General features: G+C 68.9%; 49 protein-coding genes, 1 tRNA gene and 2 pseudogenes (2 of these 52 running past the window's edge). 23 read left to right on the forward strand and 29 right to left on the reverse strand.

Annotated features, from left to right (window positions below):
- On the reverse strand, window positions 1-395 hold the 5' portion of the coding sequence (locus ACH4TV_RS33765; RefSeq protein ID WP_398404889.1) for a GNAT family N-acetyltransferase. Its footprint begins 142 nt before the window's first position; the window shows 395 of its 537 coding nt (coding positions 1-395); its start codon is at window positions 393-395; the stop codon falls past the left edge of the window.
- A gap of 170 nt (window positions 396-565) precedes the next feature.
- On the opposite strand from ACH4TV_RS33765, the gene ACH4TV_RS33770 reads away from it, so the two are divergent.
- From ACH4TV_RS33770 to sthA, 5 genes are all read left to right on the forward strand, one after another.
- Window positions 566-1,516 (forward strand): ATP-binding protein, encoded by a 951-nt coding sequence (locus tag ACH4TV_RS33770; protein ID WP_398404891.1) that lies wholly within the window; start codon window positions 566-568, stop codon window positions 1,514-1,516.
- 79 nt (window positions 1,517-1,595) lie between these two features.
- The gene (locus ACH4TV_RS33775) at window positions 1,596-1,988 is read left to right on the forward strand and encodes an SCO5389 family protein (RefSeq protein WP_398404893.1); all 393 of its coding nucleotides are present in this window, start codon (window positions 1,596-1,598) and stop codon (window positions 1,986-1,988) included.
- Between the two features lie 455 nt (window positions 1,989-2,443).
- The gene (locus ACH4TV_RS33780) at window positions 2,444-3,448 is read left to right on the forward strand and encodes an RNA polymerase sigma factor (protein WP_398405153.1); all 1,005 of its coding nucleotides are present in this window, start codon (window positions 2,444-2,446) and stop codon (window positions 3,446-3,448) included.
- A gap of 274 nt (window positions 3,449-3,722) precedes the next feature.
- Window positions 3,723-5,045 (forward strand): YhgE/Pip domain-containing protein, encoded by a 1,323-nt coding sequence (locus ACH4TV_RS33785; RefSeq protein WP_398404895.1) that lies wholly within the window; start codon window positions 3,723-3,725, stop codon window positions 5,043-5,045.
- A 69-nt stretch (window positions 5,046-5,114) separates the two neighbouring features.
- Window positions 5,115-6,518 (forward strand): Si-specific NAD(P)(+) transhydrogenase, encoded by a 1,404-nt coding sequence (gene sthA, locus ACH4TV_RS33790; RefSeq protein ID WP_398404897.1) that lies wholly within the window; start codon window positions 5,115-5,117, stop codon window positions 6,516-6,518.
- Between the two features lie 77 nt (window positions 6,519-6,595).
- Here sthA and ACH4TV_RS33795 read toward each other — a convergent pair whose 3' ends face one another.
- Together ACH4TV_RS33795 and ACH4TV_RS33800 are read right to left on the reverse strand one after the other, a co-directional pair.
- Window positions 6,596-6,781 (reverse strand): DUF397 domain-containing protein, encoded by a 186-nt coding sequence (locus tag ACH4TV_RS33795; RefSeq protein ID WP_398404899.1) that lies wholly within the window; start codon window positions 6,779-6,781, stop codon window positions 6,596-6,598.
- Window positions 6,778-7,656: a Scr1 family TA system antitoxin-like transcriptional regulator gene (locus ACH4TV_RS33800; protein WP_398404901.1), complete on the reverse strand. Its 879-nt coding sequence runs from the start codon at window positions 7,654-7,656 to the stop codon at window positions 6,778-6,780. The genes ACH4TV_RS33795 and ACH4TV_RS33800 overlap by 4 nt, the downstream gene beginning before the upstream one ends.
- Before the next feature lie 163 nt (window positions 7,657-7,819).
- Here ACH4TV_RS33800 and ACH4TV_RS33805 point away from each other — a divergent pair, with 163 nt between their 5' ends.
- The 7 genes and pseudogenes from ACH4TV_RS33805 (at window position 7,820) to ACH4TV_RS33835 (ending at window position 14,927) form a co-directional block, all read left to right on the forward strand.
- Entirely contained in the window at window positions 7,820-8,263 is a 444-nt protein-coding gene (locus ACH4TV_RS33805) for an ATP-binding protein (RefSeq protein ID WP_398404903.1), read from the forward strand.
- Between the two features lie 140 nt (window positions 8,264-8,403).
- Window positions 8,404-9,723: a PIN-like domain-containing protein gene (locus tag ACH4TV_RS33810; RefSeq protein ID WP_398404905.1), complete on the forward strand. Its 1,320-nt coding sequence runs from the start codon at window positions 8,404-8,406 to the stop codon at window positions 9,721-9,723.
- A gap of 76 nt (window positions 9,724-9,799) precedes the next feature.
- Window positions 9,800-10,084: a type II toxin-antitoxin system Phd/YefM family antitoxin gene (locus ACH4TV_RS33815; RefSeq protein ID WP_398404907.1), complete on the forward strand. Its 285-nt coding sequence runs from the start codon at window positions 9,800-9,802 to the stop codon at window positions 10,082-10,084.
- A 156-nt stretch (window positions 10,085-10,240) separates the two neighbouring features.
- Window positions 10,241-11,872: pseudogene (locus ACH4TV_RS33820) on the forward strand (IS200/IS605 family accessory protein TnpB-related protein).
- Window positions 11,873-12,096: 224 nt separating this feature from the next.
- Window positions 12,097-12,687 (forward strand): hypothetical protein, encoded by a 591-nt coding sequence (locus ACH4TV_RS33825; protein WP_398404909.1) that lies wholly within the window; start codon window positions 12,097-12,099, stop codon window positions 12,685-12,687.
- A 121-nt stretch (window positions 12,688-12,808) separates the two neighbouring features.
- Window positions 12,809-14,239, forward strand: a complete 1,431-nt coding sequence (locus ACH4TV_RS33830) for a sensor histidine kinase (protein WP_398405155.1) — start codon at window positions 12,809-12,811, stop codon at window positions 14,237-14,239.
- Window positions 14,240-14,246: 7 nt separating this feature from the next.
- Complete coding sequence (locus ACH4TV_RS33835; RefSeq protein ID WP_398404911.1) at window positions 14,247-14,927, forward strand: response regulator; 681 nt, start codon at window positions 14,247-14,249, stop codon at window positions 14,925-14,927.
- 39 nt (window positions 14,928-14,966) lie between these two features.
- Here the strand turns inward: ACH4TV_RS33835 and ACH4TV_RS33840 are convergent.
- Window positions 14,967-15,662: pseudogene (locus tag ACH4TV_RS33840) on the reverse strand (phosphatase PAP2 family protein); the annotation flags it as partial.
- Window positions 15,663-16,363: 701 nt separating this feature from the next.
- Here ACH4TV_RS33840 and ACH4TV_RS33845 point away from each other — a divergent pair.
- The gene (locus tag ACH4TV_RS33845) at window positions 16,364-17,077 is read left to right on the forward strand and encodes a hypothetical protein (protein ID WP_398404913.1); all 714 of its coding nucleotides are present in this window, start codon (window positions 16,364-16,366) and stop codon (window positions 17,075-17,077) included.
- A 256-nt stretch (window positions 17,078-17,333) separates the two neighbouring features.
- Window positions 17,334-18,563 (forward strand): PQQ-binding-like beta-propeller repeat protein, encoded by a 1,230-nt coding sequence (locus tag ACH4TV_RS33850; protein ID WP_398404915.1) that lies wholly within the window; start codon window positions 17,334-17,336, stop codon window positions 18,561-18,563.
- Between the two features lie 181 nt (window positions 18,564-18,744).
- Here the strand turns inward: ACH4TV_RS33850 and ACH4TV_RS33855 are convergent, their stop codons facing one another.
- Window positions 18,745-18,960, reverse strand: a complete 216-nt coding sequence (locus ACH4TV_RS33855; protein ID WP_398404917.1) for a hypothetical protein — start codon at window positions 18,958-18,960, stop codon at window positions 18,745-18,747.
- On the opposite strand from ACH4TV_RS33855, the gene ACH4TV_RS33860 reads away from it, so the two are divergent.
- Window positions 18,856-19,479: a recombinase family protein gene (locus ACH4TV_RS33860; RefSeq protein ID WP_398405157.1), complete on the forward strand. Its 624-nt coding sequence runs from the start codon at window positions 18,856-18,858 to the stop codon at window positions 19,477-19,479. The genes ACH4TV_RS33855 and ACH4TV_RS33860 overlap by 105 nt on opposite strands.
- Before the next feature lie 281 nt (window positions 19,480-19,760).
- On the opposite strand, the gene ACH4TV_RS33865 is transcribed toward ACH4TV_RS33860, so the two are convergent.
- Window positions 19,761-19,845, reverse strand: a tRNA-Leu gene (locus ACH4TV_RS33865).
- 182 nt (window positions 19,846-20,027) lie between these two features.
- Window positions 20,028-20,705, reverse strand: coding sequence for a GntR family transcriptional regulator (locus ACH4TV_RS33870; protein ID WP_398404919.1), 678 nt, complete (start codon window positions 20,703-20,705; stop codon window positions 20,028-20,030).
- A 233-nt stretch (window positions 20,706-20,938) separates the two neighbouring features.
- Between ACH4TV_RS33870 and ACH4TV_RS33875 the strand changes: the two genes are divergently transcribed.
- On the forward strand, window positions 20,939-21,910 hold the full coding sequence (locus ACH4TV_RS33875) for a 2-dehydropantoate 2-reductase (protein WP_398404921.1): 972 nt from the start codon (window positions 20,939-20,941) through the stop codon (window positions 21,908-21,910).
- Window positions 21,911-22,109: 199 nt separating this feature from the next.
- On the forward strand, window positions 22,110-22,541 hold the full coding sequence (locus ACH4TV_RS33880; protein WP_398404923.1) for a PAS domain S-box protein: 432 nt from the start codon (window positions 22,110-22,112) through the stop codon (window positions 22,539-22,541).
- Between the two features lie 66 nt (window positions 22,542-22,607).
- On the opposite strand, the gene frc (ACH4TV_RS33885) is transcribed toward ACH4TV_RS33880, so the two are convergent.
- Entirely contained in the window at window positions 22,608-23,864 is a 1,257-nt protein-coding gene (gene frc / locus ACH4TV_RS33885) for a formyl-CoA transferase (protein WP_398404925.1), read from the reverse strand.
- Between the two features lie 78 nt (window positions 23,865-23,942).
- Window positions 23,943-25,688 (reverse strand): oxalyl-CoA decarboxylase, encoded by a 1,746-nt coding sequence (gene oxc / locus ACH4TV_RS33890; protein WP_398404927.1) that lies wholly within the window; start codon window positions 25,686-25,688, stop codon window positions 23,943-23,945.
- A gap of 256 nt (window positions 25,689-25,944) precedes the next feature.
- Here oxc and ACH4TV_RS33895 point away from each other — a divergent pair, with 256 nt between their 5' ends.
- On the forward strand, window positions 25,945-27,519 hold the full coding sequence (locus ACH4TV_RS33895) for a FadD7 family fatty acid--CoA ligase (RefSeq protein WP_398404929.1): 1,575 nt from the start codon (window positions 25,945-25,947) through the stop codon (window positions 27,517-27,519).
- A gap of 10 nt (window positions 27,520-27,529) precedes the next feature.
- On the opposite strand, the gene ACH4TV_RS33900 is transcribed toward ACH4TV_RS33895, so the two are convergent.
- From ACH4TV_RS33900 to ACH4TV_RS33920, 5 genes are read right to left on the reverse strand one after another with little or no spacing between them, the layout of a single operon-like run.
- Window positions 27,530-28,465: a LysR family transcriptional regulator gene (locus tag ACH4TV_RS33900; RefSeq protein WP_398404931.1), complete on the reverse strand. Its 936-nt coding sequence runs from the start codon at window positions 28,463-28,465 to the stop codon at window positions 27,530-27,532.
- Between the two features lie 40 nt (window positions 28,466-28,505).
- Window positions 28,506-28,718 (reverse strand): formate dehydrogenase subunit delta, encoded by a 213-nt coding sequence (locus ACH4TV_RS33905; protein ID WP_398404933.1) that lies wholly within the window; start codon window positions 28,716-28,718, stop codon window positions 28,506-28,508.
- A gap of 1 nt (window position 28,719) precedes the next feature.
- On the reverse strand, window positions 28,720-31,548 hold the full coding sequence (gene fdhF / locus ACH4TV_RS33910; protein ID WP_398404935.1) for a formate dehydrogenase subunit alpha: 2,829 nt from the start codon (window positions 31,546-31,548) through the stop codon (window positions 28,720-28,722).
- Window positions 31,545-33,158: a formate dehydrogenase beta subunit gene (locus ACH4TV_RS33915; RefSeq protein WP_398404937.1), complete on the reverse strand. Its 1,614-nt coding sequence runs from the start codon at window positions 33,156-33,158 to the stop codon at window positions 31,545-31,547. Before ACH4TV_RS33915 ends, fdhF begins: the two co-directional genes overlap by 4 nt.
- Window positions 33,155-33,646 carry a formate dehydrogenase subunit gamma gene (locus tag ACH4TV_RS33920; protein WP_398404939.1) on the reverse strand — a complete coding sequence of 164 codons (492 nt, stop codon included), beginning with the start codon at window positions 33,644-33,646 and terminating at the stop codon, window positions 33,155-33,157. Before ACH4TV_RS33920 ends, ACH4TV_RS33915 begins: the two co-directional genes overlap by 4 nt.
- Before the next feature lie 237 nt (window positions 33,647-33,883).
- Here ACH4TV_RS33920 and ACH4TV_RS33925 point away from each other — a divergent pair, with 237 nt between their 5' ends.
- Entirely contained in the window at window positions 33,884-34,573 is a 690-nt protein-coding gene (locus tag ACH4TV_RS33925; protein WP_398404941.1) for a GntR family transcriptional regulator, read from the forward strand.
- Window positions 34,574-34,663: 90 nt separating this feature from the next.
- Here ACH4TV_RS33925 and ACH4TV_RS33930 read toward each other — a convergent pair whose 3' ends face one another.
- Window positions 34,664-35,446, reverse strand: a complete 783-nt coding sequence (locus ACH4TV_RS33930; protein ID WP_398404943.1) for an acyl-CoA dehydrogenase family protein — start codon at window positions 35,444-35,446, stop codon at window positions 34,664-34,666.
- A 188-nt stretch (window positions 35,447-35,634) separates the two neighbouring features.
- On the opposite strand from ACH4TV_RS33930, the gene ACH4TV_RS33935 reads away from it, so the two are divergent.
- Window positions 35,635-36,327: a GntR family transcriptional regulator gene (locus tag ACH4TV_RS33935; RefSeq protein ID WP_398404945.1), complete on the forward strand. Its 693-nt coding sequence runs from the start codon at window positions 35,635-35,637 to the stop codon at window positions 36,325-36,327.
- A 71-nt stretch (window positions 36,328-36,398) separates the two neighbouring features.
- Here the strand turns inward: ACH4TV_RS33935 and ACH4TV_RS33940 are convergent, their stop codons facing one another.
- The 5 genes from ACH4TV_RS33940 to sucC all read right to left on the reverse strand — a co-directional run bounded on the left by ACH4TV_RS33940 (window position 36,399) and on the right by sucC (window position 42,137).
- Window positions 36,399-36,986, reverse strand: a complete 588-nt coding sequence (locus ACH4TV_RS33940) for a beta-class carbonic anhydrase (RefSeq protein WP_398404947.1) — start codon at window positions 36,984-36,986, stop codon at window positions 36,399-36,401.
- 101 nt (window positions 36,987-37,087) lie between these two features.
- Complete coding sequence (gene frc / locus ACH4TV_RS33945; RefSeq protein WP_398404949.1) at window positions 37,088-38,317, reverse strand: formyl-CoA transferase; 1,230 nt, start codon at window positions 38,315-38,317, stop codon at window positions 37,088-37,090.
- Window positions 38,318-38,402: 85 nt separating this feature from the next.
- Entirely contained in the window at window positions 38,403-39,959 is a 1,557-nt protein-coding gene (locus ACH4TV_RS33950; protein WP_398404951.1) for an aldehyde dehydrogenase family protein, read from the reverse strand.
- Between the two features lie 94 nt (window positions 39,960-40,053).
- On the reverse strand, window positions 40,054-40,986 hold the full coding sequence (sucD, locus tag ACH4TV_RS33955) for a succinate--CoA ligase subunit alpha (RefSeq protein WP_398404953.1): 933 nt from the start codon (window positions 40,984-40,986) through the stop codon (window positions 40,054-40,056).
- Window positions 40,987-40,997: 11 nt separating this feature from the next.
- Window positions 40,998-42,137 carry an ADP-forming succinate--CoA ligase subunit beta gene (gene sucC, locus ACH4TV_RS33960; protein ID WP_398404955.1) on the reverse strand — a complete coding sequence of 380 codons (1,140 nt, stop codon included), beginning with the start codon at window positions 42,135-42,137 and terminating at the stop codon, window positions 40,998-41,000.
- Between the two features lie 203 nt (window positions 42,138-42,340).
- Here sucC and frc (ACH4TV_RS33965) point away from each other — a divergent pair, with 203 nt between their 5' ends.
- From frc (ACH4TV_RS33965) to ACH4TV_RS33975, 3 genes are all read left to right on the forward strand, one after another.
- Window positions 42,341-43,534, forward strand: a complete 1,194-nt coding sequence (gene frc, locus ACH4TV_RS33965) for a formyl-CoA transferase (protein ID WP_398405159.1) — start codon at window positions 42,341-42,343, stop codon at window positions 43,532-43,534.
- Window positions 43,535-43,726: 192 nt separating this feature from the next.
- Window positions 43,727-45,115, forward strand: coding sequence for an OFA family MFS transporter (locus ACH4TV_RS33970; protein WP_398404957.1), 1,389 nt, complete (start codon window positions 43,727-43,729; stop codon window positions 45,113-45,115).
- A 1-nt stretch (window position 45,116) separates the two neighbouring features.
- Window positions 45,117-46,520 carry an OFA family MFS transporter gene (locus ACH4TV_RS33975; RefSeq protein ID WP_398404958.1) on the forward strand — a complete coding sequence of 468 codons (1,404 nt, stop codon included), beginning with the start codon at window positions 45,117-45,119 and terminating at the stop codon, window positions 46,518-46,520.
- Window positions 46,521-46,593: 73 nt separating this feature from the next.
- Here ACH4TV_RS33975 and ACH4TV_RS33980 read toward each other — a convergent pair whose 3' ends face one another.
- The 9 genes from ACH4TV_RS33980 to ACH4TV_RS34020 form a co-directional block, all read right to left on the reverse strand.
- Entirely contained in the window at window positions 46,594-47,634 is a 1,041-nt protein-coding gene (locus tag ACH4TV_RS33980; protein ID WP_398404960.1) for a sugar phosphate isomerase/epimerase family protein, read from the reverse strand.
- 60 nt (window positions 47,635-47,694) lie between these two features.
- Entirely contained in the window at window positions 47,695-49,122 is a 1,428-nt protein-coding gene (locus ACH4TV_RS33985) for a nucleotide pyrophosphatase/phosphodiesterase family protein (RefSeq protein ID WP_398404962.1), read from the reverse strand.
- Window positions 49,119-50,288 (reverse strand): metabolite traffic protein EboE, encoded by a 1,170-nt coding sequence (eboE, locus tag ACH4TV_RS33990; protein ID WP_398404964.1) that lies wholly within the window; start codon window positions 50,286-50,288, stop codon window positions 49,119-49,121. The genes ACH4TV_RS33985 and eboE overlap by 4 nt, the downstream gene beginning before the upstream one ends.
- Window positions 50,289-50,291: 3 nt before the next feature.
- The gene (locus tag ACH4TV_RS33995) at window positions 50,292-51,140 is read right to left on the reverse strand and encodes a TatD family hydrolase (RefSeq protein ID WP_398404966.1); all 849 of its coding nucleotides are present in this window, start codon (window positions 51,138-51,140) and stop codon (window positions 50,292-50,294) included.
- A complete protein-coding gene (locus tag ACH4TV_RS34000) occupies window positions 51,140-51,826 on the reverse strand; it encodes an EboA domain-containing protein (protein WP_398405161.1) in 687 nt (228 codons plus the stop codon). Before ACH4TV_RS34000 ends, ACH4TV_RS33995 begins: the two co-directional genes overlap by 1 nt.
- Window positions 51,827-51,858: 32 nt before the next feature.
- Entirely contained in the window at window positions 51,859-52,920 is a 1,062-nt protein-coding gene (locus ACH4TV_RS34005) for a sugar phosphate isomerase/epimerase family protein (protein WP_398404968.1), read from the reverse strand.
- Window positions 52,917-54,191, reverse strand: a complete 1,275-nt coding sequence (locus ACH4TV_RS34010; protein ID WP_398404970.1) for an inositol-3-phosphate synthase — start codon at window positions 54,189-54,191, stop codon at window positions 52,917-52,919. The genes ACH4TV_RS34005 and ACH4TV_RS34010 overlap by 4 nt, the downstream gene beginning before the upstream one ends.
- 103 nt (window positions 54,192-54,294) lie before the next feature.
- Entirely contained in the window at window positions 54,295-55,653 is a 1,359-nt protein-coding gene (locus tag ACH4TV_RS34015) for a ThuA domain-containing protein (protein WP_398404972.1), read from the reverse strand.
- A gap of 12 nt (window positions 55,654-55,665) precedes the next feature.
- On the reverse strand, window positions 55,666-56,866 hold the final stretch of the coding sequence (locus tag ACH4TV_RS34020; RefSeq protein WP_398404974.1) for a PQQ-dependent sugar dehydrogenase. 1,325 nt of this gene lie beyond the right edge of the window; 1,201 of the gene's 2,526 nt are visible here — the last part of the coding sequence; its start codon lies beyond the right edge, outside the window; the stop codon is at window positions 55,666-55,668.

Here is a 56,866-nt window from a genome sequence, read left to right on the forward strand (position 1 = left end):
CGGTAGCCGCCGTCCGCCGCCGCGAAGGCCAGCAGTTCGCTCACCAGCCGCCGGGCCAGGCCGCGCCTGCGGTGTTCGGGACGGACGTACACCCGGCGCAACTGCGCGGTGACGCCCGACGGATAGCGCTCGGCGACATGGCGCGGGTTCGGCGGATGGAGCGGGCCGCGCGAGTCGAGGGCGGCGGTGGCCACGACGCTCGCGTCGCGTTCGTCGACCGCGACCAGCAGGGTGTGGCGGGCGGGCGCGAGATAGGCGGACGCCGGATCGACTATGTCGCCGTGCCAGCGGGGCACGTACCCCGTTCCGAAATCGCGGTAGACGGTGTCGAGCATGACGACACGCGCGCCGTCGAGGTCGTCGGGGGTCGCCACCCTGATGCAGTAGTTACGCACTTGCACATCATATGCATTTACTTCGATCGAACAAGCGGCCCGCCAACTCCATGCCATCGCACCCCGGTTGGAGCCCTGACGATTTGACAGCACCCCCCGCGCCGCATAAAAACTTGCTACATGACATTCATTTTCAAAACGGCTGGCAAAGAACACGGAGCGGCCCGGTAATGCGCGTCGCGTTCGTCGGCAAAGGCGGCAGCGGCAAGACCACGCTGTCCGCCCTGTTCTCCCGCCATCTCGCACGCTCCGGCGCCCCCGTGGTCGCCATCGACGGCGACATCAACCAGCACCTGGCCGAGGCACTCGACCCGGTCGGCGGCGAGACGTTCGCCGCCCCGCCGCTCAGCGCCCACCTCGGTGACATCAAGGACTTCCTGCGCGGCACCAACCCGCGCATCGAGTCGCGCGAGGCCATGGTCAAGACGACTCCGGCCGGCCGGGGCTCACGGCTGCTGCGCCCGCTCGGCGACGACGAGATCCACGCCCGGCACGTCGAACTCGTGGGCGGCGTACCGCTGATGGCGACCGGCGCCTTCGACGAGAGCGACCTGGGAGTGGCCTGCTACCACTCCAAGCTGGGCGCGGTCGAGCTGTACCTCAACCATCTCGTCGACGGGCCCGGCGAGTACGTCGTCGTCGACATGACCGCCGGCGCGGACGCGTTCGCCTCCGGGCTGTTCACCCGGTTCGACATGACGTTCCTGGTCGCCGAGCCGACCCGCAAGGGCGTCTCCGTGTACCGCCAGTACCGCGACCACGCCCGCGAGTTCGGGATTCCGCTCACGGTGATCGGCAACAAGGTCACCGGCGAGGACGACCTGCTCTTCCTCAAGGAGGAGACCGGCGACGACCTGCTCACCCATTTCGTCCAGTCCAGTTGGGTGCGCGCCGCCGAACAGGGCCGCGACCAGGGCGAGTTGGAGCCGCAGAACCTGCACGCGCTGAACCAGCTCCGGGACGCGGTCGACGCCCGCCCCAAGGACTGGGCGACCTTCCAGCGGCACGCCGTCGAGTTCCATCTGCGCAACGCCCGCGCCTGGGCGGACAAGGCGACCGGCCTCGACCTGTCCGAGCAGGTGGACCCGGAGTTCACGCACGGGCCCGCCGCCCTCGTCTGAACGACGTACGCATAACCAACAGCCCGAATCACAGCCCGCCTCACAGCTCAAGAACCGAAAAGACAGGACACCCCCTTTCATGTCGCTCGACGTCTCCCCCCAGCTCCTCGCCGAAGCCGAACAGGGTGACATCCGCGAGGACGCCTTCGTCGAAACCGTCCGCACCTCGCTTCCGTACGCCTACAACCTCATCGCCACTCTCGCGACCAAGCTGCAGGACGGCACCGCCGAGTTCGCCGACAACCAGATCCCGCCGTCCTCCGAGACGGAGCGTGGCCAACTGCTGCGAGCGCTGGCCAGCGACGCGATCCGGGGCAGTCTGGAGCGGCACTTCGGCATCGCCCTCGCCTTCCAGAACTGCCACCGGGTCGCGGCCTTCCACCCCGGCGCGCAGAACACCACGACGTACGCCCGCTTCACCTCGCTGCGCTCACAGGTCCTCAACCAGTCACCGGAGTTCCGCGACTGCTGACGGGACGGACGGCCCAGCCGACCGCACGACAATTCCCCGGGTATCGCGTATCACGTATCGGGAACCGAGAGTCAGGAATCGGAGATCGGGGACCAGAAATCCCCGGGGAATTGACGGTCACGTTTTCCGTGAGCCAAAAAGGATCATCTCCCGCCATCTGCGCGTCCTGTACGATGTCGACCCCGGCTATGTCAAGCTCGGCCAGCCCGCTATCACCCTCCCGGGCGGCGAGGCACAGCGCGTCAGGCTCGCCGCCGAACTCCAGCGCCGTACGCGCCACAGCACGCTCCACGTCCTTGACGAACCGACGCCCGGACTGCACGTCGACGAGACTGCCGACCGGCTGATCGACGCGGTCGGGGGATTGCCGAGGGCAGCCCGGAACACGTGGCCGCCCAGCCGCGTTCCTCTACAGGGACGTTTCTGCGCGCACTCCTGGAGAGGAAGTGAGCACGATGGCGATCGACACCGAGGTCACCGAGGTGTTCGACCCGGCCACCGAGGACGAGAGCGACGCTCCTCTCCCCCGGCTCGCCACGGCCAACGGCTCGGTGGACCAGGTACGGGACTACCTCCGGCTGATCGCCCGGGTCAGGCTCCTCACCGCCGAAGAGGAGGTCGACCTCGCGAAGCGGATCGAAGCCGGACTGTACGCGGAGCAGAAACTGCTGGAGAGCCCGCCCGCAGAGCCGGTCCTGCGGCGCGAACTGGAGATCCTCGGCCAGGACGGCGAACGCGCCAAGTCCCACCTGATCGAGGCGAACCTCCGCCTGGTCGTGTCCGTCGCCAAGCGCTACACGGGCCGCGGACTGCTGTTCCTGGACCTGATCCAGGAGGGCAACACGGGCCTGATCCGGGCCGTCGAGAAGTTCGACTACGCGAAGGGCTTCAAGTTCTCGACGTACGCGACCTGGTGGATCCGGCAGGCGATCTCCCGCGCGCTGGCGGACCAGGGCCGCACCATCCGCATCCCCGTGCATCTGGCCGAGGTCATCAACCGGGTGGCGCGCACCCGCCGCGAGCTGATCCAGGACCTCGGGATGGAGCCCACGCCCGCGGAACTCGCGGAGAGAGCGGGCGTCCCCGTGGAGAAGCTTCCCGAGCTCGCCGCCTACACCAAGGAACCCGTCTCGCTGCACACCGCCCTCAACGAGAACGGCGACGGCGAGTTCGGCGACCTGATCGAGGACAGCGACAGCCTCACCCCGATGGACATGGTCACCTTCCTGCTGCTCCAGGAGACGATCAGGTCCATCCTCGCGGACATGACCCCGCGCGAGGCCGGGATCATCTCCCTGCGCTTCGGCCTGTCCGGCGGCCGGACCAGAACCCTGGAGGAGATCGGCCAGGTGTACGGCGTGACCCGCGAACGCATCCGCCAGATCGAGTCCAAGACGATGTCCAAGCTGCGCCACCCGTCCCGCTCCCAGGCGCTGCGGGACTATCTCGACGCCATGTGACCCGGAGGACACCCCGGCGCTTGTCGGCTCAACAGGCGTGCCCTGAGCGGCACCTGAACGTCGACGGGGTCCACGTGTGCGCGGTTGCGCGCGGTCCCGTGGTCGTCACGTCCGCATCACCAGCTCATCACCGGCTCCGGTTCGGCGAGTCGCTGGTGGGGCCGTGCCCCCGTACCCGTGATCCTGGGCTCGCGGGCGGCCGCTTCCGGTCTCACGCCGGTACGAGGGCCGTCGCTCGCACGGTCCCGCGCCCCCCCAGAGCCACCGGAGAACCATGACAGCCGACAACAGTACGTCCGAGCCCCCGTCCCCCGCCGGCGCCGGAGCCCAGGCACGCGCCATCGCGCTGCTGGGCCGCCCCAAGCTGTGGCTGCTGCCCACCGTCCTGACCGGGCTGCTCGCGCTGCTGCTGTCGCTGCTCTACATGGGCGGCATCGTCAGCCCCAACCGCGACCTGCACGACCTGCCCATCGGCATCGTCAACGCGGACCGGGGCGAGCCGTTGACCGGGCAGAAGGAGAACCTGGGTACGCAGATCACCCGGGCCGTCACCACCGGCCCTTCCGACACTTCCGGCACCTCCGGCGGCGGCGACAAGGCCGAGTGGCGTCAACTGAGCCTCGCCCGGGCCCAGGACCAGCTGGACTCGGGCAAGCTCTACGGCGTGCTGGTCGTGCCCGAGGGCTTCACCGCCTCGGTCGCGGCGCTCACCGGCACGAGCGCCACCGCCCGCCCGACGCTGACCGTGCTGACGAACCCCGGCAAGGGCAGCCTCGGCTCCTCCCTCGCCAGTCAGATCACCACGCAGGCCGCGCACCAGGCCTCGGCGACCATCGGCGAGCAGCTGACGGCGAGCGCGACGCGGGCCGACGGCACGGCGAAGCTGCTGCTGGCCGACCCGGTCACCGTCACCACCCAGGTCGGCCACCCGATCGGCACCCACAGCGGGCTGGGCCTCAGCACCTTCTACTACACCCTGCTGCTGGTGCTGGCCGGGTTCCTGGGCGCCAACGTCATCAGCAACGGGGTGGACACCTCCCTCGGTTACGCCGACAACGAGATCGGCCCCTGGCACACGCGCCGCCCCACGGTGCCCATCGACCGCACCCAGACGCTGCTGCTGAAGATGGGCATGACCGCCGGGATCACGCTCCTCAGCGTCTCCCTGGTCATGCTCGCCACCGTCGGCATCCTCGACATGGACGCCGACCACCTGCCCCTGCTGTGGCTGTACTCCTACTGCGCCACCCTCGCGGTCGGCCTCGGCGTCCAGGCCATCAACGCGGCCTTCGGCGGGATCGGGCAGCTCGTGTCGATGTTCGTGTTCATCGTGCTGGGCCTGCCCTCGTCCGGGGCCACCGTCCCGCTGCAGGCGGTCCCCGGCTTCTACCAGTTCCTCGCCGTGTTCGAGCCCATGCGCCAACTCGGCGACGGGGTACGCGCCATCCTCTACTTCGACGCCCGCGGGGACGCCGGTCTCACCCGCGCCTGGACCATGATCGCGATCGGCGCCGCCCTCGCCCTGCTCTTCGGCTTCGCCATGACCCGCTACTACGACCGCAAGGGCCTCGAACGCCGCACTCCGCAGCCGTCTTGAGCCGTCTTGAGCGTTCGGTTGCCCGTTCACCCTTTCGGGCGGTGCCCTCGGACTGACAGACTCGCGAGGGTGCCCGACTTCGACATGCTTGTCATCGGATCCGGCCCCGGCGGCCAGAAGGCTGCCATCGCGGCGGCCAAACTGGGCCGCAGGGTCGCTGTCATCGACCGCCCCGACACGGTCGGCGGGGTCTCCATCCACACCGGCACCATCCCCTCCAAGACGTTGCGCGAGGCGGTGCTGTACCTCACCGGCCTCACCCAGCGCGATCTGTACGGCCAGAGCTACCGCCTCAAGGAGGACATCACCGTCGCCGACCTGACCGCGCGCACCCAGCACGTGATCAGCCGCGAGGTCGACGTCACCCGCAGCCAACTGTCCCGCAACCACGTCTCCCTGTTCGCCGGCACCGGCCGGTTCGTGGACGACCACACCGTCGCGCTGCACGAAGTGTCCGGACACGAACGGCTGTTGACCGCCGAACACATCGTCATAGCCACCGGGACCCGGCCGGCCCGACCGGACAGCGTCGAGTTCGACGAACGTACGATCATGGACTCGGACAACGTGCTCAACCTGGAGCGGGTGCCGCGTTCCATGGTCATCGTCGGGGCCGGGGTGATCGGCATGGAGTACGCCTCCATGTTCGCGGCCCTGGGCAGCAAGATCACGGTGGTCGAGAAGCGGGCCGGGATGCTCGACATGTGCGACGTCGAGGTGATCGAGTCCCTGAAGTACCACCTGCGGGACCTGGCCGTCACCTTCCGCTTCGGCGAGACGGTCGCAGCCGTCGAAAGCCATCCCCGGGGCACCCTCACCATCCTGGAGAGCGGCAAGAAGATCCCCGCGGACGCCGTGATGTACTCGGCGGGCCGACAGGGCCTCACCGACGAACTCACCCTCGACAAGGCCGGTTTGTCGGCCGACCGGCGCGGCCGGATCACCGTCGACGAGCACTACCGCACCGAGGTCCCGCACATCTACGCCGTCGGCGACGTCATCGGCTTCCCGGCGCTCGCCGCGACCTCGATGGAACAGGGCCGGGCGGCGGCGTACCACGCGTGCGGCGAGCCCGTCGGCCAGATGCACAACCTCCAGCCCATCGGCATCTACACCATCCCCGAGATCAGCTTCATCGGCCGCACCGAGGACCAACTCACCGAGGAGAGCATCCCGTTCGAGGTGGGCATGTCCCGCTACCGCGAACTGGCCCGGGGCCAGATCATCGGCGACTCCCACGGCATGCTCAAACTCCTGGTCTGCCCCGAGACCCGCAAACTCCTCGGCGTCCACTGCTTCGGCACGGGAGCGACCGAACTCATCCACATCGGCCAGTCCGTGATGGGCTGCGACGGCACGGTCGACTACTTGGTCGACGCGGTCTTCAACTACCCGACACTCGCGGAGTCCTACAAGGTCGCGGCACTGGACGCGACGAACAAGTTGCGGCAGATCGACCGGCTGCGGGACTGAGACTGACCCGCTCGGTAAGCCGATGCGTCCCGGCGGCGTACGCCACAGCGTCACCGCCGGGATACGCAGATTTAGCCTCAGGCTCCCGACACGGAGCCCACGAACCGCGACCATCCCTCGCGCCCGACTGCGAAGTGAGGGCGTGCCACGTCCTTGGAGTCCCGTACGCAGATGGCCTGTTCGGTGACGGCGACCTCAATGCAACTGTCGCCCTGGCTACCGCTATAGCTGGACTTGAACCAGGCGAGTTCCGTTGTGCTCATAGCTCTCCTCGCATTCGCTCCAACAGGCCTCGTGACTCTTGGGGGTTCAGGGCCTGCGAGCGCAGTGTGTCATAGCGCTGACAGAGGAGGCTCACCTCTTTCGCGTCGCTGATCAGACGGCCGTTCTGCTGCCCTTCCGAGTACGCGAGCCGCCGACGCTCCGGAGTCTCCAAGAGCTGCAGAGGACCGTCCAAACACGCGTGCAATCCACCCTCCAGCGGCATGATTTGAAGCGTCACATTGCGTGGCGCGCTGTGCTCCAGCACGTGATCGAACATGCCCCGCATCTGCTCGGCGTCCCCGAACCGGCGCCGGAGGACATGCTCCTCGACGATGAAGCTGAACGGGACGGTAGGCCGCGTGTAGAGCATCCTCTGCCGTTCCAACCTCCGTGCCATCAGCGCCTCCAACTCCCCGTCCGTGACCACCGGAATGGTGCCCTCGAACACCGCCCGCGCATACTCCTCCGACTGCAACAGCCCCGGCACCAGCCTGCACTCATACGTGCACAGACTTACCGCGACCTTCTCGAACCGCGCCCACCGCCGGAACCACACCGCCAGCCCCGCGTCCCCCCGCGTCAGGAACCTCGCCGACTTCCGCAGCGCCCCCGTGTTCCCCGTCGCTTCCTCGCCCAGTTCCACGAACGACTCGTCCGGCATCCGTCGTCCCAACTCCACCGACTCCACAGTGTGTTTGGAGTAGCGAACCAGGTCTCCGAACTCGGCCCTGCTGTACCCGGCGTGCTCGCGCAGGGCCTGGACGACGGCCCCGAAGGTCCGCAGACTGTCGGAAGGGTCGGGCTCCCGCTCCATCTCACCGGCCGTCAGGTCATCGTCGTCCAAGCCGTCCAAGCTCTCCGTACCGTCCGTCATGCGCGGCCACCTCCAGGTGCGTACGTGCGGCTGTTCCCCGCGATCGACTCACCCAGAGTGACGGCAAGATCGACGTACCGTCTACAGAACGTCCCCGTACGCTGACGCACCGTACGGGACGTACCCCTGGAACCCGACCCCGCGTGCCCGCCACAGTTGCCCCATGAACGCCCCCGCGCCCCAAATCTCCGCTACCGTACGCACGTTCGCTCAGCGGCTGTCCTCCACCCGCCGCGGCGCCCGCCTCGCCCGGCTACTGGCCGTGGAGCGGCTCCAGGCCTGGCAGGTGTCACCCGCCGTAACCGAACGCGCCGAACAGATCGTGGCTGAACTCGCCACCAACGCCGCGCTGCACGGCCGCGTCCAGGGCCGCGACTTCCAGGTCTCCCTGACGCTCGACGTGGCGACCGACACCGTGCGCGTCTCGGTCACCGACGCACGCGGCGAGCAACTCCCCATCCCGCGAGCGGACTTCGAGACACCCATGGACAGCGAGTCGGGCCGCGGCCTGCTCCTGGTCGCCGCCCTCGCCGACCGTTGGGGCACGGAGCAATATCCGCCGAGCGGCAAGACCACATGGGCCGAGGTGAGTCCGAGGTCCGACTGAAGCCCAGTGCCCCGCAAGGCAGTTAGGGCGCCTTTCCTGTTCCGCCTTTACGTGGGCCCTCGCCGGGATACGGTCCCGACCAGAGGACACAGGAGGCGCGCGGCCTCTTGGATCGGTGCGACACAACGGGGGTACCAGTGGTGGCGAGGGACACGTCGGCCGGTGCGGACAACCGTGGGCTCTTCGATGACTTCGGGGCCTTCCGGACCCCGACAGCCGACGACTTCAAGGCCGTACTGACTCGTGGTCTGGTCGCCCCCGACGCCAATGTACTGCTGAATCTCTACCGGTACACCGAGCAAGCCCGCGGTGACCTGCTGCGCGCGCTCGGCGGGTTGGACAACCGGCTGTGGGTGCCCCACCAGGCCCTTGTGGAATTCTGGCGAAACCGCGAGGGCACACTCAGCGACGCACGGTCGTCCGGTGCCCAGGCCGCGGAGGACATGGCCGGTCACGCGTCACAGGCGGAGCGGACCTTGCGTACCTGGGCCAATCGCGTGGCCCTGTCCGAGGACGAGACCGACCGCCTCCGTGGTCAGCTGCACGACGTCTTCAACGACGTACAGAAGGCGATCGTCAACGTCGGTGAGGGCGAGTGGCAGAACATCACCCAGGACACGAGCACCGACCCGGTCATCACGAAACTGGAGCCCGCCCTCGTCGGCCGCGTCGGTGCTCCGCTGAGCCCGGAGGACTACGTCAAGGCGATCGCGGAGGGAATGCGCCGCGTCAAGGAGCGTCTGCCTCCCGGGTACATGGACAGGACGAAGGACGGTGTGGGGGCGGCCGCCGACTATCTCGTCTGGGAGCAGATCCTCCGGGAGGCCGCCCGCCGCCAGTGCGACGTGCTGTTCGTGACGGCGGACGGCAAGGAGGACTGGTGGCGCAAGGAGCAGGGCTTCAACCGCGGCCCCCGGCCGGAACTGACCGAAGAGCTCAGGACCCGCGGTGGCGGTCGGCTTTTCATGCTCACGCCCAAGCGCTTCCTGGAAGTCGCCGCGTCGACCCTTGAGTTCAGCCTCCAGGAGGGATCCGTCGAGGACATCGAACGGGTCGAGCGGATCGGAACCGACGAGGAGACGCACGGGGGCTGGACAGCCGGCGCGCTCCAGGAACTCTTCGACCGGCTGACCTACGAGGGTTACGGAGACCGCGTCGCCGTGATCAAGTACGCCGCCGAAATGGAGGGCGTCGCGGACGCCACCAGCATCTACGAGATCTGCCAGTACGACGAGGACCGCTCCCTCAGGGGCTTCACCAAACCGGTCACCCGCCTCACCGGCGTACTGCGAGGCCTGGGGAAGATTTCAGACTCGGCCGCACCTGTCCTGAAGGCCGAATACGATTCGGGCCCCGGTCCCGCGTCCGGCTTCTCGGTCCACCCACTCCTCGTACCTCTGATCAACACCTTGCCGGACGAGGGCGAGCAGCGGAAAACCTCGCAAGCCGACTCCCTATGAACGCAAAGAGCCCCGGGCAGCACAGGTGAGGGCATCTACGGAGTCGCCCACACAACGAATGAGTACCGTGCAGTACATGGAAACGACCGCGCGGGAGTTCAACCAGAACGCCTCCAAAATCCTCGCCACCGCAGAATGCGGCGAGCGCGTCGCAGTGACCAAGAACGGACGGCCGGTCGCCGGACTCACCCCTGTGGGCGAACAGGACATCCCCGTGCATCCCACCGACCCCATGGGCGAGGACGACGAAGCCCCCGTGTTCCAGAGCGGTTCCGCCGTGAACTGGGCGGCGGGACGCGGCGACTATCTGGAAGGGTTTGGAGCTGTTGGCGCTCGAGTGTGTTCACAAGCGTTCTGGTGAGCGGGAGTGAGTGTGGATGGTCTGTAGCCGTGTCGCGCGCCTCGGCTGTGGTGTCGGTTTTCGGTGGGGGAACTGACGTTCCTGCATCGAATGCGTGACCTTCACGGGTGAGGCTCGTTTCCCATGGCGACGGGATCTTCGGGTGGGGGTGGCGGGGTGGGCGAGCTGAGGAGCATGGCGGCGCCGTTGGTCGCGTCCGGTCCGTCTGGTGCGGCCGTGCGGACCCGCCTCAAGCAGCTGACGCCGGACGATGAGAAGGTGCTGCGCCTGGTCGGGGCCCATCTGGGGTCGCTGGCTTCGAAGGACCTCAAAGCGCGTAGCCGGGACGGCCTGGAGCACTCCGGGGAGGCGTGGGCGGTGCGCAAGCGGGAGTTGACGCCACTGTCGTCGTCGCGCTGGGCGGGCAGTATCACCAAGGCCACTCACGACCAGTGGGCGCTGGCCCGGCGCTGTCAGCTGACGCATGTCCACAGCCTGGAAGCCGGTGTCCGCACCATCGAACAGCGGCTGTCACTGCCGGTCGGTCAGAAGGGAACGAAGAAGGCGCCCGGGGGTTATCGGTCGGCGCGGGAGTGGCATGCGAAGTCGAGGCGGCTGCGGGTACTTCAGGACCGTCTGACTGCCGCGCGAGCCGACCGTGAGGCCGGCCTCGTCCACGTCGTACGCGGCGGCAAGCGGCTGGCCCGCACCCGGCACCATCTGGAGGCGGCCCAGCTCACCGAGCGGGCGTGGCGTGGGCGGTGGGAGGCGGAGCGCTGGTTCTGTCAGGCGGACGGTGAGTCCGGCAAGCGCTACGGCAACGAGACGATCCGGATCAGCCCGGACGGCGAGGTCAGCATCAAACTCCCCGCACCGCTCGCGCATCTGGCGAACGCCTCGCACGGACGGTATGTCCTCGCGGGCCGGGTCGCGTTCGCGCACCGGGGCGGCGAGTGGGCCGACCGCGTCGTAGCCAACCGGGCGGTCGCCTACCGCATCCACCTCGATACCGGCCGGGACCGCTGGTACCTGACCGCCTCCTGGCAGATCCCGCCCACCCCCACCCTCCCCGTGGAGGCTGCGCTCGCCCACGGCGTGATCGGTGTCGATATGAACGCCGACCACCTCGCCGCCTGGCGCCTCGACATCCACGGCAACCCCACCGGCGCCCCGCGCCGTTTCTTCTACGACCTGTCCGGCACCGCCGAACACCGTGACGCCCAGGTCCGCCACGCCCTCACCCGCCTCCTGCACTGGGCCCGAACGTGCGGTGTGAAGGCGATCGCGGTGGAGGACCTGGACTTCGGCGCCGAGAAGACCCGGGAGAAACACGGCCGCAGGAAACGCTTCCGGCAGCTCATCTCCGGCATGCCCACCGGCAAGCTCCGCGCCCGGCTGTCATCGATGGCGGACCAGACGGGGATCGCGGTCATCGCCGTCGACCCGGCCTACACGAGCCGCTGGGGCGCCCAGCACTGGCAGAAACCCCTCACCACGACCACCCGCACAACCACCCGCCACGATGCTGCCGCCGTGGCGATCGGAAGGCGCGCCCAGGGACACCCGATCCGGCGACGGACGACACCGCCCCCACCACACCGGAGTGATGCGGTGGGGCATCGGACCGTCCAGGCCGGACCAGGCGTCCTTGGGCGTGAGGGAACCCGCCCCCGCATCCCCGGACCACGGACACGATCCGTACGGCCCGGACGCGGAGCGAACGCGGGCAACCAGAACGCCCAACACCGTCCGGGGCGTTCGGCCGAGCACGAGACCTGGCAACAGGACTCACTCCCGCTCAGTCCCTAGGAACGGTTCTTGAAGAAGTTCGCCACCGACAAGGCGGTCGGCGTATTGGCGGCCGTGGTCGAGGAGTGCCGAATGCGCGCCGAAGAGCGCGCCGCACTGCTCAACGAGATTCTGCCGCCGGCGCACCCAGCGTGCGCCGAACTCACGGGGCCGGCGGAGATCGAGCGGCGGTCCGGCGTCGACCCGGCCGTGTTCGCGGGCCGCACCGACATGGTCGGCGCTACATGGCGCGGGCCGAGTTGGAGAGCGTGCTCGCCGCACCACCACAGTGGCTGGCGCAGGCGCGCGCGGCGGTGGTGGCAGCCGAGGCCGAGGCCGCCGCGCACCGGGCCCGCGCCGCAGAGGAGCGTGCGGTGCTGGCGGCGGCCCGGGAGGCGACGCGTCTCACCGACGAGACGGTCGCCGAGCTGTTCGGCCTCCCGGTCGACATCGTCGCGGCGCTGAGGCCGCGCGGCAGCACGGGGCTGTGGAACCCCCAGCACGTGACTGCCCTGCGGTCCGCACCACCTCCCTGGCTGCGCAGTGAGGAGGCCGCCCGTGCCGAAGTCGCGCTGCGCGAGTCAGGTGCCGCTCGCGCCCGGCAGGCGCGCGCGGACCGGCGGGCAGGGTGGCGCAGGACCTGGGCCGAACAGCTGGGCGTGCCGCTGGAACGGGTGCCGGAGAACTGCGGCAGACCGACCACCAAGGCCTGCGCCCACTGCGCGATCCGGACGCGACCGAAGACACGGACGACGAGGAGTAGGACCAGAACGGGAGCACGGCCCCGCGCAGACACTCGCCAGATCCGCGTTCCTGGGCGATCGTTGAGCCGGTAAGTACTGCACGAAGCGTGATGTTTTCGGCGCTCAGTGCCCGCCGGTCACCGACGTAGATGGGACTTTCGGCAGTGGTCGGAGGGCGCCCGATGTCCGTACCGTCACCTCCGTGGACAACACAATGATCAGCGGTGGGACTGCGACCGGAACCGCTGTTCTACGGCGGGCACTTGATCCTGGGACCATTCTCGCGGCGGCTACCGCGGTGGTTGCCGGTCTGAGCGTGATGAACCCGTGGTGGGCCGTCCCGACTGCCGTCGCCGCGTTCCTGGCAGGACGACGTCCTGGACGGACGGGGCCGACAGCGCTCGCCCTGGTCGCGATTCTCGCGGCCGGCGTGGTGGCCTTGTTCGTCGTTCCTGATTGGCTCCCTCTGGCCAGCCGGTTTGTGACAGTGGTGGTTGCCGCCACGATGCTGCCCTGGTTCGCGGGCCGGTTCTGGTGCCAGTATCGGCAGCTTGTCCGGGCCGGTTGGGAGCTTGCCGATCAGCTGCAACGCGAGCAGCAACTGATCGCTGATCAAGCCCGGCTGCGCGAGCGGGCACGTATCGCTCAGGACATGCATGACGTACTCGGCCATGACCTCAGCCTGATCGCCCTGTCGGCCGGCGCACTCAAACTCGCGCCGGACCTTGAAGAGCACCACCAAAAGGCCGCAGGGGACATCCGAGCCAGAGCCGCGGCCGCGGTGGAGCGTCTCGGCGAGGTGATCGGTGTCCTGCGTGAGGAGACCGACGCAACGCCCATGGACCCCAACAGCTCCAGCCTCACGAGTCTGACCTCCGAGGCTTCCGCGGCCGGCCTCACAGTGGAGTTGCGCACCGGCGGCGAGGCGGACGACGTGCCGCCCGTGGTCAAACGTGCAGCTCACCGGGTCGTGCAGGAAGCTCTGACCAACGTTGCCAAGCACGCGTCCGGCGCGACCGTGACTGTCCACGTGACGCATACGGCAACAGAAACAAAGGTCGTCGTGGAGAACGGCCCGCCATCGTCTGCGGCCAACCAGCGGCCCCGGCCTCGGAGCGGAGGGCGTGGCCTTATCGGCCTCCAAGAACGTATGCGGTTGACCGGAGGTTTGTTCGACCACGGCCCGCGCGACGGAGGCTACGCAGTCGTCGCGCGTATCCCGCACACACCCTCGCCGCCGCTCGCACACTCGGCCTCCCGCGGTTACGAGCTGCCGCAGGAACATCGCCGCGCTCGGCGCCGGGTCGGCCGGGCTCTGGTCGCCGCGGTCATGGTGCCCCTCGTGACGGGAGCTTTGCTGAGCGGAGCCCTCATGGGCTGGGAGATGATGTCGGCGTCACAGTCGGTCCTGGACCCACGCGACTATGCCCGCCTACATGTAGGACAAGATCGTTCCGAGGTGGAGCGTCTCCTGCCGGACCGGCAGACGAACTACCGACCGCTGACTGCCGAGCCGACGGGAGACGGCACAACGTGCGAGTACTACTCGATGACGGCCGACCGGTTCGACGACCGGTCCGGCGACGCCTATCAGCTCTGCTTCCGGAAGGACACCCTGGTGTCCCTGGACACGATCACCCCGTGAGCGTTCGATGATCCGGGTGCTGATCGCCGACGACGAGCCGATGATCCGCGCAGGAGTACGCGCCGTTCTTGCCACGGATCCGGACATCGAAGTCGTCGCCGAGGCCGTCGACGGGCACGATGCCGTGGAACTGGTCCAGCGCCATCGTCCCGCGGTGGCGGTACTCGATATCCGCATGCCGGGAATCAACGGCATCGACGCCGCCGCGGAAATCCGCAACACAGTGCCGGCCACGAGCATCATCATGCTGACGACCTTCGGTGAGGACGACTACATCCTCAAGGCGCTCGGCGGTGGTGCAGCAGGCTTCCTGATCAAGTCGGGCGAGCCAGAGGAACTGCTCACCGGAGTCCGTGCGGTGGCCGAAGGCGCCGCCTACCTGTCACCGAAGGTCGCGGCCCGGGTCATCGCGCACCTCGCTGCTACGGGCGCGGGCGCCCTGGCCGGTCGGCGCTCCGCCGCCCGCGACCAGGTCAACGCCCTCACCGCTCGGGAAAGAGAGGTATTGGCCTTTCTCGGAAGCGGCCTGTCCAACGGGCAGATCGCCCGGCGGCTCCACGTGGTGGAGGGAACGGTCAAAGCCCACGTGAGTTCCATCCTGGCGAGGCTGGGCGTCGACAACCGGGCCGCTGCCGCGGTGGTGGCCCACGAGGCCGGGATCATTCCGCCTCAACCTTCCCAGCCGTGATGCCGCCCCCTGGGCAAGGGGCATGAACGCGAGCAGCACCGCCGCCACGACAGCGCCGCCGAGCGTCGCGCCGACGAGCACATCGTGCGGGTAGTGAACCCCCACCAGCACACGCAGCAGCGCGGCAGCCCCGGCCAGCGGCAGCGTGATCGCGGCGAGGCGGGGCCGCAGCACGGCGAGACCGACAGCCAGGCCGGCGGCCAGGGTGGCGTGGTTGCTCGGGAACGACCAGTCCCCCGCTCCGGGGCATTCCGCGATAGATTCGGCGCCTGCGCGTAACACACGGCAAGGACGCTCCTCGTCCACGACGAGCTTCACCGCTTCACTCACCGCATAGGCCGCGACGGTGCCGAGACCGGTCAGCACGGATCCGGCGACCTCCCGTGTGTCTTTGCGGCGGATTGCCGTCCACCACATCCAGACCAGCAGCATTCCGAGGATCACCAACGTGCCCTCGGTGGCCACTTCCAGGAGCGGGCCCAGCCACGACGGTGCATCCGCCACCGCCCCGGCCACCGACCGGTACGCGGATGCCGAAGCCCCACCCGTGACCTCGACAGCACCAGCTTCGCCCAGCCCACCGGGGGACAGCCAAGTGACAACTCCTGCTCCCACGCCCAGGACGGCCAACGCGCCGAGCAGCCGACCGGCTCGGACTTTCATTCGCGGTTCTCGTTCCATGAGGCCCGAACGTAGAAGCGGGAACAGTAGGGAACCCGAGCCAAACGGCAACATCGGACCTTGACGATCGTCAGGATTGACAGCTCCGGGCACCTTCGTTCCGCGTCACCGGACACACCCCGACCTTCAACAAACCTTCGTTTTCTGAAGATCGCTCTGCGAGGCCGCCCGGACCCCGCAGAGCTGTGACGTTCAGGGCTTCGTAGCACTGAATCCTCACCGCTATCCGGCGTGCTGCTCACCTCACTTCCACAGACCCGGGCTCAGGGGCTGGCGAAGTACGACCGCAGGGCCTCGATGGAAGGGGCATGGCTTGCATGGCCGTAGGGTGCGGGCGTTTTTGACTCGTCTGAAGCCGGGTGCCGAGTCACTCGTTCGGGTGTAGCGCAAGGGGTCTGGGTGTCGGCTGTGCAGATCGTTCCGGCCCTGGTCAGGAAACTTCTGCGACGCCCGATGGTACTGGCGTGCTTACTCCATCCGAGCCGGAGACCCTGGAGAATGCCGCGCATGACGTCACTGGACCGTACCGCGCACCTGCGGTGCAAGCGCACGATCTCCTTCCATGGGCCGCAAGTGGCGATTGCTCCCGCTGCGAGCTTTCAGTCATGAGCACTCCGCCGGGCCCGCCCAGCACTCCCGGGTCGAACACATCAGGAACTCCAAGTTCGCCGGGTACCCGCAGCGCTCCCGCTCCGAATCCACCGAGCACCCCCGGCATCCGAAGCCGCATCAACACAACGGTCCGCCGCCCCTTTGTGAAGAGTCTCATCGGTGCCGCCGCAGCGGCCTCCATCGCGGCCGTAATGGGATGGGTACCCAACCCGTGGGAAGGGGAACCCAAGGTTGACTTATCAATTTCGAAAACCGAGGCCCTCGATATGGATGTCGAGCACGTCGAGAGATCATCAGCAACCGGAGAGAAGACTGGTAAGTACCCCCTGGAGACTGCCGCCGCATCAGTTACTCTTCACAATGACGGGGAACTGTCTGCGGTGATTGTCGAAGTACGCGCCACTTTCGAAGAGGTCCGCAAGATTTCTCCCTGCAAGCCCATCGGTGGCGATCTGGCGATCACCGGGAAATACAGCTATGGCGTGCCGTCCAGCGTGTCCACCGGCTCCACGCAGACGCTCCCGGCGCAGTTCGAGGTAAAACCCCGCAGCGGCGATACCCTGGCAATCACATTCGGTCCAGAAGATCCTATCATCCATGCTTCTCCCCTCTGGCTCTACCGGGTGAAACTAGAACTCCGCGAGACCCACTCCGAGAACTTCTTTCCCGTTGACGGGGAATTTTCGATGGCTTCGATGCCGCATACAGCCTGGGCATTTTCAGACGACGCATGCATGCGCAAAATGGGCGACACCGTCGTCAACAAGTTCATGGCAGGAAAAAATGAAGGCGGCCACGTTGTGTCGCCCAGCCTGCGGGAGTTGCACAGCAAGAGCCGCGAACGATCCGGGCAATAACCGTGCCAAAGGGGGAGTGATGGGTAGAATCGTAGGCAGGGATGGGCAGGAGGGAAAGATCTCTCGACGCCTGCTAGTTACCGGTGCGGGCGCGAGCGCTCTCATCGGAGCCTGGTTTTGGCGCGAGCGGCCCGCCCCCTCCGAAATGCCGAAAGTCCTGGAACCGCCGCCTGGTTCGCCATCGCCGAGCAAAACCTCCACCGTAGTACCAAAAACGACAGCCTGGCCAATCGCTCTCATCGGAGAGCCCGTGGGGATGCCCCTGTTTGTACGGAGCGGTGCAACCCTGTTTACCGCACAGACCGGTGGTATTGTACGGGCTTTCGATGCCAAGGCGGGAGCGGAAAAGTGGCGTTTCACCCTGGATGGTATCGGTACACCCGCAGCAGGAAAACCGAATGCCAAGCCCGCCAAGGCAGTAGAGCTGACCACTCCGATTGTAACGAAGGGAATCCTCATCACCTCTGCCTACTGGATGGAGGATGACACCTCGCCGACATCGACTGGCAGAATCATCGCCCTGGACGCTCACACGGGCCACGAACTATGGCGCCGAACCACCAATGGTGTAGCGCATATGGCATTCGCTGGAGAACTGCTCCTTTTCGTCCCCAGGGGGGGTCCATACCGTCCGGACGGGACCGACGCACTATACGCCGTCAATGTGAAAACAGGTAAGGGGGTATGGGAATTCACACACCGCACCCACGATATCCAGAATTTTTTTCCCCACAGTGATGCGATTATCGTCTCCCGCATGGGCGGTGGCCTATTGAGCGGATTGAACCCTGCCACTGGAAAGGAAGACTGGTTCAGGGAACCCGGTATTGACGTAGATCAACCAGCATTTTCTGTGGGAGGTGCTGCCGTGGTCATTGGCGATTCTTTTGAGACAAGAAAGGTGGATGGATACACTACAGACAGTGCCCATATCTGCTGTGTAGTGGCCTCAACGGGGCGGGTCCTCTGGAAGCGCACATTTGAGCACAGCAGCTCCTCTGGGATCACCCTTGACGGGCTCTTGTACATCCATGCCGATAGTCAGTTGCTTGCTCTAGATCCTCTCACTGGACAGAAGATCTGGTCTCAAGTCAGCATCTCCGCAGAGGCTGTCAGTCAGACCCCAGCCGTCAGGGACGGTGTTGTCTCGGTTGGATGGGGAGTTCATTCAGATCGGGATATAACTAAATTTCCGATCGCGGGCTTCGATTCGGCTACCGGCCGCAAGAAATGGAGCTTCGAGCTGCCGATGTCCGGCGCACGGCCCGCTGTCATCGCAGGCAGGACGGCCTTTGTTACTGTCCTACTGAAGAAGGGGGTATCCGACTATCAACTGCTGCTAGCGGTAGACGTGCAGCGCGGCACGACTCTGTGGAAGCGGGAAATCGACCCAACCGCAACCGTTGAAGTAGACGGTGATCTGATTCGCGTCTACGGCAGAGAAATTGACGTCTTGAACCGCCGCACCGGTAGGCCGGTGCGCTGAGCCTCCTTGCCAAGGTTCGTAGTGGCGGACGTGGACGATGGCCTTGACGCGAGGGCGGCTGCACGCAGATCACCCGGATCATAGAGATCAACCGGCTCGGGACCATGATCCAGGAAAGTCGTTGAGACTGCCCGCAAATCCTTGATCATCTGAACCTGGCCCGCCAACTGCCGGTGGAAATTCAGCGCCGTGAAGCCCTGAACGTCACCAGCCGGGCCTCCTCGTCGCCAAACCACTTGTCCGCACCGAGATCAAGATCGGGTACGCGCGAGTCTCGACCAGCGGACAGAAGCTGGAGCGGCAGCTCGACGCGCTCACCGCCGCCGGGTGCAGGAAGATCTTCGCGGACAAGAAGTCCGGCAAGAACGCGCTCCGCCCCGAACTGCAGGCGCGCCACGCCTTCCTTGGCCCCGGCGACACCCTCGTCGTCCCAAGCCTGGACCGCTACGGCCGCAGCCTCCAGGACCTCATCGACATGGTCTCCAAACTACGCGAGCGCGGGATCGGCTTCACCTCGCTGCACGAGAACCTGGACACCACAACCCCCGGCGGCCGGCTCGTCTTCCACGTCTTCGCCGCGCTCGCCGAGTTCATTCGCGAACTCATCGTCATCGGCACCAACGAGGGCCTGGCCGCCGCCCGCGAGCGCGGCCGGGTCGGCGGGCGTCCGAGCGTCGCCACCGAGGAAGTCATCCGCGCCGTTCGCGATCTGCTGCCGGACCCCGGCCGCTCGATCACCTCGATCGCCAAGCTGCTGGGCGTCTCGCCGGGCACCTTCTACAACCACATTCCGGACCTGCGTGAGCTGCGCGCTGGCGCCGTGCCTCGTCAGCTCGAAGCGCCGACGAGGTGGGCCAGCTCCAGCAAGATCAATCTCAGCGGCACTTTCTGTACGTCAACTGCTCACGCCCGGTGACGCAGGGGCGGTCGGGGGCAGGACGACACGACGCGACCGCGCAACGCCTGCGTCCGCGAGGCACAGATCTGAGCGGTGCTGCCCGCGCTGAACCTGCACCTCAACGGCAGTTGGGCGGACGCGCCGTCGGCCGAGGAGGAGGAGGAGGAGGAGGAGGAGGAGGAGGAGGCGTATCAGTGCGAGCACCAGATCGAACTCGGCTGCGGGCAGCAAAAAGCACCTGATCTCGGCCACAGGCCGAGATCAGGTGCTGATCGCAAGGTGTCAAACTGTAATAAGTGTGTCCGAGGGGGGACTTGAACCCCCACGCCCGATAAAGGGCACTAGCACCTCAAGCTAGCGCGTCTGCCATTCCGCCACCCGGACCAGGTGTCTGCCGCTGCTCGGAGGTGTTCCCCGCAGCGACATGGACAACAATACCAAGCTTTCGGAGAGCCCTTCACCTGCATTTCCGTGGGTCGGGCAGCGCCCCGGGCCGGTCGGAGGAGCGGTTTCAGGGACTCGCAGGGAGCAACCGGAAGGTTACGGTGCAGGGGGCGAGGGCGCGGTCACTTCTCCCGCTCGTGGTACATCTTCCGCGTGTGTTCCGTGTGGGCCCGCATGATCTCCGTCGCCTGCTGCTCGTCGCGGTCCCTGATCGCTGCGATCAGCTCGCGGTGCTCGATCCAGGACTGCTGTCCGCGTTGCCGGGCGACCGGCGTGTAGTACCAGCGGACCCGGCGGTCGACCTGCGCCGCCAGCTCCGCGAGGACCGTGTTGCCGGCGAGCTCCATGACCTTCGCGTGGAGCCGGGCGTTCATGGCCACCGCCCCGTCCACGTCATCGGCGGCGACCGCGCGCTCACCCTCGGCGCACAGCTCCTCCAGCACGGTGATGGCTGCGGCACCCCCGTTGGCCGCGGCGAGCCTGGCCGCCTCGGCCTCCAACAGGGTGCGCACGGTGAGGAGTTGGTCGGCCTCCGCCTCCGTCGGCTCATGCACGAAGGCACCCTGGGCCGGTCGTAGGTCGACCCAGCCCTCGGTGCTCAGGCGCTGGAGCGCCTCGCGTACGGGCTGGCGGGAGACCCCGAGGTGTCCGGCGAGCTCGCTCTCGACGAGGTGCTGGCCGGGCTGCAGGGCGCGGGTGGTGATCAGTTCGAGCAGCGCCTCGTAGACACGGTCGCGCAGCGGACCGGGGCGTTCGAGCTTCGGCACCGCGCCCTGCGGCAGTCCTGTCGTCGACAGCATCACAGCCCCTCCCCTGCAGCGTCGTCGCTACACATGAGAGCCAAGTATGAATTGGCTTTCGCCTACAGTCTACGGCGCACCAACACCCGGGAAACGCAGCTCACGCGACGCGAAGAGCCGTCCGGGCGTCGCCGCGAACCCTTGCTGACATCATCTCCATCCTGTAGACAATATTTCGTCGACAGTTTTCGACAGTTCCGCGGTACACCCTCGGCCGAACGGAGCGCCATCCAGTGAAAGTCGCCATCCTCGGCGCCGGAGCCATCGGCGCCTATGTCGGCGCCGCCCTGCACCAAGCAGGCGCCGACGTCCACCTCATCGCCCGTGGACCGCACCTCGCGGCCATGAGGCAGCACGGCGTACGCGTGTTCAGCCCCCGCGGTGACTTCACCGCCCACGCCCACGCCACCGACAACCCGGCCGACATCGGCCCCGTCGACTACGTCTTCCTCGGGCTCAAGGCCAACTCGTACGCGGCGTGCGGGCCGCTCATCGAGCCTCTGCTCCACGAGTCCACCGCCGTCATCGCGGCCCAGAACGGCATCCCGTGGTGGTACTTCCACCAGCACGGCGGACCCCACGACGGCCACCGCATCGAGAGCGTGGACCCCGGCGGCGCGGTCAGTGCCGTACTCGCGCCGGAGCGGGCCATCGGCTGCGTGGTGTACGCGGCGACCGAGCTGGAAGGGCCGGGCGCCGTCAGACATCTGGAGGGCACCCGGTTCTCCATCGGCGAACCGGACCGCAGGCTCTCGGCGCGCTGCCAGGCCTTCAGCGAGGCCATGCAGGCCGGTGGACTCAAATGCCCCGTCGAACCCGACCTGCGCAACGACATCTGGCTCAAGCTCCTCGGCAACATCTCCTTCAACCCCATCAGCGCCCTCGCGCGCGCCACGATGCGCCAGATGTGCCACCACGGCGGCACCCGCCAGGTCATCCACACCATGATGGAAGAGACCCTCGCCGTCGCCGAGGCCCTGAACTGCCGTATCGGCATCTCCATCGAACGCCGCCTCGCCGGCGCCGAGAAGGTCGGCGACCACCGCACCTCCACCCTCCAGGACCTCGAACGCGGGAAACCCCTCGAACTCGACGTCCTCCTGACCGCCGTCATCGAACTGGCCGACATCACCGGCGTCGACGTCCCCACCCTTCGGACGGTCCACGCCATCAGCGACCTCCTCGCACTGGGGACCGCCGCATGATGCCGACCTAGTCGACCGACGGCACACGACGGCGGGACCTCTGCGGCGGGGAGCGCCCCCTGCGCCGCGGGGGTCCCGCCTTTGTCCACGGACCATGGTCCACGAGCTCAGCTTCGTCTCTGTGGATTCTGTATACCATCCATCTGTATACTGTCGTCCTGTATGCGTCTCAACCCAATGGCTCCTACATGGAGGCGACATGGAAGATCTCAATCCGGCGGTGGTACTGGGAATGGCCGCCCAGGCGCCCGACGGCATCGTGATCATCGACGGCGAAGGACTGATCCGCTTCTGGAACCGGGGCGCGGAGCGCATCTTCGGGTTCTTGGCGGGCGACGTGGACGGGCGCAGTCTGGACCTCATCATCCCCGAGCGGCACCGCAAGCGTCACTGGGACGGGTTCCAGGAGGCGATGGACCGAGGGACGACCAAGTACGGGGACGCCGATCTGCTGAACGTTCCCGCACTGGCGGCGGACGGCCGCAAGCTGTCCATCGAGTTCAGCGTGGTGCTGCTGCCGGGCCCGGACGGCAGCACGTACGTCGGGGCGGTCATCCGGGACGTCACCGCGCGACGGGAGCGGGAACGCGAGCTGATGCGGCGGCGGGCCGAGGCCGAGGCGGCGGTCTGAGTCTCGCCGGACAGCGCGGAGGGGGCCGTGGCCCGAAAGCCACGGCCCCCTCCGCGCTGTCCACGCCTACACGATCACCCCGGTCTCCTTCAGCCGACCGATGGTCTCCTCGTCGTAGCCGAGTTCGACCAGGACATCGGAGCTGTGCTCGCCCAGCAGCGGGGCACCGGCGACCTCCGGCTGGAAGGAGGAGAACTTCACCGGACTGCCGACGGTCAGATACGTGCCGCGGCCCTTCTGCTCGACCTCGACGACGGTGCCGCTCTTGCGCAGGTCCTCGTCGTAGGCGATCTCCTTCATGCTCATCACCGGGGCGCAGGGCACCTCCCACTCACGCAGGATGTTCACCGCCTCGTACTTGGTCTTGTCCGCGAGCCACTTCTCGATCTCGGCGAAGATCTCGAAGATGTGCGACTGGCGGGCGCGCGCGGTGGCGTACTCCGGGTCCTCGGCCCACTCGGGGTGGCCGATCGCCTCGGCGGTGCGCTTCCAGTTCTGCTCCTGGACGGTGAAGTAGATGTACGCGTTCGGGTCGTTCTCCCAGCCCTTGCACTTGAGCACCCAGCCGGGCTGGCCGCCGCCGCCGGCGTTGCCGCCACGCGGTACCACGTCGGTGAACTCGCCGTTCGGGTACTGCGGGTACTCCTCCAGGTAGCCGACCCGCTCCAGGCGCTGCTGGTCGCGCAGCTTGACGCGGCAGAGGTTGAGCACGGCGTCCTGCATGGAGACGGAGACCTTCTGGCCCTTGCCGGTCTTGTTGCGGTCGATGATCGCGGTGAGGATGCCGATCGCCAGGTGCATACCGGTGTTGGTGTCACCGATGGCGGCGCCGGAGATGGTCGGCGGGCCGTCCCAGAAGCCGGTGGTGGAGGCGGCGCCGCCGGCACACTGGGCGACGTTCTCGTAGACCTTGAGGTCACTCCAGGACGACTGGTCGTTGAAGCCCTTCACCGAGCCGAAGATCAGGCGCGGGTTGAGCTCCTGGATGCGCTCCCAGGAGAAGCCCATGCGGTCCAGCGCGCCCGGGCCGAAGTTCTCCACGAGGACGTCGGCGTCCTTGATGAGCTTCTCCAGGACCTCCTTGCCCTCGGCGGTCTTGGTGTTGATGGCCAGGGAACGCTTGTTGCTGTTGAGCATCGTGAAGTACAGCGCGTCGAGGTCCTCGATGTCCCGCAACTGCTTGCGGGTGACGTCGCCGCCGTTGGGGCGCTCCACCTTCAGGACGTCGGCGCCGAACCAGGCGAGCATCTGTGTGCAGGCGGGACCGGCTTGGACCCCGGTGAAGTCGATCACCTTGATTCCGGCGAGCGGCTTTTCACTCATGTCTGCTTCCTTTTCGTGAACGTACGCGTACGGAGCGGGAGTTCGAGGCACTGGTTCGAGGTGGTGGAGGGTCAGGGGTCACTTCTTCGCCGTGATGTTGCCGACGGTGATGCCCTTGGGGTTGAGGTGCGCGATGTGGCCGCTCTCGGTGCCGGCCGAGGGGTCGATCACGCAGTCGATGAGGGCCGGGCCGCCCGAGGCCAGGGCCTCGGTGAGGGCGGCGGTCACCTCGGCGGGTGTCGTGGCGCGGTAACCCTTGCCGCCGAACGCCTCGATCATGAGGTCGTGGCGGGCCGCGCCCATGAGAGTCGTCGGCGAGGGGGCGTCGTCGTACGGATTGGTGTCGTCGCCGCGGTAGACGCCGCCGTTGTTCATGATCACGGTGACGACGGGCAGGTTGTAGCGGCAGATCGTCTCGATCTCGATGCCGCTGAACCCGAAGGCGCTGTCGCCCTCGACGGCGACGACCGGTGCACCGCTCTCGACGGCGGCGGCGATCGCGTAGCCCATGCCGATGCCCATGACGCCCCAGGTGCCGCTGTCGAGGCGGTGGCGCGGTACGTGCATGTCGATGACGTTGCGCGCGATGTCCAGGGCGTTGGCGCCCTCGTTGACGAGGTACGTCTCCGGGCGCGCGCGGATGACATCGCGTACGGCCTTCAGCGCGCCCATGAACTGCATGGGGTGCGGGTCGGCCTCCAGGCGCTTGGCCATCTTGGCGACGTTCTGCGCCGAACGGGCGCCCAGTTCCTCCCGCCAGGCCGAGGGGGCCGTGATCTGGCCGGGCTTCGTGCGCTCGGCGAGTGCTTCGAGCACCGACTCGATGTCGCCGACGAGCGGGGCGGCGATGGGCTGGTTACTGTCGATCTCCCTGGGGTCGATGTCGATCTGGACGAACTTGGCGTCGGGGTTCCACCCCGTCTGGCCGTGCCCCAGCAGCCAGTTGAGGCGGGCGCCGATGAGCATCACGACGTCGGCCTTCTTCAGCGCCAGGGAACGCGCGGTGGCCGCCGACTGCGGGTGGTCGTCGGGCAGCAGGCCCTTGGCCATCGACATCGGTACGTACGGGATGCCGGTGGACTCGATGAACTCCCGGACCCTGTCGTCGGCCTGCGCGTATGCGGCGCCCTTGCCCAGCACCACCAACGGCCGCTCGGCGCCTGCCAATAGCTCGATCGCGCGGTCCACGGCCTCCGGCGCCGGCAGTTGGCGCGGGGCGGGGTCGACGAGGCGGCTGAGCGTCTTCGCGCCCGCCTCGGCGGGCATGATGGAGCCGAGCACCGCGGCGGGGATGTCGAGGTAGACGCCGCCGGGGCGCCCGGAGATCGCGGTGCGCAGCGCGCGGGCGATGCCCCGGCCGATGTCCTCCACGCGGCTGACCCGGTAGGCGGCCTTGACGAACGGCTGCGCGGCGGCGAGCTGGTCCATCTCCTCGTAGTCGCCCTGCTTGAGGTCGACGAGGTGGCGCTCGCTGGAGCCGGAGATCTGGACCATCGGGAAACAGTTGGTGGTCGCGTTCGCCAGCGCGACCAGGCCGTTGAGGAAGCCGGGTGCCGACACGGTCAGCGCCACACCGGGCTTCTTGTTGAGGTAGCCGGCCGCCGCCGCCGCGTGTCCGGCGTTGCTCTCGTGCCGGAAGCCGATGTAGCGGATGCCCTGTGCCTGGGCGAGGCGGGCCAGGTCGGTGATCGGGATGCCGACCACTCCGTAGATGGTGTCGACGTCGTTCATCTTGAGCGCGTCGACGACCAGGTGGTACCCGTCGGTGAGCTCGGTCGGAACGTCGGCTGCTGCCGCGGTCTCCAGGGGCGAGGGGGCGGTCATGGTCCGAGGTCCTCCTTGGGCAGGTCCTGCCGGAGCGGCTACTCCTCTCACCATCCGCAGCGCGTCCGCCCGCGTCCAAGACCCATCGGCGACCAGCCGATAACCAACGTCTATCGACCGCCGGCCAAGGCGTCGCCAACTCCCTTGATAGACGGCTGCTATCGGCCGTTCACCAGTGCGTATTGGACGCCGACCGCAGGTCACCGCAGGCTCGCAGAGGACTGTTCCATCAGATCTGGCGCGAGGGGGTGGGGTCATGGCCGCTGAGGCCGCGGCATCCGTGCGCGACACGGACCGGTACCGGCCTCCAGTGGTCACCGGCCTCGTCGATCTCCTCGACCGACAGGTGCGTGAACGCCCGTACGCCCGGGCTCTCGTCGTCACCGGGGAGCGGGTGCACCTCTCCTACCGGGGACTCGCCGCTCTGGCCGACGACGTGGCAGCCCGGCTCGGCCGCACGGGGTTGGGCCGCGGCGACGCGGTCGGCCTGATCTGTGCCAACACCGCGGAGTTCGTCGTCGCGCTGCTCGGCGCGACGCGGGCGGGTCTGGTGGTCGCACCCCTGGATCCGGCGCTGCCGGGGTCACAACTCTCCGCGCGGCTGGGGGCGTTGGGGGCACGGGCGGTCCTCGTCGGTCCGTCGGCAAACAGGGCCGCGCTGCCGGTACCCGCATGGCCCCTGCGGGTGGACGTCTCCCGGGCGGGCACGGCGGCGGTCACGCTCGACACCGGTGCCGTACCCCACGTGCGGGGCGCGGCCGGTGAGTTGTCGGATCGGGACGCTCTCGTCCTGTTCACGGCGGGCACCACCGACCGGGCGAAGATGGTTCCGCTGACCCACGCCAACGTGGCCGCGTCCGTCCAAGGGGTGTGTGCCACCTACGAGTTGGGCCCTGGTGACGCGACGGTCGCGGTGATGCCGTTCTTCCACGGCCACGGGCTGTTCGCGGCGCTGCTGGCGTCCCTGGCGAGCGGCGGCTGCGTACTGCTGCCTGCGCGGGGGCGGTTCTCGGCGGGCACGTTCTGGGACGACATGCACGCCGTGGCCGCCACCTGGTTCACGGCGGTGCCGGCCATCCACGAGATCCTCCTGGACCGGTCGGAGCGGGAGTACCCGGGCCCGCAGGCGCCGCCCCTGAAGTTCGTACGGAGCTGCAGCGCGCCTCTCAACACGGCCACGCAGCGCGCGCTGGAGCGCACGTTCGGCGCTCCGCTGCTGTCCGCGTACGGGATGACCGAGTCCTCGCACCAGGCGACCAGCGAGCCGCTGCCCGGTCGGGGCGCCCTGAAGCAGGGGTCGGTCGGCCGGCCGGCCGGGGTCGAGGTCAGGGTCGTGGACCGGAGCGGGCGGGCGTGTCCGGTGGGCGTCGAGGGCGAGGTGTGGGTGCACGGTCCGACCGTCGCCCGTGGCTATCTCGGCGACCGGGACGGGACGGCGTACACCTTCGTCGACGGGTGGCTGCGCACCGGTGACCTGGGCGCGCTGGACGAGGAGGGGTATCTGTCGCTGACCGGGCGGATCAAGAACCTCATCAACCGTGGCGGGGAGAAGATCGCGCCCGAGCATGTCGAGGACGTCCTCGCCGGTTGCCCGGGCGTCGCGGAGGCTGCCGTGTTCGCCGTGTCCGACGCGGTGTACGGGCAGCGGGTCGGCGCCGCGGTGGTGGTGCGCGCGGGTGAGAGCGTCGGGCCCGCGGAGATCCTGCGGTACTGCCGGGACCGGCTGGCCGCGTTCGAGGTGCCGGACCGGATCGAGTTGGCCGCCGCTCTGCCGTACACCGCGAAGGGAGGACTGGACCGGAAGGCGGTGCAGGCCCGGTACGCGCCCTGACGGGGAGGGTTCAGCGCACGCGGGGCTCGGCGGTCGGCAGTGGGCGGGCGAAGAAGTCGTCCAGGGACAGGCCCGTCGCGGCGTTGACGAACGCGCGGGCGGCGACCGAGCCCGGTGTGGCCGCGTGGATCGCCACGGAGACCTGGGCGCCGGCCTCCGGGTCGACCAGGGGGAGCGCTCTGGTCCGGCCGACGACCGGCATGGCGCGCAGCCAGGTGTGCGGTACGACGCTCGCCCAGCCGCCGCCGCCCACGTGTGCGTAGAGGGAGGCGATGGAGTCCGTCTCGACCTGCGGGGTCACCACGAACCCCTTCTCGGCGAACACGGTGTCTACAATCTGCCGGATCCGCATGTCGGGCGTCAGCAGCGCCAGCGGCAACTGGGCCGCGTCCGCCCACGTCACGGTGGCTGACTGGGCGACGAGTTGGTCGTCCGACACCAGCAGCATGTACCGCTCCTGGTAGAGGGGGACGACCTGCAGCCCCTCCTGGTCGCCCGGGTCGAAGTGGGCGATCGCCACGTCCAGTTCGAAGTCGCGCAGCTGGCGGTGGAGTTCCTTGGTCGACAGCCGGGAACGGACCTGCACCTTGGCCAGCGGGTGCGCCGCGCAGAACGCGGCCACGGGAAGCGCGAGGGTGGTGGACGCCGTGGGGTCCGTGCCCAGCCGCAGTGTTCCCGTGATGCCGGACTGCACGGCGGCCACCTCGGCCTTGAACGCGTCCTGTTCGGCGAGGATGCGCTTGGCCCACACGACGAGCCGTTCACCTTCCGGGGTGAGGCCCTGGTAGTTGTGCCCGCGGTTGATCAGAGTGACGTTCAGCTCCCGCTCCAGCTTGGCTATCGCCGCCGAGAGCGCCGGCTGGGAGACGTAGCAGGACTCCGCGGCCCTGGCGAAGTGCCGTTCCCTCGCCACCGCCACGAAGTACTCCAGCTGCCGGAACAGCATGAACGACTCCTCTCTGTCCGGGGCCGCCCCAGCCTACGGGTCAGCGCAGAAGCTTCACGGCGGCGACCACCAAGGGGTCGAGACCGTCGGCTCCGGCGTCGACGAACTCGTACAGTTTGGTCCGCATGCGCGGGTCCCAGAACCTGACGATGTGCGCCGCGATCTCCTTGGCGGCCCGCTCCCCCGGCAGGTGTCCGAGGTTCGCGGCGATGTCGTTCGCCATCCGGCGCTCCGCCGGCACGGTCGCTGTCATCTCAGTCCACCACCATGATCAGGTCGTCCGCCGCCGGTTTTGCCGCCGGTTCCGCTTTCGCGGCCTCGCTCGGCCGGGCGAGGCCGACCTGTACGGCGGTCACCTTGTACTCCGGGCAGTTGGTCGCCCAGTCGGAGTTCTCCGTGGTCACCACGTTGGCGCCGGTCACGGGGTGGTGGAAGGTGGTGTAGACGACACCGGTAGGCATCCGGTCGGCGATCTGCGCGCGCAGCGTCGTCTGTCCGACGCGGCTGGCCAGGGTGACCATGTCGCCGTCCTTGATGCCGCGGTCCTCGGCGTCGTGGGGGTGCAGTTCGAGGATGTCCTCGGGGTGCCAGGCGACGTTGCCGGTACGGCGGGTCTGCGCGCCGACGTTGTACTGGCTGAGGATGCGTCCCGTGGTGAGGACCAGGGGGAAGCGGCGCGTACTGCGCTCGTTCGTCGGGACGTAGGAGGTGACCACGAACCTGCCCTTGCCGCGCACGAATTCGTCCACGTGCATGATGGGCGTCCCTTCCGGCGCCTGCTCGTTGCACGGCCACTGGATGCTGCCGAGCTTGTCGAGGAGCTCGAAGGAGACTCCGGTGAACGTCGGTGTGAGCGAGGCGATTTCATCCATGATCTGGCTCGGATGGCCGTACGCCATCGGGTATCCCATGGCGGTGGCTATCTCGCTGACGATCTGCCACTCGTGCTTGCCCGTCTTCGGCTTCATCACCGCGCGGACCCGGTTGATCCGGCGTTCGGCGTTGGTGAACGTGCCGTCCTTCTCCAGGAAGGACGCGCCGGGCAGGAAGACATGCGCGAACTTGGCCGTCTCGTTGAGGAACAGGTCCTGTACGACGACCAGTTCCATCGCTTCGAGGGCGGCGGTGACGTGCTTGAGGTTGGGGTCCGACTGGGCGATGTCCTCGCCGTGGACGAACAGGCCGCGGAAGGTGCCGTCGATCGCCGCGTCGAACATGTTCGGGATCCGAAGTCCCGGCTCGGCGAGGAGAGTTCCGCCCCAGAGGTTCTCGAACACGGTGCGTACCGCGTCGTCGGACACATGGCGGTAGCCGGGGAGTTCGTGCGGGAACGAGCCCATGTCGCAGGAGCCCTGCACGTTGTTCTGGCCGCGCAGCGGGTTCACGCCGACGCCGTCCCGGCCGATGTTGCCGCACGCCATCGCGAGGTTGGCCATTCCCATGACCATGGTCGAGCCCTGGCTGTGCTCGGTGACTCCGAGGCCGTAGTAGATGGCTCCGTTGCGGGCGGTCGCGTACAGCCGTGCGGCGGCCCGCAGTTCGGCGGCCGGTACGCCGGTGATCGGTTCGACCGCCTCCGGGCTGTTCTCCGGGCGGGCGATGAACTCCGCCCACTCGTCGAAGTGCTCGCACCGCGCGTCCACGAAGGACCGGTCGACCAGGCCCTCCGTGACCACCACGTGCGCCATGGCGTTGACGACGGCGACGTTGGTGCTCGGCCTGAGCTGGAGGTGGTGCTGCGCCTCGATGTGCGGCGAGCGTACGAGGTCGATGCGGCGCGGGTCGACGACGATGAGCTTGGCGCCCTCGCGCAGCCGCCGCTTCATCCGGGAGGCGAACACCGGGTGCCCGTCGGTGGGGTTGGCGCCGATCACCATGATCACGTCGGCCTCGGCCACGGAGCGGAAGTCCTGGGTGCCCGCCGACTCCCCGAAGGTCTGCTTGAGTCCGTATCCCGTCGGTGAGTGGCAGACGCGGGCGCAGGTGTCGACGTTGTTGTTGCCGAAGGCGGCGCGCACCATCTTCTGTACGACGTACACCTCTTCGTTGGTGCAGCGGGAGGAGGTGATGGCGCCGACCGAGCTGGTTCCGTACCGGTCCTGGAGTTCGCGCATGCGGCGGGCGACCGTACCGATCGCCTCGTCCCACTCGACCTCGCGCCAGGGGTCGGTGATCCTTTCCCGCACCATGGGCTTGAGGACCCGGTCGGGGTGGGTGGCGTAGCCGAAGGCGAAGCGGCCCTTCACGCAGGAGTGGCCCTCGTTCGCGCCGCCGTCCTTGTGCGGGACCATGCGCACGAGTTCGTCGCCGCGCAGCTCGGCCTTGAAGGAGCAGCCGACGCCGCAGTACGCGCAGGTGGTCACAACTGACCTGGTGGGCATGCCGAGTTCGACGACCGAGCGCTCCTGGAGAGTCGACGTCGGGCAGGCCTGCACGCAGGCGCCGCAGGAGACGCACTCGGAGTCCATGAAGGACTCCCCCGCCCCCGCCGAGACCTTGGAGTCGAAGCCGCGCCCCTCGATGGTGAGCGCGAAGGTGCCCTGCACCTCGCCGCAGGCGCGTACGCAGCGGGAGCAACTGATGCACTTGGACGGGTCGAAGTCGAAATAGGGGTTGGACGTGTCCTTCTCGGCGTCTAGGTGGTTCTCCCCCTCGTAGCCGTACCGGACCTGCCGGAGCCCCACCACTCCTGCCATGTCCTGGAGTTCGCAGTCGCCGTTGGCCGGGCAGGTGAGGCAGTCCAGGGGATGGTCGGAGATGTACAGCTCCATGACGCCCTGGCGGAGCTTCTCCACCTTCGGCGTCTGGGTGCTCACCTTCATCCCGTCGGCGCACGGTGTGGTGCAGGACGCCGGAGTGCCGCGCCGGCCGTCGATCTCGACCACGCACAGCCGGCACGAGCCGAACGCCTCAAGGCTGTCCGTCGCGCACAGTTTGGGTATCTCGATGCCTGCCTGCGCGGCGGCGCGCATCACCGAGGTGCCCTCGGGGACGGTCACCGGCAGGCCGTCCACCTCCACCGACACCGTTGCCGGGCCGGGCCTTTCCGGGGTTCCGAAGTCGGGTTCCTTGAGAAGGCTCATGCCGTGCCCTCCGTCCTCACACCTGTGGCGTGTACGGGTTGGATCTCCAGGAGTCGACGGCCGCCGAGGAAGTCGTCGGGGAAGTGCGTGAGGGCGCTGCGTACGGGCATCGGGGTCAGTCCGCCCATCGCGCACAGCGAGCCGTCGGTCATCAGGTCACACAGGTCTTCCAGCAGGGCCAGGTTCTCGTCCCGGTGCGTGCCGGCGACGATCTTGTCGATCACCTCGACGCCCCGTACCGAACCGACCCGGCAGGGTGTGCACTTGCCGCAGGACTCCTCGGCGCAGAACTCCATCGCGAAGCGGGCCTGCGCCGCCATGTCGACGGTGTCGTCGAAGACGACGATCCCGCCGTGCCCGAGCATCGCGCCGGCCTCGGCGAACGCCTCGTAGTCCATGGGCAGGTCGAACATCGAAGTCGGCAGATAGGCGCCGAGCGGGCCGCCGATCTGCGCCGTGCGCACCGGGCGTCCGGTACGGGTGCCGCCGCCGTAGTCCTCGATCAGTTCCCGGAGGGTGATGCCGAAGGCGGTCTCGACGATGCCGCCGCGTGCGATGTTGCCGCCGAGCTGGAAGACCTGGGTGCCGCGCGAGCGGCCGACGCCGAGGTCCTGGTAGGCCTTCGCGCCGTTCGCGAGCACGACCGGGACGGTGGTCAGGGTGAGGACGTTGTTCACGACGGTCGGCTTGCCGAACAGGCCCTCGATCGCCGGGATCGGCGGCTTCGCGCGGACCGTGCCGCGCTTGCCCTCCAGGCTCTCCAGCATGGAGGTCTCCTCGCCGCAGATGTACGCGCCGGCCCCGACGCGGACATGCAGGTCGAAGTCGAGCGCGGAGCCGAGGATGCCCTTGCCGAGCCAGCCGTGCTCGCGGGCGATCCCGATCGCCTCGCGCATCGTGGCGATCGCGTCCGGGTACTCGGAGCGGATGTACAGGTAGCCCTCGCTCGCGCCGACCGCGTGCGCGGCGATGGTCATGCCCTCGATGAGCAGGAACGGGTCGCCCTCCATGACCATGCGGTCGGCGAAGGTCCCGCTGTCGCCCTCGTCGGCGTTGCAGCAGACGAACTTCATCTCGTCGGCGCAGTCGAGGACCGTCTTCCACTTGATGCCGGCCGGGAATCCGGCGCCGCCGCGACCGCGCAGTCCGGATTCGGTGACCTGGGCGACCACGTCGGCGGGTGCCATGGCCAGTGCGGTGCGCAGCCCGGCGACGCCGCCGTGCTCGACGTAGTCCTGTGTCGACAGGGGGTCGGTCACGCCCACTCTGGCGAAGGTGACGCGCGTCTGGCGGGCCAGCCAGGGCAGTTCGTCGACGAGGCCGAGCCGCAGCGGGTGTTCCGCGCCCTCCAGCATGCCGGCGGCCAGGAGCCCGTCCACGTCCTCGGCGGCCACCGGGCCGTAGCCGACGCGGCCCTGCGGGGTCACGACCTCGACCATCGGCTCCAGCCAGAGCATGCCGCGCGAGCCGTTGCGTACGACCTCGACGGCGAAGTCCCCGCGCGTGGCGGCACCTTGCAGGGCGCCGGCGACCTCGTCCGCGCCGACGGACCTGGCCGCCGAGTCGCGGGGGACGTAGACCGTCGCCGCGGAGTGCGAAGAGTTGTTCATGATGAGACCGTCCCGCCCAGCGTCCCGTTGAGGATGGAGCCCAGTCGGGCCGGGCCCACTCGTCCGTACAGTCGTCCGTTCGCCTCGACCGAGGGCCCCAGCGCGCAGTTGCCGAGGCAGAAGACCTGCTCGACGGTCACCGACCCGTCCGCTGTCGTCTCCCCCAGGGTCAGTCCGGACTCGCGCGCGTAGCTCACGAGGCGGTCGGCGCCCACGGCTTGGCATGCCTCGGCGCGGCAGATGCGTACCGTGACGCGGCCCGCGGGCTCGCGGCGGAAGTCGTGGTAGAAGGTCACCACTCCGTGGACGTCCGCCCGGGAGAGGTTGAGCTCGTCGGCGAGCACCGGAATCGCCTCCTGCGGCACATGGCCCAACTCGGCCTGGACCGCGTGCAGTACGGGCAGCAGCGCGCCCCGCTGACCCCGGTGATCGGCCACCACCCTCCGGACCACGCTCTCGACCGTCACGTCGCTCCCGCTGGTCGTCATGATCGATCCGCCTTCCGTCACGCGGGTCCCGGCTCGGGTGCAGGAGACTCAGACAATACCCCATACAGGCTTCTGTATACAGACGACACGAAGAACTCCGAGATGCGCGCCCCACGGTGGACCGCCCAAACGCCATGTTGCATACCAAAACCTGTATGCTGAAACTTCCGTCGCAGCAACCCTCTCGGCGGCCACCTCTTGGCAAAGCCGTCGGCCCGGCGGCAGAACGGGACAACCATGCGCGAGGCACTCACGGCCGCAGCGTCCCGGCGCGTCACCCGCCCGGCACCCCTGCGCCAGGCCGTGTACGACGCCCTTGCCGAACTGATCGTCAGTGGCACCCTCAAGCCCGGCCAGCACCTGGTCGAGGCCGAACTCGCCGAGCACCTCGGAGTCAGCCGACAGCCGGTCCGCGAGGCCCTTCAGCGGCTCCAGAGCGCGGGCTGGGTCGACCTGCGGCCCGCGCAGGGCGCCTTCGTCCACTCCCCCACCGAGGAGGAGGCCGCCCAACTCCTCGGTGTCCGCTCGGTGCTGGAGACCTACTCGGCCCAGCTCGCCGCCCGCAACGCGAAGCCCGAGGACGTCGAACGTCTCTGCGAGCTCCAGTCGCAGGGCGTGGACGCGCTCGCCGCCGGTGACGTCGAGCGCCTGGTCGCGGCCAACACGGCGCTGCACGCCTGCATCACCTCCGTGGCCGCGAACGACGTACTGGCCGAACTGCTCTCGCAGGTGGACCAGAAGGTGCGGTGGTACTACACCCCCATCGCCAAGCCCCGCGGCAAGGAAGCCTGGAACGAGCACACCCAGCTCATCAAGGCCATCTCCCGGGGCGACGCGGACCGCGCGGGCGAGATCATGCGCAAGCACACCGAGCGCACCGCCGACTTCTATCGCCGGCAGATCGCCGCTGGGGCGAGCAAGGACTGACGTCGACCGACGTCCACAGGAACATCCGAACGAGCCGTCCGGATCGACCGCCCGAACCGGCCCTCCCCAGGCTGGAGTTCAGGCTGGAGTTCAGGACCGCGTGAGGGATTCGGCGGGCCGGACTCCGACGGGCGCGAGGTCGCCCGTCCGCCCAGCGGCGGCGGCCTGTAGTTCGAGCAGCCACGGCAGGACCGTGCGCAGCACGATGTCGAGCCCGCCGCCGTCCGCGCCGAGCCGCACATCGGCGGGCACCAGCACCGGATCGGCGACCACCGTGGACGTCGCGCTGCCGGGCGGCCCCACGGCGTCCGGCCGGGCCGGCACGAACAGGTCCGGAGCGTGCGCCGGAACCCCCCAGAGGCTCAGGCCGTCCGGCGCGCCGAGCGGCCGGGAGGACCAGACGTAACTGTCGGCCTCCCCCGCCGCGACCACCCGGCGTTTGCGCGCACGCAGGGCGACCACGCCACCGGAGCGAACGGCCGTGCAGCGCGGCATGAGCAGGTGGGCCTCCATCTCGCGCCCGGCATGGTCGTCCTCCATGAGGGCGAGGCTGCTGAGGTGGCGTCCGGCGGCGATCTCCCCTCGCACCCAGGGGCTGCCGTACGACTCGATGACGGCGACCGCGGTGTAGTGGGACCGGAGCACGGCTGCCGTCGCCGGACAGACCCGCGCGGTCCGTGCCACCACCTCGGCGGCTTCCGGCAGGCCCAGCCCGGCGCCGCCGAACTCGGTCGAGACGGTGAGCCCCAGCAGTCCGGTGGCCCCGAAGGCCGTCACGGCACCACGGGGAAATCTGCCTTCCCTGCCGGTCAGTTCGGCGCAGGGCGCGACGGCACGGGTCAGGACTTCTGCGAGAGCGGTGCGGTACGACAACGGAGTGACCCCCTCGGGAGTGATTGCATACAGTATTCTGCATGCCTTCGCCGGGCACCAGGGGTCGAAGCGCCAAATTCCACGCCCGCCAGTACGGGCAGCGCAGAAATGGCTATTGCATACTAAACTCAGTATCCCGAAGTTGATGTTCGTCGTTGCCGTCAGCAGTCGAACGAGGGAGAGGGCCCATGCCCGACACACCCGCCGTCGCAGCGCGGGGCCCGATCCCCCGGCCCGCACCACTGCGCCAGGCCGTCTACGACACCCTGACCGAACTGATCATCACCGGCTCCCTCAAGCCCGGCCAGCACCTCGTCGAAGCCGACCTCGCCGAACACCTCGGCGTGAGCCGCCAGCCCATACGCGAAGCCCTCCAACGGCTGCACACCGCCGGCTGGGTCGACCTGCGCCCCGCGCAGGGCGCCTTCGTCCACTCCCCCACCGCCGAGGAGTGCTCCCAACTGCTCAGCGTCCGGGCCATCCTGGAGACGCACTCCGCACGCGGCGCCGCCGAGCACGCCACTCCCGCCGACGTAGCCCGACTGTGGGAACTCCAGCGAATCGGCCTCAGGGCCCTCGCGGCCGGCGACGCCCGGGCCATCGTGGAGGCCAACGCGGCCCTCCACTCCCACATCACGCATCTCTCCCGCAACGCGGTCCTGGCCGAGCTCATCCCCCAGGTGGACCGGCGCGTCCGCTGGTACTACATGCCCATCGCCAAGCCCCGCGGCACGGACGCCTGGAGCGAGCACGCCCGGATCATCGAGGCCATCGCCGACGCCGACCCCGACCGCGCCGAACACCTCATGCGCCGGCACACCGCGAACACCACCGACTTCTACTGCGAGCAGATCGCCGCGATGACCGACCGGAGCGGGTGACGGCTAGGGCGCTTCTGATGGATCTCCGTGGACGCCGCGGAGATCCATCAGAAGCGCCCTAGGGCCGGGGCTCAGGACCGGGGGTCCGTCTCCCGGAGCAGCCCGGTCGCCACGTCGAAGACGAAGCCGCGGACGTCGTCGGTGTGCAGCAGGAACGGGTTGGTGCGCACGCGCTGCATCGACTGCCGTACGTCCTGGTCGACGTCCCGGAAGGCCTCCACCGCCCAGGCGGGGCGCTGGCCCACCTCGTCCTCCAGCTCGTGCCGGAAGTCCTCCGTGAGGGACTCCAGGCCGCAGCCGGTGTGGTGAATGAGGACGACACTGCGGGTACCGAGCGCGCGCTGACTGATGGTCAGGGAGCGGATGGTGTCGTCGGTGACCACGCCACCGGCGTTGCGGATGGTGTGGCAGTCGCCGAGCTCCAGACCGAGCGCGGCGTGCAGGTCGAGGCGGGCGTCCATGCAGGCCACGACCGCTACCTGGAGCACCGGACGGGCGTCCATCCCCGGGTCGGCGAAGGCGGCGGCGTAGGTGCGATTGGACTCCACGAGCCGGTCCGTGACCGTCCCGGTCCCGGTCCCGGTGTCGGTGTCGGTGTCGGTCCCGGGGCCGGGTGTGCTGGGGGCCCACTGGGCGAAACGGGGTGCGTGTGTCGACATGCTGGCTACCTCACTCCAGTCGGATTCGCCGGATGGGACGGAAAAACGTCCCGGGCACGGGCGGCTGCGCCGTGCCCGGGACGAGGCGGAAGCGGCGTCGGTCAGATCACGCCCTGCGCTTGGAGGGACGACAACTCGTCTTCCTCAAGGCCGAGTTCGCGGATGAGGATTTCTTCGGTGTGCTGGCCCAGGAGGGGCGGGGTGGTGATGTGGGTGGGGGAGTCGGAGAGTTTGAGGGGGTTGCCGACGGTGGTGAAGGGGCCGCGTTCGGGGTGGTCGACGGTGACGATCATGTCGTTGGCGGCCAGCGAAGGGTCTTCGATGATCTCTTTCGTCGACAGGATCGGCCCGCAGGGAATGTTGTGGGTGTTCAGCTGTTGCAGGACCTGCCCTTTGGGCAGGGTGGAGGTCCATTCCTCGATCAGCTGGAACATTTTCGCGAGTTTCGGCAGGCGTGCCTGGGGGGTGGCCCATTCGGGGTCGTCGGCGAGTTCGGGCCGGCCGATCAGGGCGGTGAGGGGGGCCCATCCGACGGGCTGGACGATGACGTACACGTAGTCGTTGGGACCCCCGGGCGCGCAGCGCACGGCCCAGCCGGGCTGCCCGCCCCCCGACGCGTTGCCCGAACGGGGCACCTCGTCGCCGAAGCCGTCGTTGGGATACTCCGCGAGCGGGCCGTGGGCCAGCCGCTGCTGGTCCCGCAGTTTCACCCGGCACAGGTTCAGGACGGCGTGCTGCATCGCCACGTCCACCCGCTGCCCCCGCCCGGTCCGCTCGCGCTGCAGCAACGCGGCCAGGATCCCCGCCACGCAGTGGACACCGGTGCCGGAGTCCCCGATCTGCGCACCCGTCGCCATCGGCGGCCCGTCCTCCAGGCCGGTGGTCGCCATGGACCCGCCCATCGCCTGCGCGACCACCTCGTACGCCTTGAAGGCGGTGTACGGGCCCGGCCCGAACCCCTTGATCGACGCGTACACGATCCTCGGGTTGATCTCCCGGATCCGCTCCCAGGTGAACCCCATCCGCTCCACCGCACCCGGCCCGAAGTTCTCCACCATCACATCCGAACGCCGGATCAGCTCCGTGAGGATCTCCCTGCCCCGCCCGGTCTTCGTGTTCAGCGTGACACTGCGCTTGTTGCAGTTGAGCATCGTGAAATACAGGGAATCCACCTCCGGCACATCCCGCAGCTGCCGCCGCGTGATGTCCCCGCCCGGAGCCTCCACCTTCACCACATCCGCACCCAGCCACCCCAGCAACTGCGTCGCCGACGGCCCCGACTGCACATGCGTCATATCCAGCACACGAACACCCTCAAGAGCCCTCGTCATGATCGCCACCTCATTCGTACGTCGACGTGTGTGCACGTGATGTCCAGAACGCGGCACCCTCGCACGGGCGCCACCCGGCCGCCGGTCACGGCATGAGCTGGTACTCGGGGAAGTTCCCGGGGAGCCGCTCCCCCACCGGTCCCTGGGTCACCGCGCGCACCAGCAGCTCGCCGCCGACGAACGCACCGCGCCAGGACGCGCCGAACCCGCCGAACAGTTCGTCGCGGTCGCCCCGCGAACGCGGCGTGCCGTGGCCGACCTTGAACGCGCGGATCTGCGGGGCGAGGCGGTCGAAGGTCGCCCGGTCGTCCGTGGACAGCGTGGCCACCAGTGCGCCGTTCGAGGCGTTCATCGCGGCCAGCAGCTCCGCCTCCGTGTCGACGAGGACGATGGTGTCGACCGGCCCGAACGGCTCCGCGTGATGCAGCGGTGAGGACGGCGGCGGATTCAGGAGGGTGACCGGCTGGACGTACGCCGAGGTGTCCTGGCCGGGCAGGAAGCGGGCGTCGGCCTGGTCGGCGCGGTGCAGCGGGACGGCGCCGCGGTCGACGGCCTCGGCGATCTGGTCGTGCAGTTCCTTCGCCTTGGCCGCGTTGATCACCGGCCCGAAGTCCAGTGCCGGGTAGGGGTCGTCGGCGTTCTCGACGGCGAGCGGATGCCCGAGGCGCAGGGTGCGCACCGCCGGGAGGTAGGCAGCCAGGAACTCGTCGAACAGCTGCCGTTGGACGACGAAGCGCGGGTACGCCGTGCAGCGCTGCTTGCCGTAGTCGAAGAGCTTGGGGATGACGGCCGTGAGGGCGTCCCAGTTCGAGAAGTTCCAGATGCCCCAGGTGTTGAGCCCCTCCTGTTCGAGTACGTGACGCTTGCCGAGGTCGGCGACGGCCGTGGCCACCGCGGCGCCGGTGTCGCGGCCGCCGACGAAGGAGACGCAGCCGATCTCGGGCGCCCGCACCAGCGCCTCGGACAGCTCTCCCCCGCTGCCGCTGACGAGGGTGACGGGAATCCCCTCACGGGCGGCGAGCGCGCAGGCCAGAGTCAGACAGGCGACACCGCCGTCGGTCGGGGTCTTGGCGATGACCGCGTTGCCTGCCAGTGCCTGTACCAGCATCGCGTGAACGAGCACGCTCATCGGGTAGTTCCAGCTGGCGATGTTGGACACCGGCCCGTGCAGCGGGACCCGGTCGGCGACCATCGGCTCGATGCCGTCGACGTACCAGCGCACGCCGTCGATGGCCCGGTCGACGTCCGCCTGCGCGAGCCGCCATGGCTTGCCGATCTCCCAGACAAGCAGGAGGGCGAGGAGTTCGCGGTGCTGGGCGAGGGCGTCGAGGGTGGCCGCGACGCGGGCGCGGCGTTCGTCGAGCGGGATGTGGCGCCAGGCGCGGTGCTGGTCGAGGGAGGCGCGGACGGCCTGGCGGGCGGTGTCCCGGTCCAGGCGCGGCGGGCCGGCGATCGGGCTGCCGTCGACGGGGCTGGTGGCGGGCAGGGCCCGGCCGTCCGCCCGCCAGGCCGCGTTCCAGAGGTTGAGGACGCGGTCGTCGCGGAACGCCTCGGGGGCGACGGTGAGGCATCGCTGCCAGGCGTCGGTCCAGGACGTACCGGACTTCACCACGAGGTGGGTGGAGTTGAGGGTGGTTGCCATGCGGTGTCTCCGCTCTCGGTGCACAGTCGGGGGCGGGGGGTGCGAGGGGATCAGGGGTGCGATGACCGCCGTACGGACCGGCGGTCATCGCCTGTCAGGCAGGGGTGGCGTCGCGGTCGGCCGCCAGCAGGGCGAGCACCAGGCGGGCCGTCTCGGTCGGGGTGTTTCCCACCTGGACGCCGACCGCCTCCAGCGCTTCCTTCTTCGCCTGCGCCGTGCCCGCCGAACCGGACACGATGGCGCCCGCGTGCCCCATGGTCCTGCCCTCGGGCGCGGTGAAGCCGGCGATGTAGCCGACGACGGGCTTGGTGACGTGCTCCTTTATGTACGCGGCCGCACGTTCCTCCGCGTCGCCGCCGATCTCCCCTATGAGGACGACGAGTTCGGTGTCGGGGTCGTCCTGGAAGGCGGCCAGGCAGTCGATGTGCGTGGTGCCGACGACGGGGTCGCCGCCGATGCCGACACAGGTGGAGAAGCCGATGTCCCGGAGCTCGTACATGAGTTGGTAGGTGAGGGTGCCGGACTTGGAGACCAGGCCGACAGGGCCCGGCTTGGTGATGTCGGCCGGGATGATGCCCGCGTTGGCCTGGCCGGGTGTGATCAGCCCCGGGCAGTTGGGGCCGACGATCCGGGTGCCCTTCTCCTTCGCGTACGCGGTGAAGGAGACGGTGTCGTGGACGGGGATGCCCTCGGTGATGACGACGGCGAGTCCGATGCCGGCGTCGGCCGCTTCGACGACGGCGGCCTTGGCGAAGACGGGCGGTACGAAGACGACGGTGACGTCGGCTGCGGTCGCCCGTATGCCGTCGGCGACCGACCCGAAGACGGGTACGGCCATGGGGGCACCTCCCAGGCCCTTAAGGCACTGGGGGACGTCGAAGTCGACGGTGCGGCCGGCCTTGCGCGGGTTGACGCCGCCGACGATGTTCGTGCCGGCCGCGAGCATGCGCCGGGTGTGTTTCATGCCCTCGCCGCCGGTCATGCCCTGGACGAGGACCTTGCTCTCCTTGGTGAGGTAGATCGCCATGTGCCGTCTCCTCAGGCTGCGGTGGCGAGTTGGGCGGCACGACGGGCCGCGCCGTCCATGGTGGTGGCCTGCTCGACCAGCGGGTGGGCGTGCTCGTCGAGGATGGCGCGGCCTCGCGCCGCGTTGTTGCCGTCGAGGCGTACGACGAGCGGTCTGGTCAACTGGACGGCGTCCAGCGCCCGCACGATGCCGTCGGCGACCGCGTCGCAGGCGGTGATCCCACCGAAGACGTTCACGAACACCGACCGCACAGCCGGGTCGGAGAGGATGACGGACAGCCCGTCGGCCATGATCCGGGCGGACGCCCCGCCGCCGATGTCCAGAAAGTTGGCGGGGCGCGCACCGCAGCCGGCGACCACGTCGAGGGTCGACATGACCAGGCCGGCGCCGTTGCCGATGATGCCGACCTCGCCGTCGAGTTTCACGTAGTTGAGGCCCTTCGCGGCAGCCGTCGCCTCCAGCGTGTCGTCGTACTCCACCTCCTCGGCGCCCCAACGCGCCTGCCGGAAGCGGGCGTTGTTGTCGAGAGTGACCTTGCCGTCGAGGGCGACGAGTTGCCCCTGCCGGGTGCGGACGAGCGGGTTGACCTCGACGAGGACGGCGTCCTCGCGGACCAGCACCTGCCACAGCCGTACGAGGACGTCGACGGCCTGCGGTGGAAGCCCGGCGGCCTCGACGATTTCCCCCGCCTTCGCGGAGGTGACGCCCTCGGCCGGGTCGATGTGGACACGGGTCACCGCCTCCGGTCGGGCGGCGGCGGCCTCCTCGATCTCCGTGCCGCCCTCGGCGGAGGCGATGGCGAGGAATCGGCCGACGGCGCGGTCGAGGACGTAGGAGACGTAGAACTCGCTCTCGGCGTCGGCGAGTTCAATGGCCTGGGCCAACATGACCTTGCGGACCGTGTGGCCCTTGATGTCCATGCCGAGGATCTGACGTGCCGTGAGTTCCGCCGCGAACGGATCCTCGGCAAGTCGTACACCGCCTGCCTTGCCCCGGCCGCCGGTCTTGACCTGCGCCTTGACGACGACGCGGCCACCGAGTTCGCGGGCCGACTCCCTCGCCCCCTCGGGCGAGTCGGTGACCTCCGCCCTCGGTACGAGGATGCCGTGTTCTTCGAAGAGTCCGCGGGCTTGATGCTCGTACAGGTCCATGTTCGGCTCCCGTCTTAAAAGTGCTGCACGCCCCCTGGACATCACCCATCGGATGCGGGATAACAATCTTCATACAGTATTCGTCGACTGTATGCAATGTGCCAAACGGCACTCGGGATCGGTCCGACCAGGACGCTCAAGGCAACGGACAAGCGAGGTGACCTGTGACGACGAGGGCTCTTGAGGGTGTTCGTGTGCTGGATATGACGCATGTGCAGTCGGGGCCGTCGGCGACGCAGTTGCTGGGGTGGCTGGGTGCGGATGTGGTGAAGGTGGAGGCTCCGGGCGGGGACATCACGCGGCGGCAGCTGCGGGATGTGCCGGAGGTGGATTCCCTGTATTTCACGATGCTCAACTGCAACAAGCGCAGTGTCACGCTGAACACGAAGACCGGGCGGGGCAGGGAGATCCTCACGGAGCTGATCCGGCGTTCGGATGTGATGGTGGAGAACTTCGGGCCGGGTGCGGTGGAGCGGATGGGGTTCACCTGGGAGCGGATCCGGGAGATCAACCCGAGGATCGTGTACGCGTCGATCAAGGGGTTCGGGCCGGGCCCGTACACCGGGTTCAAGGCGTACGAGGTGGTCGCGCAGGCGATGGGCGGGTCCATGGCGACCACCGGCCTGGAGGACGGGCCGCCGATGGCGACGGGTGCGCAGATCGGGGACTCCGGCACCGGTGTCCACTGTGTGGCGGGGATCCTGGCCGCGTTGCTGCAGCGCGAGCGGACCGGGCGGGGGCAGCGGGTGGACGTGGCGATGCAGCACGCCGTCCTGAACCTGTGCCGGGTGAAACTGCGGGACCAGCAGCGGCTGGCCCACGGCCCGCTCGCGGAGTATCCCAACGACGGCTTCGGCGACGAGGTGCCCCGTTCGGGCAACGCGTCGGGGGGCGGGCAGCCCGGCTGGGCCGTGCGCTGCGCGCCCGGGGGTCCCAACGACTATGTGTACGTCATCGTCCAGCCCGTCGGATGGGCCCCCCTCACCGCGCTGATCGGCCGGCCCGAACTCGCCGACGACCCCGAATGGGCCACCCCCCAGGCACGCCTGCCGAAACTCGCGAAAATGTTCCAGCTGATCGAGGAATGGACCTCGACCCTGCCCAAAGGGCAGGTTCTGCAACAGCTGAACACCCACAACATTCCCTGCGGGCCGATCCTGTCGACGAAAGAGATCATCGAGGACGCCTCGCTGGCGGCCAACGACATGATCGTCACCGTCGACCACCCCGAACGCGGCCCCTTCACCACCGTCGGCAACCCCCTCAAACTCTCCGACTCCCCCACCCACATCACCACCCCGCCCCTCCTGGGCCAGCACACCGAAGAAATCCTCATCCGCGAACTCGGCCTGGGTGATGAGGAACTGCGCCTGCTCCGGGCCAGCGGGGTGATCTGACGTGGGAATCCTTCGGCGCACCACAACGGTGCGGAGACTCCCGGCTGTTGGGGGGCGGTTCATGACGTAACCGAGCACGGGGGGGGCGACCGACGGTGCGCGTCGTTCGGCCCCGGTGATCCGTGCGCGCACGAAAGGCATTTGGACAGGGGGCGCTGGCCAGATCTTTCGACGCAAGGAGTGCTTGATCAGATGACAACCATCGACTACTCGCAGTCCGTCCCGTACCGGGAGGTGACGGACCAGAACGGCCGCATGTACCGCGTCGGTGAGAGCGACATCGACATCATGGGCCGTAAACGCAAGTGGATGGTCATCCTGCCGTGGGTCGGCATGATGGGCATCAGCTCGGCGGAGTACGCGTTCGCGTCGGCCGAGGACACCCTGCACATCGCACACGGCTGGAACGACGGGCACATCTTCTGGATGCTGGGTGTCTGGGTGTTCTTCCAGGCCGCTGTGGCCTTCCCCGCCGGAAAGCTCAGGGAAAGCGGAAAACTGCCCGCCCGTTGGGCGATGCTGCTCGGCGCACTCGGCACACTGCTCGGATATCTGTCCCTCGCATTCGCGCCGCATGTGATCGTCGCGTACGTCGGGTTCGGCATGTTCAGCGGTATGGGTGCCGGAATGGTCTACGCGACCTGCGTGAACATGGTCGGCAAGTGGTATCCGGAACGCAAGGGAGGCAAGACCGGCTTCGTCAACGGCGGTTTCGCCTATGGTTCCGTACCGTTCGTCTTCCTCTTCACCAACTACATGGACCTGACGAACTTCCGCTGGGTACTCGTCTCGGTCGGTGTCTTCCTGGCCGCGGTGGTGGCCGTCGCCGGCTACTTCTTCCGGGACCCGCCGAAGAACTGGTGGCCCGCCGAGGTCGACCCGCTGCGGCCGCCGAACGACCCACGTGCCCGGCGTGCGATGGCGATGAACCCGCCCGCCGTGAAGCAGTACACCCCGAGGGAGGCCTGGCAGACCGGGCGGGTCGCACTGATGTGGTTCTGCCTGCTGTGCACCTCGGGTGTGAACATCTTCGGCATCGCCTTCCAGGTCGACATCGGCAAGGAGGCCGGGTTCGCGGGCGGCATCGTGGCGGCGGCCATGTCGATGAAGGCCATCGTCAACGGCACCGGGCGCGGTGTGATCGGCTGGCTTTCGGACCGTTACGGACGCAAGCGGTGCCTGATCTTCGTCTGTATCGTCCTCGGCCTGTCGCAGTACGGCATTCTGTGGGCCGCGAACATGGAGAGCCTGCCGTTGTTCCTGCTCTTCTCCAGCATCTCCGGGTTCGGCGGCGGCGCCATCTTCCCGATGTTCGCGGCGATGACGGCGGACTACTTCGGCGAGAACAACAACGCGTCCAACTACGGTCTGGTCTACAGCTCCAAGTTGGTGTCCGGCCTGCTCGGAGCCGGCATGGGCAAGGTCGTGGTGGACAACTGGGGCCACAGTGGGGCGTTCACTCTGGCCGGCTCGATCTCGCTGTTCGCCGCATGCATCGCACTCTTCCTGACCCCGCCAGGTCGTCCCAAGTCCAAGCACATCACCCCCAACCAGCGACCGCTCGGCGAAGAAACGGCCTGACATGACGGCAGATCCGTACGCAGCAGAAGATTCCTCCGCACACACCGGCGCCGCACACCGTCCCTACCGAGAAGTGACCGACCCCCGCGGCCGCGTCTACCGCGTGGGCCAGAGCGACCGGGACATCCTCGGTCACTCCCGCAAGCTCATGGTGTATCTGCCGTGGATCGCCATGATGGCCATCAGCGTCTTCGAATACGCGTACGGATCGGCCGAGGACACCCTGTCCCACGCCCACGGCTGGACGCAGAGCAACACCTTCTGGATCCTCAGCGTCTGGGTCTTCTTCCAGGCCGGCATCGCCTTCCCCGCGGGCTGGCTGCGGGAGAAGGGCCTGCTGACAGCCCGTACCGCCATGTACGTCGGCTCGGGCCTGTGCCTGGTGGGGTTCCTCGCCCTGTCGCACCTGAGCAACGTCCTGCTGGCGATCCTCGGTTTCGGCGTCGTCGGCGGCATCGGGGCCGGCCTGGTCTACGCGACCTGCATCAACATGGTCGGCAAGTGGTTCCCCGAACGCCGCGGCGCACGTACCGGGTTCGTCAACGGAGGATTCGCGTACGGATCACTGCCGTTCATCTTCATCTTCAACTACGGCTTCGACACGGCGAACTACCACCGGGTCCTGGACCTCATCGGCTGCTACATCATGATCGTGGTCCTCGCGTCCGCCTCCTTCTTCAAGGATCCGCCGAAGAACTGGTGGCCCGCGGACATCGATCCGCTGACGTACTCCGGCGACGACAAGAACGCGACGAGCCTCGCCAAGAACCCTCCCGCGGTGAAGCAGTACACACCCAAGGAGGCCATCAGGACCGGCATGCTCCCCCTGATGTGGCTCTCCATCGTGCTGACCGCGGGAGTGTCCATCTTCGGCATCTCCTTCCAGGTCGACTACGCCAAGGAGGTGGGCTTCGGCCCGCTGGTGGCCGCCTCGTCGATGGGTGTCATGGCGGTCGTCAACGGCGTCGGCCGCGGTGTCGTGGGCTGGCTGTCCGACACGTGGGGCCGCAAACCCACCCTGGTGTTCGTCATCGTCGTCCTGGGCCTGGCCCAGTTCGGCGTGATCTGGGCGGGCGACGTCAGGAGCGAGGCACTGTTCCTGTTCTTCGCCTTCCTCTCCGGCTTCGGCGGCGGTGCGTTCTACCCGCTGTTCGCGGCGCTCACCCCGGACTACTTCGGGGAGAACTACAACGCCTCCAACTACGGGCTGGTGTACAGCGGAAAGCTGGTCAGCGGCCTGTTCGGGGGCGGCCTCGGCTCCATGGTGGTCGCGGCCTGGGGGTACGACGGCGCGTACGCCCTGGCCGGCGCCGTCTCCATGGTGGCGGCGGGGATCGCCCTGCTGCTGCGGCAGCCGGGTCGCACCACGGCTGTCCGGACCGCGGAGCCTCAGCCCGCGGGCTGACGGCACGTACACGTGAGGAGGCCCTCCCGGGGTTCCGGGAGGGCCTCCTCACGTGTACGTGTACGTGGTTCGGTCAGCACTTCTCGCGCAGTGAGTGCAGATGTGCGCTCGACCGCTTGGCGAAGGTGAACGACTCGGCCGGGTTGTCGTGCTCCGCCTGCCAGTGGTGCGCCAGCCGGTGGCCGCGCAGCCGGGTGACGCCGGAGATGAACCGCTGGTAGTCGATGTCTCCGTCGCCGACGTCGGTCATGCGGTAGCCGTACTGGTTGCCCGGGTCGCTCACGCCGTCCTTCACATGGAAGAGCGGGTAGCGGTCGGGCTGCCTGAGGACGTAGTCGAGGGGCTCGAAGGGCGCGGGGGTGCCGTCGGGCCGCTGCGAGAAACGGAACTGGCCCGAGTAGGCCCAGAAGATGTCCATCTCCAGGTACACGAGCCTGGGGTCGGTCTCGGCGAGCAGTACGTCGTAGAGCCGGACCTTCGGGTTGTCGGTGGCGAAGGAGAACTCCTCGGAGTGGTTGTGCTGGTAGAACTTCATGCCGCGCGCCCTCGCCGCCGCGCCGTACGTGTTGAACTCCTCCGCCGCGCGCTTCCACGCGTCGACGGTCGAGCCGTAGCGGAACGGGTTGGAGGCGGTGCCGATGTGCTTGAGGCCGAGCGCCTGGGCGTCGTCGAGGACCTTGTCGAGGTTCTGCGCGAAGGTGTACGCGTTCGGGTCGCTGGAGTAGTAACCGACGTGGCTGCCGATCGGGTTGAGGCCGCTGTTCCTGGCCAGTCGCTTGAGCTGGGCGAGGGTGATGGGTCCTGCGGAGCCCTGGGTGTATCCGGCGAACTCGACCTCGTCGTACCCGTACTTCTTCAGCTCGGCGAAGACGGGTGCGAAGCCCAGCGTGGAGACCTTGTCGCGCAGGCTGTACAGCTGGATGCCGAGCCTGCCGGGCGGCAGGACGGGACGGCCCCGGCCCCCGGCGGCGGACGTGGCGTCGGTTGCGGCAGCGGCGGGAGCCGCGGCGGCGCCCAGCAGCGCGGCGGCGGTGGCGCCCGCGGCCACGCCGAGCATGTTTCGTCTGCTGAGGCGGTGGGAGAGTTCGGGGTCCGTGGAGTGGGTGCGGCTCATGCGTGGAGCTCCTCTGGATCGAAGGGCGTTGTCAGTGGTGAGTGCTTCACTGGTGACCAGTCAGGAGAGACCGGCGAGTTGGAGCAGGAGCGACTTCACATCGGTGGCCGCGATGCGGCCGCCGACGGCACGGGGGGTGGAGCAGATGAGGAGCGGACCGTCGTCGTCGCTCGCCGGAAGGCGGCCGTGGCTGCCGCGAATAGGCGAGGGATCCAGGGGCACGACCGCCATGCGGTAACGCAGGCCCAGTTTCTTGCGGGCCAGTGCGGTCGCCGCCTTGACCTTGACGAAAGGGTCGAGCGGATCCATGAAGAGTTCGACCGGGTCGTATCCGGGTTTGCGGTGGATCTCGACGAGCTGTGCGAAGTCGGGCGCGCGTGCGTCGTCGAGCCAGTAGTAGTACGTGAACCAGGCGTCCGGCTCTGCCACGGCGACGAGTTCACCGGAACGCGGATGATCGAGATGGTGGATCTTCTTGCCCTCGTCGTCGAGGAGTTGATCGATGCCGGGCAGGCCGGCGAGCGCTTCCTTGACGGGCTCCAGATCCTCCGGTCGCCGCACGTAGACGTGGGCGATCTGGTGGTCGGCGACGGCGAAGGCGCGTGACGCCATCGGGTCGAGGTACTCCATGCCGTCCTGGGTGTGCACCTCGAGCAGGCCTGCGCGACGCAGGGCCCGGTTGATGTCGACGGGCCGGTCGGCGCGGGTGATGCCGTACTCGGAGAGTGCGACGACGGTACGGCCTTCGGCCCTGGCGTCGTCCAGGAGCGGAGCCATGGCCGCGTCCAGGTCGGCGGCTGCTTTCAGGGAGCGCGGGTCGTCGGGGCCGAAGCGCTGCAGGTCGTAGTCGAGGTGAGGGAGGTAGCACAGGGCCAGGTCGGGGTGGCGGGTGCGCAGGATGTGCCGGGTCGCGTCGATGATCCAGCGGCTGGAGGTGAGGTCGGCGCCGGGGCCCCAGAAGTGGAACAGGGGGAACGTGCCGAGTGCGGCGGTGAGTTCGTCGTGCAGGGCCGGGGGACGCGTGTAGCAGTCGGGTTCCTTGCGGCCGTCGGAGTAGTAGATCGGACGGGGGGTGATGGTGATGTCGGTGTCGGCGCCCATGGCGTACCACCAGCAGATATTGGCGACCGTGTAGCCGGGATGCGCGCGGCGGGCGGCGTCCCACAGTTTGTCTCCGGCGACGAGACCGTTGTGCTGGCGCCACAGCAGTACGTCGCCGAGTTCGCGGAAGTACCAGCCGTTGCCGACGATGCCGTGCTCCGAAGGGAGGGTGCCGGTCAGAAAGGTGGACTGGGCGGCGCAGGTGACGGCGGGCAGGACGGTGCCCAGCGGGGCCTGGGAACCGGAGCGGCCGAGGGCTTTGAGCCGGGGCATGTGGTCGAGGAGACGGGGGGTGAGGCCGACGACGTCCAGGACGAGGAGCGGTACGGGGTCTGGGCGTGCCGGCTGCGGAGGCTGCGGGGCTGTGTCGGCGGGGCGGGGAGTCATGGCAGCTCCTTCAGGCCCAGGTCCGTCAACAGGTCGCGGGCGAGGGTGAGTTCGGCGGCGATGCCGTCGGCGAGCTGGGCGCGGGCGCGGGGCCGCAGCTCGGGCGGGAGTGCCTGCCAGGTGTAGGTCTCGACCTCCAGATGGCGGGTGAGGGGGTGCGGGCCGCCGACCAGCCGGGTCAGCGCGGCCTTCAGTACGGGGAGCGTGGAGGTGAGGGGTGCGGTGGGGGCCGCGTGGAGCGGGACGTGGAAGTGGGCCCGCCACGGGGAGGCGTCGGGCAGGGCGTCGCCCTGGAGGGCCTCGCCCAGGTCGTCGGTGCCGCGCAGTCCGGCGGCGGTGGCCGTGCGGGTCTGGTGCAGGAAGCGGGGTTCGTCGAAGGCGGCGAGGGCCTCGCGGACTTCGGGGAGATGGGGGTGTTCGGCGTGCAGGGCGGCTGAGAGCTGGGACTTGACGACGGGGACGCGGGCCTGGGTGAGCGCGTCCAGGGCGATGTGCGGATGCTCGAAGGAGGTGGCGAGGTGGCAGGTGTCGACGCAGATGCCGATGCGGTCGTGACCGATCGTGGTGAGCGGGGCGATGGCGTCGGCGGTCGTCTCGACGGTGCAGCCGGGTTCCGGTTCCAGGCCGATCCGGATGGAGCGGCCGGTGAGGTCGGCGAGGGCGTCGAGGCGCTCCCCGAGGGTGGCCAGGGCGGTCAGGGCAGTGGCCGCGCGTTCGCCGTCGTGGGCGGTGCGCCAGGCCAGGGGCAGGGTGGAGATGCTGCCTTCGGTGACGTCGTCGGGGAGGAGACCGGCGAGGACCCGGGCCAGGTCGGTGGTGTGGGCGAGCCGCTCGGGGTCGGCCCAGTCCGGCTTGTAGACGCGGTACTTGACCTCCTCGGCGCCGAAGCCCTCGTACGGGAAGCCGTTGAGGGTGACGACTTCGAGGCCGCGCCGGTCGAGTTCGGTGCGCAGGCCGCGCACGGCGGAGGGATCGGTGACCAGGGCGTGGGCGGCGTCCTTGGCCAGCCACAGTCCGATGCCCAACCGGTCGCGGCCGAGGCGTCGGCGTACGGGTTCACAGTGGTCGCGGAGTTGGGCGAGAACGCCGTCGAGGGTTTCGGCGGGGTGGACGTTGGTGCAGTAGGCGAGGTGGACGGTGGACCCGTCGGGGTGGCGGAAGCGCATCGTTCACTCCCCGCCGCGCAGGATGGAGTTGCCCTCGTGGGTGGCGTCGGTCGCGTCGACGTCGAGGTTCAGCCGGCCGCTGAGCCCGTAGAAGGCGACCGGGTTGCGCCACAGGACCCGGTCGACGTCGTCCTCGGTGAAGCCTTCCGCGAGCATCAGGTCGCCGACCTTGCGGGTCTTGAGAGGGTCGCTTCTGCCCCAGTCGGCGGCGGAGTTGACCAGCACCCGCTCGGGGCCGTACCGGCGGAGGATCGCGACCATCCGTTCCTCGTCCATCTTCGTCTCCGGATAGACCGAGAAGCCGAGCCAGCAGCCGCCGTCCTTGGCCTCCTCCACGGTGGTCTCGTTGAGGTGGTCGACCAGGACGTGTTCCGGGGGCAGGTCGGATTCCCGTACGACGTCGAGGGTGCGGCGCAGGCCGGCGAGCTTGTCGCGGTGCGGGGTGTGGACGAGTGCGGGCAGCTCGTGGTCGGCGGCCAGCTGGAGCTGGGCGGCGAGGGCGGTGTCCTCGGCGGGGGTCATCGAGTCGTAGCCGATCTCGCCGACGGCCACGACCTGGTCCTTGACGAGATACCGGGGCAGTTCGTCGAGGACGGGCACGCAGCGGCGGTCGTTGGCCTCCTTGGGGTTGAGGGCGATCGTGCAGTGGTGGGCGATGCCGTACTGGGCGGCGCGGAAGGGCTCCCAGCCCAGGAGGGAGTCGAAGTAGTCGAGGAAGGAGGCGGGCGAGGTGCGCGGCTGGCCGAGCCAGAAGGAGGGTTCGACGACGGCGCGGACACCCGCGGTGTACATGGCCCGGTAGTCGTCGGTGGTCCGTGACGTCATGTGGATGTGGGGGTCGAAGATGCGCATCAGGACTCCTGGTCTTCGGGGCCGCCGCGAGGAAGGCGGGGGGAGCCGTCGGTTGCCGGAGGGGCGGCTTCGGACGCCGTCAGGGCCAGGACTCGGTGCAGGTCCGCGGGGACGGGGCGGCCGGCGGCGGTGCGTTCGGCGGCGTGGTCGTCGAGCATGCGGGCGAGTTCCGCGTCGGCGTGGGCCCGGTGGTGGAGGTCGGCCACCGCGTCGACGGGCACTCCGGTGAACAGGCACTTGAGCACGGCGTGGCGCCAGTTGTGGGCGTCCAGGTGACGGGCGGCGTACGGTCCGACGGCTGCGGCGACCAGGCGGGTGTCGTTGGTGCGCAGGGCGTCCTCGACGAGGGGGAGGGCGTCGGGGCCGGGCACCAGGTGGGGCAGGGCGTGCAGGACGGCTCGGCGTTCGGCGGCGGTGCCCTGTTGGTAGACCCGGGTGAGGGCGTCCGTGTCGGCGTGGGCGGCGTGCAGGATCAGGACGCGTACGGCGTCGGCGTGGTCGGTGCCGCAGCGGCGGCCGGCTTCGGCCAGGCGCAACTCCCAGGCGGCGATGGGGCCGCGGGCGCCGGGGCGGGCGGCTGCCTCGTCCAGGGCCTGGGCGAGCCAGGTGCGGGCGGCGTCGCCGAGGTGGGCGGTGACCTGCGTGTGCAGGTCGTCCAGCGGGCCGAGGGAGAGGGGGCTGCCCATCGTGGCGGGGCCGGGGGCGGAGGGGGGCTGGGTCACGGGGTGCTCCCCTCTGGGGTGGCGGAAAGCTGGGCCAGGGTGAGGAAGGGGGTGGCAGGAGTGGCAGGAGTGGCAGTTGGGGCGGTGACGGCCGAGGACAGGGGTGGCTGGTTTCGCCGGCTGTCCGGGGGGACCGAGGCGTCCGTGGCTGGGGTGACCGGAGCGACACGGCTCTTCGCGGCGGCCTGCCGGGGCGGGGTGGAGGGTGCTGTCCGGCGGAGGAAGCGGAGGGAGTGTTCGGCGTAATGGGGGCCCGCGTGGGAGTGGCGGGGGAGTTCGACGACGGTCAGGCCCTGGTAGCCGGTGGCGGACAGCGCGGCGAGTACGGGCGGGAAGTCGATCTCGCCGTCGCCGAACGGGAGGTGCTCGTGGACTCCGCGGCGCATGTCCTCGATCTGGACGTGGCGCAGCCACGGGGCGGCGACGCGGACGCAGTCGGCGGGAGGGAGCGGTTCGAGGCACTGGCAGTGACCGATGTCGAGGGTGAGGCCGAGGGCCGCCGGGTCGTCGAGGGCGTGGCGGAGGTGGTGGAAGTCGGCGATGGTGGCGAGGAGGTGGCCGGGTTCGGGTTCTACGGCGAGCGGGATGCCGGCGGCGGTGGCCGCGTCCAGGACGGGCTCCAGGGCTTCGGCCAGGCGGTTCCAGGCGGTGGCGGAGTCCGTGCCGGCGGGAGTGATGCCGCTGAAGCAGTGCACGGCGTGGGCGCCGAGGTCCGCGGCGACTCGCACGGCCCTGAGCAGGAGGCCGACGCGTCGGGAGCGGTCGTCCGGGTCCGCGTCGAGCAGAGAGGGGCCGTGTTTGCGGCGTGGGTCGAGTACATAGCGGGCGCCGGTTTCCACGGTGACGCCGAGACCGAGGGCGTTCAGACGGCGTGCGACCTGCCGGGTGCGGGCGGAGAGGTCGGGGGCGAGCGGGTCGAGGTGCATGTGGTCGAGGGTCAGGCCGACGCCGTCGTACCCCAGGTCGGCCAGCAGGCCGAGGGCGTCGTCGAGACGGAGGTCGGCGAGACCGTTGGTGCCGTAGCCGAAACGGAGGGGGGTGGTGGGGCGTGCACTCATCGGCACTCCCCTTCGCCGGCGGACGGATGCCCGCCCAGGGGGCCGCTCGGACGACGTTCCTCCGCCTGTGGGTCCATCTGCGTGTCCGATCCCCGGCCCACGCCTTCGGCGGTGGCAGCCGTCCCGGCCTCTCCCCCGCCCCGCATCCGGCCCCGCAGTCGCCCCGCGAATGCCAACAACTGCGCGTACTGCTCCCCCAGCCCCGGCGGTCCGTCGCCCAGCGGGTCCTTGAAATAGAAGCCGAGTTCGCTCAGGGGGCCGAAGAGGCCTGCTTCGTGGGCGCGGGCGGTGAGGCGGGCCAGGTCCAGGATCAGTGGGGCCGCCAGGGCCGAGTCGCAGCCCTGCCAGGTGGTCTGGAGGGTCATGCGGGTGCCGAGGAAGCCGTCGAAGGCGATGTGGTCCCACGCGGTTTTCCAGTCGCCGAGGGACGGGACGTCGTCGATGTGGACCACGCCCTCCGGCGTGGTGCCGAGGGTGTCGGTGAGGACGCGTTCCTTGCCGGCGTTCTTCGCCGCCGCCGCGGAGGGGTCGGCGAGGGAGGCTCCGTCGCCCCCGCCGAGGAGGTTGGTGCCCGACCAGGCGCGGACTTCCAGCGCGCGTTGCGTGAACATCGGGCCGAGGACCGACCTGAGCAGTGTCTGGCCCGTTTTGCCGTCCCGGCCCGCGTAGGGCAGACCGCTTGTCGCCGCCGCGTGGGTCAGCGCCGGGTGGTGCAGGCCTGTGGACGGTGTGAAGTTGACGTACGGGCAGCCCGCGCGCAGGGCCGCCGCCGCGTACAGGGAACTCGGCGGGAGTGCGGTGCCGGTCGGGACCGGCTCGGTGGACGCCACGTTCACCACCACCGCGCGGGTCAGGTCACAGCGTCGTACGAAGTCCTGGATGTCTGCGGCGAAGGCCGCGATGAGCTCCTCCGGGGTCCGGGTGGCGTCGCCCGCAGTCGGGGCGCCCGGCCTGATCTCCCGGTCCGCGGCGGCTAGTTCGGCGGTGATCGCCGACGGGAGGCCGTACGGCAGGACGCCCGCTGCCGCCAGTGCCTCGGCGCGCTTCGGCAGCGGGCAGTCCACCGTGTCGTGGCCGCCGAAGACGAGGGAGGACAGGGGCGGGATGTCGCAGTCCGTGAACGGGGGTGTTTCGGTGACCATGCCCGTGGGGCGGTGCAGTCCCGCGGTCACGGCGGCGCAGCCCGCGACGACGGTGGTGGCGACGGACCCTCGGGCGCCGATCAGCCATACCCCCACACGAGTTCGAGGAAGGGACGACGACGTGGACATGGGCAGCCTCCTTGTCGTTCACGGTGTTCGCACCCTCCGGCCGCGGGCCGAGAGGGGAAGGAAGGCGGCGGGCGGAGGTCCGGCGTCCTCCGCCCGCCGCCGCTCAGTCGCCCGCGGCGGCCGGGCTCGCCGGCGCGGTCACGGGCAGTTCCTTGATCCGGATGTCACGGAAGGACACCTGGTCGTCGGCTCCGTGGTTCTGGATGCCGATGTGACCGTCCCGCAGGCTGCGGGCCGGATCGGTGTTGGTGAAATCGTTGATCTGCACGCCGTTGAGCCAGACGCGGAGCCGTTCGCCCTCCACGCGGATCTCGTACGTGTTCCACTCCCCCGGCGGATTCAGCGCGCGGTCGCGCTTCCTGATGTCGGCGGAGCGGAAGCCGTACACGGCCCCGGTGGTGCGGTCGGGGGCGTCGGTCGCGTCGATCTGGACCTCGTAGCCCTGCGTGACGGCCGACCAGGGGTCGTCCGAGGGCGGGAAGCCCACGAACACCCCGGAGTTGTCGTCGCCGCTCGCCCGCCAGTCCAGCTTCAGCGAGTACGAGCCGAAGCTCCGGTCGGCGTACCAGAGCATCCCCATGCCGCCCGACGACGTCAGGGTGCCGTCGTCGGAGAGGGTGAACGTGCCCGGTCCCGCCTGTTTCCACCCTGTCGGGGAGGTGCCGTCGAGGAGCGGCTGGTAGCCGTTCTCCGGGCGGCAGTCCGCCTGGGCCTTGCCGGTGGCCCAGCGGATTCCGCCCAACAGGTGCTGCCGGACCGTCGGTTCGGTGTACGCCGAGGACAGGTGGCCGACGCCGGTGTAGAAGGAGCGTCCGCCCGCGTAGTTGTGGCACCAGGCGATCGGGTGATCGCCGTTCATCGTGCCGCCGGTGTACGACGACTCGTCGAGCGAGGCCAGGACGCGCACTGAACTCCGGGGATTCGAGCGGTAGTTGTACCACTCGTCGGTGCGGTTCCAGTCGGCGCCCAGGGCCGAGGTCGCCGGGTGGGCTCGGTCCTCCACCACCGTCCGGGCCGGCTGGATCGCCGGGTGCCCCTGGAAGTAGGCGCCGACCAGACCGCCGTAGAACGCCCAGTCGTACTCCGTGTCGGCTGCCGCGTGGATGCCCACATAGCCGCCGCCGTGGTGGATGTAGCGTTCGAACGACGCCTGTTGACGGTCCGTCAGCACATCGCCGGTCGTCGAGAGGAAGACGACGGCGGCGTACCGGCGGAGGTTCGCCGGGTTGAACGCCGCCGCGTCCTCCGTCGCGTCGACCTTGAAGCCGGCGCTCGCGCCGAGCTCCTTGAGTGCCGTGATGCCGTCAGGGATCGAGTCGTGCCGGAAGGCGGCCGTCTTGGAGAAGACGAGCACGCGGTCGGTGTGCCGTGGCGCGGGCTTGGAGGCGGCCGGGGTCGACACGCTTCCGAGGAGCAGTGCCGTGCCCACAACAGCGGTGATGGTTCTGCCTGTTGATCGCATGGCGTACTCCCCTCAGCCCGTGGTGAAGGCGAAGTCGTCCACCTCGTACAGGTCACCGCCGGCGGCTCCCTTGAAGACCAGGTAGAGCGTGGTCGTGCCCTGCGGGGCGTAGGACAGCCTGGCGGTGACGTCCTGGTAGGTGTCCCAGCCGCCGGTCGCCGGTACGGTCGTCCGGCCCAGCACCTTGCCGGTCGGGGAACCCGCGCGGATCTCCAGCTTGCCGCCCGCGCCGGCCGAGGCGACGCGTGCCGTGAGCGACTTGGCGTTGCTCAGGACGTACGGCGTGAAGGCGATCCAGTCGCCGTTGTCGATGTCGCCGATGGTCTTGCCGCCGTGCGCCGCCTCCCGTGAACTCACCGCTGTACCCGAGGAGTTGTTGAAGTGCTCGGCCTGGCGGTGGGTGGGCTGGACGACGTTCTGGTCGTGGGTGGTCAGGGGTGCCTGGCCGCCGCCTCCGAGGTCGGTGTACTGGGCGTCGAAGACACCGAAGATGTTGGCGTTCGGGTCGTGGCCGCCGTCGGCGCTGGTCTGGATGGTGCCGGAGCAGCCGTTCGCCGAGGTCTGCGGGTGGCCGTGACTGTCGTGGCCGAGGATGAAGGTGACCTTGACCTTGGTGCAGTCGATGGTCCGGCCGTCCTCGCGGTCGGTGACCTTCACCTTGAACGGGATCGCGTCGCCGAAGGCGAACAGCTGGCCGTCCTGCGGGAGTTGGAGGACCACCTTGGGGGCGGTGTTGCCGACCACGACCTGGACGCTCGCGCTGCCCGTGCGGCCGGTGGTGTCCTTGGCGGTCACCGTCGCCGTGTACGTCCCGTTGGTCTTGTACCTGTGGGAGGGGTTCGCCGAGGTCGATGTTCCGCCGTCGCCGAAGTCCCAGCTGTACGTGAGGGCGTCGCCGTCCTGGTCGGTGGTGCCGGCGGACGAGAACTTCACCTTCAGCGGGGCCTGTCCTGAGGTGACGTCGGCGGCGGCCTGCGCGACCGGGGAGTGACCGTCGGTGGCGTTCTCGATGCGGTACAGGGCGGAGTGCTCGTCGCCGCCGAACCACGAGATGCCGTAGTCGAGGACGTACAGGGCGCCGTCCGGACCGAAGGCCATGTCCATGATCTGGGTGCCGGTCCACGGAATGTCGTTGACGGACTGGACGGTCCCGTTGTCGTCGCTGCTGATCCGCTTGATCCAGCGGCGGCCGAACTCACCGGCGAAGAAGTCG

Origin of the sequence: Streptomyces sp. NPDC020898 (genome assembly GCF_044333925.1) — a bacterium.
GTDB lineage: Bacteria > Actinomycetota > Actinomycetes > Streptomycetales > Streptomycetaceae > Streptomyces.

Bases quoted from the DNA above. Each gene is read 5' to 3' on its own strand.
- ACH4TV_RS33770 (WP_398404891.1), top strand. From the start codon at position 566: ATGCGCGTCGCGTTCGTCGGCAAAGGCGGCAGCGGCAAGACCACGCTG.
- ACH4TV_RS33775 (WP_398404893.1), top strand. From the start codon at position 1,596: ATGTCGCTCGACGTCTCCCCCCAGCTCCTCGCCGAAGCCGAACAGGGT.
- ACH4TV_RS33780 (WP_398405153.1), top strand. From the start codon at position 2,444: ATGGCGATCGACACCGAGGTCACCGAGGTGTTCGACCCGGCCACCGAG.
- ACH4TV_RS33785 (WP_398404895.1), top strand. From the start codon at position 3,723: ATGACAGCCGACAACAGTACGTCCGAGCCCCCGTCCCCCGCCGGCGCC.
- ACH4TV_RS33795 (WP_398404899.1), bottom strand. From the start codon at position 6,781: ATGAGCACAACGGAACTCGCCTGGTTCAAGTCCAGCTATAGCGGTAGC.
- ACH4TV_RS33800 (WP_398404901.1), bottom strand. From the start codon at position 7,656: ATGACGGACGGTACGGAGAGCTTGGACGGCTTGGACGACGATGACCTG.
- ACH4TV_RS33805 (WP_398404903.1), top strand. From the start codon at position 7,820: ATGAACGCCCCCGCGCCCCAAATCTCCGCTACCGTACGCACGTTCGCT.
- ACH4TV_RS33815 (WP_398404907.1), top strand. From the start codon at position 9,800: ATGGAAACGACCGCGCGGGAGTTCAACCAGAACGCCTCCAAAATCCTC.
- ACH4TV_RS33825 (WP_398404909.1), top strand. From the start codon at position 12,097: ATGGCGCGGGCCGAGTTGGAGAGCGTGCTCGCCGCACCACCACAGTGG.
- ACH4TV_RS33830 (WP_398405155.1), top strand. From the start codon at position 12,809: ATGATCAGCGGTGGGACTGCGACCGGAACCGCTGTTCTACGGCGGGCA.
- ACH4TV_RS33835 (WP_398404911.1), top strand. From the start codon at position 14,247: ATGATCCGGGTGCTGATCGCCGACGACGAGCCGATGATCCGCGCAGGA.
- ACH4TV_RS33850 (WP_398404915.1), top strand. From the start codon at position 17,334: ATGCCCCTGTTTGTACGGAGCGGTGCAACCCTGTTTACCGCACAGACC.
- ACH4TV_RS33870 (WP_398404919.1), bottom strand. From the start codon at position 20,705: ATGCTGTCGACGACAGGACTGCCGCAGGGCGCGGTGCCGAAGCTCGAA.
- ACH4TV_RS33880 (WP_398404923.1), top strand. From the start codon at position 22,110: ATGGAAGATCTCAATCCGGCGGTGGTACTGGGAATGGCCGCCCAGGCG.
- frc (WP_398404925.1), bottom strand. From the start codon at position 23,864: ATGAGTGAAAAGCCGCTCGCCGGAATCAAGGTGATCGACTTCACCGGG.
- oxc (WP_398404927.1), bottom strand. From the start codon at position 25,688: ATGACCGCCCCCTCGCCCCTGGAGACCGCGGCAGCAGCCGACGTTCCG.
- ACH4TV_RS33895 (WP_398404929.1), top strand. From the start codon at position 25,945: ATGGCCGCTGAGGCCGCGGCATCCGTGCGCGACACGGACCGGTACCGG.
- ACH4TV_RS33900 (WP_398404931.1), bottom strand. From the start codon at position 28,465: ATGCTGTTCCGGCAGCTGGAGTACTTCGTGGCGGTGGCGAGGGAACGG.
- ACH4TV_RS33905 (WP_398404933.1), bottom strand. From the start codon at position 28,718: ATGACAGCGACCGTGCCGGCGGAGCGCCGGATGGCGAACGACATCGCC.
- fdhF (WP_398404935.1), bottom strand. From the start codon at position 31,548: ATGAGCCTTCTCAAGGAACCCGACTTCGGAACCCCGGAAAGGCCCGGC.
- ACH4TV_RS33915 (WP_398404937.1), bottom strand. From the start codon at position 33,158: ATGAACAACTCTTCGCACTCCGCGGCGACGGTCTACGTCCCCCGCGAC.
- ACH4TV_RS33920 (WP_398404939.1), bottom strand. From the start codon at position 33,646: ATGACGACCAGCGGGAGCGACGTGACGGTCGAGAGCGTGGTCCGGAGG.
- ACH4TV_RS33925 (WP_398404941.1), top strand. From the start codon at position 33,884: ATGCGCGAGGCACTCACGGCCGCAGCGTCCCGGCGCGTCACCCGCCCG.
- ACH4TV_RS33935 (WP_398404945.1), top strand. From the start codon at position 35,635: ATGCCCGACACACCCGCCGTCGCAGCGCGGGGCCCGATCCCCCGGCCC.
- ACH4TV_RS33940 (WP_398404947.1), bottom strand. From the start codon at position 36,986: ATGTCGACACACGCACCCCGTTTCGCCCAGTGGGCCCCCAGCACACCC.
- frc (WP_398404949.1), bottom strand. From the start codon at position 38,317: ATGACGAGGGCTCTTGAGGGTGTTCGTGTGCTGGATATGACGCATGTG.
- ACH4TV_RS33950 (WP_398404951.1), bottom strand. From the start codon at position 39,959: ATGGCAACCACCCTCAACTCCACCCACCTCGTGGTGAAGTCCGGTACG.
- sucD (WP_398404953.1), bottom strand. From the start codon at position 40,986: ATGGCGATCTACCTCACCAAGGAGAGCAAGGTCCTCGTCCAGGGCATG.
- sucC (WP_398404955.1), bottom strand. From the start codon at position 42,137: ATGGACCTGTACGAGCATCAAGCCCGCGGACTCTTCGAAGAACACGGC.
- frc (WP_398405159.1), top strand. From the start codon at position 42,341: ATGACGCATGTGCAGTCGGGGCCGTCGGCGACGCAGTTGCTGGGGTGG.
- ACH4TV_RS33970 (WP_398404957.1), top strand. From the start codon at position 43,727: ATGACAACCATCGACTACTCGCAGTCCGTCCCGTACCGGGAGGTGACG.
- ACH4TV_RS33975 (WP_398404958.1), top strand. From the start codon at position 45,117: ATGACGGCAGATCCGTACGCAGCAGAAGATTCCTCCGCACACACCGGC.
- ACH4TV_RS33980 (WP_398404960.1), bottom strand. From the start codon at position 47,634: ATGAGCCGCACCCACTCCACGGACCCCGAACTCTCCCACCGCCTCAGC.
- ACH4TV_RS33985 (WP_398404962.1), bottom strand. From the start codon at position 49,122: ATGACTCCCCGCCCCGCCGACACAGCCCCGCAGCCTCCGCAGCCGGCA.
- eboE (WP_398404964.1), bottom strand. From the start codon at position 50,288: ATGCGCTTCCGCCACCCCGACGGGTCCACCGTCCACCTCGCCTACTGC.
- ACH4TV_RS33995 (WP_398404966.1), bottom strand. From the start codon at position 51,140: ATGCGCATCTTCGACCCCCACATCCACATGACGTCACGGACCACCGAC.
- ACH4TV_RS34000 (WP_398405161.1), bottom strand. From the start codon at position 51,826: ATGGGCAGCCCCCTCTCCCTCGGCCCGCTGGACGACCTGCACACGCAG.
- ACH4TV_RS34005 (WP_398404968.1), bottom strand. From the start codon at position 52,920: ATGAGTGCACGCCCCACCACCCCCCTCCGTTTCGGCTACGGCACCAAC.
- ACH4TV_RS34010 (WP_398404970.1), bottom strand. From the start codon at position 54,191: ATGTCCACGTCGTCGTCCCTTCCTCGAACTCGTGTGGGGGTATGGCTG.
- ACH4TV_RS34015 (WP_398404972.1), bottom strand. From the start codon at position 55,653: ATGCGATCAACAGGCAGAACCATCACCGCTGTTGTGGGCACGGCACTG.